Origin of the sequence: Geobacillus sp. FSL K6-0789 (genome assembly GCF_038593135.1) — a bacterium.
Taxonomy (GTDB): domain Bacteria; phylum Bacillota; class Bacilli; order Bacillales; family Anoxybacillaceae; genus Geobacillus; species Geobacillus stearothermophilus.
Window position 1 is genome coordinate 1,028,789 of the sequence record NZ_CP151966.1, and the last position, 57,671, is coordinate 1,086,459.

Sequence of the window (57,671 nt, forward strand, 5' to 3'; positions counted from 1 at the left end):
GAGAAATAGCATGTGGCTTCCGCTTCTCGGATTGTTGCTCGGGTTTGCCGTCGGCGTCCTGGCCGGCTGGGAAGTTCCCGATCAGTATTCCAGTTATTTGTCGATTGCCATTTTGGCCGCCTTTGATACATTAATAGGGGGATGGCGCGCCCATTTACAAGGAACGTACGACGAAACAGTATTTATAACCGGGTTTTTTTTCAATATCATCCTTGCCACAACTTTGACTTTTCTTGGGGTGCATCTTGGTGTAGACTTGTATTTGGCGGCCGTCTTCGCGTTTGGCGTCCGCCTGTTTCAAAACATTGCCATCATCCGTCGCCTTTGGCTTGCCGAATGGGCGGAGCGGCGGGAAAATCGCGAAAAAAGTTAAGCGGAAGAGAGGAAAGTGTCTTCCTGTGTTGAATTATATGGAGTAAAACAAAATGCGATGTTCTTGCGAAAATCGCGAGCTGGATATAGACGAAGAGATGGACAGGGAAATTTCAGCCGAAAAAGGAGGTGTCGCTGCTTACTGAAACGTCGGCTGACATCGGCGCGTTTTTAGTAGGCAGATGCCAAAAGATGAGCAGCAATGAGATCGTCGTTAGCCTGGATGTCGGAACATCGAGCGTCAAAGTCATCATCGGGGAAATGTTGGGCAGCTCGATTAACATTATCGGAATCGGCAATGTGAAATCAGAAGGGCTCAAAAAAGGCGCGATTGTTGATATAGATAAAACGGTGCAATCGATCAAGCGCGCGGTCGAACAAGCGGAACGGATGGTCGGCCTTTCGATCCGCCGCGTGATTGTCGGGGTGGCGGGAAGCCATATTCAGCTGCATGACTGCCATGGCATCGTTGCAGTTGCCAGCGAAAACCGCGAAATCAGCGATGAAGACGTTGCCCGCGTCATCGATGCGGCGCAAGTCGTTTCCATCCCGCCGGACCGGGAAATTATCAGCGTCGTTCCGCGCCAGTTTATCGTCGACGGCTTAGACGGCATCCACGACCCACGCGGCATGATCGGCGTCCGCTTGGAGATGGAAGGGACGATGGTGACCGGAGCGAAGACGATTTTACATAATCTCCTTCGCTGTGTGGAACGTGCCGGTTTGGAAATCAGCGACATTTGCCTCCAGCCGTTAGCGGCCGGTTTGCTGGCATTATCCGACGATGAGCGGCACTTGGGCGCCGCGCTCGTCGATCTGGGCGGCGGTTCGACAACGGTCGCTGTCTTTGAGCAAGGGGCGTTGCAAGCTGTCTCTTCACTGCCGGTCGGCGGGGAGCATATTACAAAAGATTTGGCCATCGGGCTGCGGACAACAACGGAGGATGCGGAAAAAATCAAATTGAAGCACGGGTATGCGTTTTACGACTACGCTTCGGACGAAGAAGTGTTCAGCGTGCCGGTCATAGGCAGCGATCAACACCAGCAGTTCAGCCAGCTTGAGATCGCCGATATTATTGAGGCGAGGATGGAGGAAATTTTGCAAATGGTTCAACATGAAGTGCGCCGGCTTGGCTTTCGCGACCTTCCGGGCGGCTATGTGCTGACCGGCGGCGTGGCGAATATGCCGGGAGTGTTGGAGTTGGCTCACGTCGTCCTAGGGACGAGCGTCCGTGTTGCCATGCCGGATTACATCGGCGTGCGCGACCCGCAATACACGATCGGCGTCGGCCTGCTCAAGTTCGCCTACCGGCAGGCGCAGCTGCAAGGGAAAACCGTCCCGGCGGCGGCCGCGGCGGAGCCGGCCGAGCGCCCGGCGCCAAAACAACCATCGAAACCGAAAAAGAAAGAAGACCATTTCGGGAAGAAGGTCAAGAAATTTTTCGGTTCTTTCTTTGAATAGAGATTGAAATTTTAGGAGGATTTGGCCATGTTGGAGTTTGAGACAACAGTCGATCAGTTGGCAACGATCAAGGTGATTGGGGTCGGGGGCGGCGGCAACAACGCCGTCAATCGGATGATTGAACACGGAGTGCAAGGCGTTGAATTTATTGCCGTCAATACCGATGCACAGGCGCTCAATTTGTCGAAGGCGCCGACGAAACTGCAAATCGGGGCGAAGCTGACACGCGGCTTGGGTGCGGGAGCGAACCCAGAAGTTGGAAAAAAAGCAGCTGAGGAGAGCAAAGAGCAAATTGAAGAAGCGCTTCGCGGCGCCGATATGGTGTTTGTCACCGCTGGCATGGGCGGCGGCACGGGAACTGGGGCGGCGCCCGTCATCGCCCAAATCGCCCGCGAATTAGGAGCGCTCACGGTCGGTGTCGTCACGCGCCCGTTTACGTTTGAAGGGCGGAAGCGGGCGACGCAGGCCGCAAGCGGCATCGCCGCCATGAAAGAGGCGGTCGATACGCTCATCGTCATTCCGAACGACCGGTTGCTTGAGATTGTTGACAAAAATACGCCGATGCTTGAGGCGTTCCGCGAAGCGGACAATGTGCTGCGCCAAGGGGTGCAAGGCATTTCCGATTTGATCGCTGTGCCGGGGTTGATCAACCTTGACTTCGCCGATGTGAAAACGATCATGTCCAACAAAGGCTCGGCGCTGATGGGCATCGGGATTGCCAGCGGCGAAAACCGAGCGGCGGAGGCAGCCAAAAAAGCCATTTCCAGCCCGCTGTTGGAGACGTCGATCGACGGGGCGCAAGGCGTGCTCATGAACATCACTGGCGGCATGAACTTAAGTTTGTACGAAGTGCAGGAGGCCGCCGACATCGTCGCTTCGGCGGCCGATCAAGAAGTGAATATGATTTTCGGCTCGGTCATCAACGAAGACTTAAAAGACGAAATTGTCGTCACTGTCATCGCGACCGGGTTTAACGAAAACGTTGCTTCGCAGCCGCGGCCGCCGCGCGCCGGCATCGGGACGGCGCCGAAAGTGACGCCGGCGCCGAAGCGGGAAAAGCGCGAAGAACCGGCGCAAGATTATGCGGCGCTCCGGTCCGGGCAGGCGGAAGACCCGCTCGATATTCCGGCGTTCTTGCGTAACCGCAACCGTCGCCGTTGAGGAGCTATCGGGCATGAACAAGCCGTGTTCATGCCTTCTTTTTTTGCCCTCGCCCCGCGCTTCAAAGGGCGGTTTTCCTCGTTCGCACGTTTCCCCTCGCTTTGACAAAACATTCTGTTTTTCACCACCACCAATTGACAGACTTTCCAACGGGATATGCTATATACTTGTTTCAGACAAAAGCCGATGGGGCGGGGGAGGGGCTTGCCGGTTGGTTGTGTATCTTGATGTCATTTGGCTTTTGAACGTCTGTTTTGATGCAATGCTTCTTTGGCTGACAGCGCTCATGCTTAAGCGCCCGATCGTCTGGTGGCGGCTGTTGGCCGGAGCGTTGATCGGGTCGCTGCTTGTGGTGCTGCTGTTCACCCCGTTGTCCGCCATCGCCCAGCACCCGCTTGCCAAAATGGCCGCCTCGATCTTGATTGTGCTCTCCGCTTTTGGCTTTAAGCGGCCGCGCTATATGATCGAGAACATGCTGGCGTTTTACTTTGCCACGTTCGCTGTCGGGGGCGGCATGCTGGCGGTTCATTATTTTTTCGCCGAGCAACTGTCCGTGCAGAACGGATTATTGATGATGCATCCCCCCGGGGCGGGCGACCCGGTAAGCTGGCTGTTTGTCCTCGTCGGGTTTCCGGTGTTGTGGCTTTTTTCCCGCCGCCGTGTGGAACAGATTCGCGAGAAAAAATTGCGCTTCGAACATATTGTAGATGTCATTGCTGTTTGGGAAGGCCGGCCCCTTGCCCTAAGAGGGCTCATCGACAGCGGCAACCAGCTGTTTGACCCAGTGTCCAAAACGCCGGTGATGATCGTGGACCGGGAAAAAGCGAAGGACGTGCTGCCCGAAGAGCTGATGGCCTATATGGCAGCCATGACGGTTGACGACCCGCCCGAACAGTGGGCCCATCGTCTTCGTCTCATTCCATACCGCGCAGTGGGCAGCGGCCCGCAAATGATGATGGCGGTAAAACTAGACCGCATCGCGCTGTCATACGAAAACGAGTGGCTTGAGGTGAAACATGGGCTTATGGCCTTAAGTGCAGACCCGCTTTCAGCCGACGGAGAATACGATTGCATCATCCACCCGAAAATGGTGCAGGCGGGAAGAAAGCTGACCGCTTCATAGGTCGTTACTATATCATACTCGCGTTTTATCCGTTTAGAAGGGGGATTTTGATGAAAAGATGGAAACTTCGGTTCATGTATTGGCTGTATAAGCTGCTGGCCAAACTTGGGTTGAAGGCCGACGAAATTTACTATATCGGCGGCAGCGAGGCGCTTCCGCCGCCGTTGACGAAAGAAGAGGAAGAGCAGTTGATCGAACGGCTGGCCACCGGTGATGAGACGGCGCGGTCGCTGCTCATTGAACGCAATTTGCGGCTTGTCGTCTACATTGCGCGCAAGTTTGAAAACACCGGCATTCACATCGAAGATTTGATCAGCATTGGAACGATCGGCTTAATCAAAGCGGTCAATACGTTTAACCCGGAGAAAAAAATCAAGCTGGCGACTTATGCATCACGCTGCATTGAAAACGAAATTTTAATGTATTTGCGCCGCAACAATAAAGTGCGGGCGGAAGTGTCGTTTGACGAACCGCTCAATATCGATTGGGACGGCAATGAGCTGCTGCTGTCCGATGTGCTGGGAACGGAAGACGACGTCATTACAAAGGATTTGGAGGCGGACGTCGACCGGCGGCTGCTGTTAAACGCCTTGCACCAGCTGAGCGACCGTGAAAAGCAGATTATGGAATTGCGCTTTGGTTTGTCAGGAGGGGAGGAAAAAACGCAAAAAGATGTCGCTGACTTGCTCGGCATTTCGCAATCGTACATATCGCGGCTCGAGAAGCGGATCATTAAACGGTTGCGCAAAGAGTTCAACAAAATGATGTAGCAAGCGGCGGGAGTGGACGCTCCGCCGCTTTTTTTCGCTCGGACAGGCTGTGCATATTTTTCCCTCCTAGGGAGATACTGAAAACTGACGACTTAGCATCTCCTGATGGGAGGGAACAACTTGACGAGGAACAAAGTCGAAATTTGCGGTGTAGACACTTCAAAGCTTCCCGTCCTCAACAACGAGGAAATGCGGGAGCTGTTTCGCCGGATGCATGAAGGGGATTTAGAAGCAAGGGAAAAATTGGTAAACGGAAACTTACGCCTCGTGTTAAGCGTCATTCAACGCTTTAACAACCGCGGCGAGTTTGTTGATGATTTATTTCAAGTTGGCTGCATCGGACTCATGAAATCGATTGATAATTTTGACCTTAACCAAAATGTGAAATTTTCCACTTATGCGGTGCCGATGATCATTGGCGAAATCCGCCGTTACTTGCGCGATAACAATCCAATTCGCGTCTCGCGCTCGCTGCGCGACATCGCTTACAAAGCGCTGCAAGTGCGGGAACGGCTCATGAGCGAGACGGCGAAAGAGCCGTCGACGAAAGATATTGCGCGGGAACTCGGCGTCGCCCACGAGGAAGTGGTGTTTGCCCTTGATGCCATTCAAGACCCTGTTTCCTTATTTGAACCGATATACAACGACGGCGGCGATCCGATTTATGTGATGGACCAGCTTAGCGACGAGCGCAACCGCGACATCCAATGGATCGAAGAAATCGCTTTAAAAGAAGGGCTGCGGCGGTTGAATGAGCGAGAGAAAATGATTATCCGCAAACGGTTTTTCCAAGGAAAGACGCAAATGGAAGTCGCCGAGGAAATCGGCATTTCCCAGGCGCAAGTGTCCAGGCTTGAAAAGGCAGCGATCCGGCAAATGAATAAAAACATCCAAGTGTGAACGGCTGCTCGGGCAGCCTTTTTTCTTTGGCACATAACCGGTTGGGCGGTGCATATAGATGAAAAAAGAGGAGAGGAAAGGCGGGGGACTGAACCGTGATGAGAATTTCTGAGTTTCAAACGAAAGATGTCGTCAATGTGGCCAACGGGAAGAAGCTTGGCAACATCGGGGATATTGACATCGATTTAGATACAGGCAAAATCCGTTCGCTCATTATTTTAGGCTCCGGAAAGATGCTCGGGTTGTTCGGGCGTGAAGAAGCGGTCGTCATTCCGTGGCAAAACATCGTCAAAATCGGAGCGGATGTCATTTTAGTCCGCCTGCATGATGCCGACTGAGCGGCCCGCGCAATGAGCGGCATATTGAGTGGCGGGATTGCACCAATGTTTCGACAAAATCGCAAATAAAGGTTATCACAAACGAACAAACTATGATAAAATAGGAAAAAAAGTGATAAAAACCTACAAAAACAGCGTGAGGTTGACGCGAATGCCGGACATTTTTCAACAAGAAGCTCAAGGATGGCTCCGCTGCGGGGCGCCCCCGTTTGCCGGAGCAGTCGCCGGGTTGACAACGAAACAAGGCGGAGAAAGCGAAGGGCCGTTCGCCTCGCTGAATATGGGGCTGCATGTCGGCGACGATCGCATGCATGTCGTCAACAACCGCCGCCGTCTGGCTGAATGGCTTTCTGTTCCGCTCGATCATTGGGTGTGCTGTGAGCAAGTGCACGGCGCCGTGATTCGGAAAGTGACGAAAGGCGATCGGGGGAGCGGGGCGCACGACTTCGCTGCAGCGGTCCGGGGGGCTGACGGGCTGTATACGGATAAGGCGGGGGTATTGCTCGCACTTTGTTTTGCCGATTGTGTGCCTGTCTATTTTATCGCGCCATCGGCGGGCCTAGTCGGCCTTGCCCACGCCGGCTGGCGGGGGACGGCGGGCGGCATTGTCCAAAACATGGTGCGGCTTTGGCAGGAGCGCGAACACATTGCCCCGTCCGACATCTATGCCGCGATTGGACCGGCCATTGGCCCATGCTGTTACACGGTTGATGACCGGGTGATCGATGGCCTGCGTCCGACTCTTCCTGCGGGCGGCCCGTTGCCGTGGCGCGAAACAAGCCAAGGGCAGTATGCGCTTGATTTAAAAGAGGCCAACCGGCTGCAGCTTGCGGCCGCCGGGATTCCAGACTGCCATATTTATGTGTCGGAACGCTGTACAAGCTGTGAGGAGACGTTGTTTTTTTCCCACCGCCGCGACCGTGGGACGACAGGGCGGATGTTGGCGTTTATCGGCCGAAGGGAGGAAACAGCATGACCGTACGCGACAACTTGGCAGCCGTTCGCCAACGCATCGAGGCGGCTTGCGCCCGCGTCGGCCGCAATCCGGCCGACGTACGCATCGTTGCTGTCACGAAATATATTGATGCCGAAAGGGCGCTTCATGTGCTTGACGCCGGCATTGCCGACCTCGGCGAAAACCGCGCCGGCCAGCTACTTGAAAAGTATGAACGGATCGGGGACCGGGCGGTGTGGCATTTTATCGGGACGCTTCAGTCGCGCAAGGTGAAGGACATTATCGATAAAGTCGATTACATCCATTCGCTTGATCGCCTGTCGCTGGCGAAAGAAATTGAAAAGCGGGCGGTGCGGCCGGTGAAATGTTTTGTGCAAGTGAATGTATCGGGAGAAGCGACGAAGCACGGCCTCTCTCCTGACGAGACCGTCCCGTTCATCGATCAGCTCCGTTCGTTTTCGCACCTTGAGGTCGTCGGATTGATGACGATGGCCCCGCATACGGATGACGAGGCGGTATTGCGCGCCTGCTTCCGGCAATTGCGGGTCTTGAAAGAGCGCGTTCAGGCGCTCCGCTGGCCGCATGCGCCGTGCACGGAGCTGTCGATGGGCATGTCGAACGATTACGAGATCGCCATTGAGGAAGGGGCGACGTTTGTGCGCATCGGCAGCGCGCTTGTCGGATCATTGTAGGAGGTGAACTTGATGGGGTTGATGAAAAAATTTCGCGATTATTTTTTAGAAGAAGATTACGAAGACTATGAAGAAGAATACGAAGCGCCGCAGCCGGAAGAGGAGGCGCCGCTGCTGAAGGCGGCAAACAAGGCGAACGTCGTCAGCTTGCAAAGCGTGCAAAAATCGGCGAAAGTCGTGCTCGCTGAGCCGCGGGTGTATGCGGAGGCGCAGGAAATCGCCGATCATTTAAAAAGCCGGCGGGCGGTCATCGTCAATTTGCAGCGCATCCAGCATGAGCAGGCGAAGCGGATCGTCGACTTTTTAAGCGGCACGGTGTACGCCATTGGCGGCGACATTCAGCAAGTTGGCACGAAAATCTTTTTGTGCACCCCGGACAACGTCGACGTCAGCGGCGCGATTTCGCTTGACGGCGAGGATGACAGACCGATAAAGAGGTGGTAGTCGTTGGATTATGTGCTTACGTTTTTAACGACCTTGATTCAAGTATATTCGTACGCTTTGATCATTTACATTTTGATGTCTTGGTTTCCGAATGCGCGCGAAACGCGGTTCGGACAAATGCTTGCCGCCATTTGCGAGCCGTATTTGGAACCGTTTCGGCGTGTCATTCCGCCGCTTGGCATCATTGACATCTCTCCGATCATCGCCTTTATTGTCCTTGAATTTGCGACAAGAGGGCTGTATGCGTTGTTTGACATCCTCGAAGCGCAGTTTTAGCAGCCGGACGGAACGCGCGTCGTTTGGCCCGGCGCAGGCGGGCGGAATAGCGGGAGGAATCCGTTCCGGGTTCCTTTCTTTATGAGGCAAGGTGAATGGGAATGGAGCTGTATCAGCACTTCCGCAAAGAGGAACATCAATTCATCGATCATGTAATAGAATGGAAGGAAATGGTAGAACGTCAGTACGCTCCGAAGCTGACCGATTTTCTTGATCCGCGCGAGCAGCAAATCGTGCAAAGCATCGTCGGCAGCGACGGAGACGTGCGCGTGTCCTTTTTCGGCGGCGCTTTGTTTGTCGAGCGGAAGCGGGCGCTTTTGTATCCGCCGTATTTCGAACCGAATGAGGAGGATTATGACATCGCCTTGTTCGCTGTCCGCTATCCAGGCAAATTCGTTTTCCTTGAACACCGCGACGTCTTAGGAGCGCTCATGTCGCTCGGCTTGCGGCGGGGCAAGTTCGGCGACATTCTCGTCCAAGGAGGAGAGATCCAATTTTTTGCCGCCGCCGAGGTGGCCGATTACATTCGCCTCCATGTCGGGACGATCGGCAAAGCGCCGGTTTCGCTTGAGCTGTTGCCGCTGTCAGCTGCCATGCCGCTTGCCGAAACGTGGGAGGAAGGAACGGTCACGGTGTCTTCTCTAAGGCTCGATGCGGTGCTTGCCCAGGCGTTCCGCCTCGCGCGCGAGAAAGCGAAGACGCTCATTGAAAGCGGGCTCGTCAAAGTGAACTGGAAGGTGGTGGACAAGCCCGAATTTGTATGCGGGCCGGGCGATGTCCTGTCGGCGCGCGGGTTTGGTCGCTGCAAGCTGTTTTCCGTCGAGGGGATGACGAAAAAAGAACGCTGGCGCATCCGGCTGGGCCGTCAAAAATAATCGAATCGCAGCAGGAAATGGGCTGATCGTGTCGAATGAAGGAAGAAAAGGAATGATGGAGACGGAGGTGGCCATTGTGCCGTTAACGCCATTGGATATTCACAATAAGGAATTCAGCCGCGGATTTCGCGGGTATGACGAAGATGAAGTGAATGAGTTTTTGGATCAAATTATTAAAGATTACGAAATGCTCATCCGTGAAAAAAAGCAGCTGGAGGAAAAAGTGGCCGAACTGACGGAAAAATTGAATTACTTTTCCAACATTGAAGAAACGTTAAATAAGTCGATTCTTGTGGCTCAGGAAGCAGCGGAAGAAGTGAAGCGCAACGCACAAAAAGAGGCGAAGCTGATCATTAAAGAAGCGGAGAAAAACGCGGAGCGCATCATCGGCGACGCGTTGGCCAAATCGCGGAAAATCGCGTTGGAAGTCGAAGAACTCAAGCGGCAGTCGAAAGTGTTCCGCGCTCGCTTCCGCATGCTCGTTGAGGCGCAGCTCGATATGATCAACAGCCGTGACTGGGACGAGTTGATGGAATACGAGACGCCTGATCTCGAAGAAGAGGTGAAAGAGCCGTTGTCTCAGCCTTGACGAACCGAGGCCATGTCGGGTATAATCATTGGCAAAAATCACTGCACCAGCCGCCGTGGGAGGCGGTTGGCTTTTTTCAGGATGAATAGCGAAATAGTCATCGACGATGAAAGGGATAGTAGCTCTTGAACGACCGGTCGCAGCGAGCTGGGGATGGTGGAAGCCTGGCATCGGCGCAAGAGTGAACATCACCCTGGAGTTCCATGCCGAACATCCAGTAGGCCATGGCGCGTCATTCCCGTTACGAATGAAAAGTGGGCTGTGCGTCGTTTGCATGGCCAAGAAGGGTGGTACCGCGAGACCGTTCTCGTCCCTTGCCGGGGGAGAACGGTTTTTTATTTGGAATCTAGCGTTCGAAGGAGGAGCAAGGATGGATTACAAAGAGACGCTGCTTATGCCGCAAACCGAGTTCCCGATGCGCGGCAACTTGCCGAAGCGGGAGCCGGAGATGCAAAAAAAATGGGAGGAAATGGACATTTACCGGAAAGTGCAGGAGCGGACGAAAGGGCGTCCGTTGTTCGTGCTGCATGACGGCCCGCCGTATGCCAACGGGGATATTCATATGGGCCATGCGCTGAACAAAATTTTAAAAGACATCATCGTCCGCTACAAATCGATGAGCGGCTATTGCGCGCCGTACGTGCCGGGCTGGGATACGCACGGCTTGCCGATCGAAACGGCGCTCGCGAAGCAAGGCGTCGACCGCAAATCGATGAGCGTCGCCGAGTTTCGCAAGTTGTGCGAGCAATACGCGTACGAGCAAATCGACAACCAGCGCCGGCAGTTTAAGCGGCTCGGCGTGCGCGGCGACTGGGACAACCCGTACATTACGCTCAAGCCGGAGTACGAAGCCCAGCAAATTAAAGTGTTCGGCGAAATGGCGAAAAAAGGGCTCATTTACAAAGGGTTGAAGCCGGTCTATTGGTCCCCGTCAAGCGAATCGGCGCTCGCTGAAGCGGAAATCGAATATAAAGACAAGCGTTCGCCGTCGATTTATGTCGCCTTCCCGGTGAAAGACGGCAAAGGCGTGCTTGAGGGCGATGAGCGAATCGTCATTTGGACGACGACGCCGTGGACGATTCCGGCGAACTTGGCGATCGCGGTTCATCCGGATTTGGATTACCATGTTGTCGATGTCAGCGGAAAACGGTATGTCGTCGCCGCCGCCTTGGCGGAATCGGTGGCGAAAGAAATCGGTTGGGACGCATGGTCGGTCGTCAAAACGGTCAAAGGAAACGAGCTTGAATACGTCGTGGCGAGACATCCGTTTTATGAGCGCGACTCGCTTGTCGTCTGCGGCGAACACGTCACGACCGACGCCGGCACGGGCTGCGTCCATACGGCGCCGGGCCACGGGGAAGACGACTTTCTCGTCGGGCAAAAATACGGGCTTCCCGTTCTTTGCCCGGTCGACGAGCGCGGCTATATGACGAGCGAAGCGCCGGGGTTTGAAGGAATGTTTTACGAAGACGCCAACAAGGCGATTACACAGAAGCTTGAGGAAGCCGGCGCTTTGCTGAAGCTTGGGTTTATCACCCACTCGTATCCGCACGACTGGCGGACGAAGCAGCCAACGATTTTCCGGGCGACAACGCAATGGTTTGCGTCGATCGATAAAATCCGCAGCGAGCTGCTTCAAGCGATTAAGGAAACGAAATGGATTCCGGAGTGGGGGGAAATCCGCATCCACAACATGGTGCGCGACCGCGGCGACTGGTGCATTTCCCGCCAACGCGCCTGGGGGGTGCCGATTCCGGTCTTTTACGGCGAAAACGGTGAACCGATCATCACCGATGAGACGATTGAGCATGTGTCGAACTTGTTCCGCCAATACGGGTCGAACGTCTGGTTTGAACGCGAGGCGAAAGACTTGCTGCCGGAAGGATTCACTCATCCGTCAAGCCCGAACGGCATCTTTACGAAAGAAACGGACATTATGGACGTCTGGTTTGACTCCGGTTCGTCGCACCAAGCCGTGTTGGTCGAACGCGATGATCTCGCGCGCCCGGCTGATCTGTACTTGGAAGGGTCCGACCAATATCGCGGCTGGTTCAACTCATCGCTGTCCACCGCCGTTGCCGTCACCGGCAAAGCGCCGTACAAAGGCGTGTTGAGCCACGGCTTTGTCTTGGACGGCGAAGGGCGGAAAATGAGCAAGTCGCTCGGCAACGTCGTCGTGCCGGCGAAAGTAATGGAACAGTTCGGCGCTGATATTTTGCGCCTTTGGGTCGCGTCGGTCGACTACCAAGCGGACGTGCGCATCTCCGACCATATTTTAAAACAAGTGTCGGAAGTGTACCGAAAAATCCGCAACACGTTCCGCTTTATGCTCGGCAACTTATTCGATTTTGACCCGAGCGAAAACGCCGTGCCGGTCGGGGAGCTGGGCGAAGTCGACCGCTACATGTTAGCGAAATTAAATAAACTCATCGCTAAAGTGAAAAAGGCGTATGACAGCTATGATTTTGCTGCTGTTTATCATGAGATGAACCATTTCTGCACCGTCGAGCTGAGCGCGTTTTACTTGGATATGGCGAAAGACATTTTGTACATCGAAGCGGCCGACTCGCGCGCCCGCCGCGCCGTGCAGACCGTATTGTATGAAACGGTCGTCGCATTGGCGAAGCTCATCGCGCCGATTTTGCCGCACACGGCCGATGAAGTGTGGGAGCATATCCCGAATCGAAGAGAAAACGTCGAAAGCATCCAGCTCACCGATATGCCAGAGCCGATCGCAATCGACGGCGAAGAAGCGCTGCTTTCGAAATGGGATGCGTTTATGAATGTGCGCGATGATATATTAAAAGCGCTCGAGAACGCGCGCAACGAAAAAGTGATCGGCAAATCGCTGACCGCGAGCGTCACCGTCTACCCGAAAGACGAGGCGCGGAAGCTGTTGGCGTCGCTTAATGCCGACTTGCGCCAGCTTCTCATCGTTTCCGCGTTTTCCGTTGCCGATGAGCCGTATGACGCCGCGCCGGCCGAAGCCGAGCGGCTCGACCACGTGGCCGTCCTCGTCCGCCCGGCGGAAGGCGAGACGTGCGAGCGGTGCTGGACGGTGACTCCAGCTGTCGGACAAGATCCATCCCACCCGACGCTTTGCCCGCGCTGCGCACATATCGTGAATGAACATTATTCAGCGTAACGAAAAGCGGCAGGCTGCCCCAAGGTAGCCTTGCCGCTTCATTTGTTTACCATGGCGAATTATGCTACAATGCAAAAAGGATGAATGAGAAGGACAGGGGGATTTGGCACGGTGGCATACTATTGGCTCGCGGCGGCGGTCATCATCCTCGATCAATGGACGAAATGGCTTGTCGTCCGCTATATGCGGCTTGGGGAAAGCATCCCGATCATCGACAACGTGCTCTACATTACGTCGCACCGCAATCGCGGCGCGGCGTGGGGCATACTAGAAGGGCAGTTTTGGCTCTTTTATTTAATTACGGTGATCGTCGTGGCGGCGATCGTGATTTACATCCGCCGCCTGAAGCCTTCCGAGCGCCTGGCCGGCGTGGGGCTTGGGCTGATGCTCGGCGGGGCGATCGGCAATTTTATCGACCGCGTATTCCGAAAAGAAGTGGTCGACTTTATTCATACGTACATCGGCACGTACAGCTTTCCGGTGTTCAATATCGCCGACTCGGCGCTGACCGTCGGCGTCATCTTGCTGTTTGTCCATATGTTTTTTTTCGCGACACCAGAGAAAGGGAATGAGTAGATGGACACGATCACGTTTCACATCGAAGACGAATATGACGGCGAGCGGATCGATAAAGTGATCGCGGCGCTAAATGACGAATGGTCGCGTTCGCAAGTGCAGCAATGGATCAAAAGCGGGCTTGTGACCGTCAATGGCGAGACGGTCAAGGCGAACTACAAATGCGAGGCAGGCGACGCGGTCGCCGTTTCACCGCCGGAGCCGGAGCCGCTCGAGGTCGAGCCGGAGCCGATTCCGCTTGACATTTATTATGAGGATGAGGATGTCCTTGTCGTCAACAAACCGCGCGGCATGGTCGTCCACCCGGCGCCCGGGCATATGCGCGGCACGCTGGTGAATGCGCTTCTCGCCCATTGCCGCGACTTGTCCGGGATCAACGGCGTGCTTCGCCCCGGCATCGTCCATCGCATTGACAAAGACACATCAGGACTATTGATGGTGGCGAAAAACGACGCCGCCCACCGCTCGCTCGTCGAGCAGCTGGTGAACAAAACGGTGACGCGCCGCTACAAGGCGATCGTCCACGGCGTCATTCCGCACGATTATGGCACGATCGATGCCCCGATCGGCCGCGACAAGCGCGATCGAAAGAAAATGGCCGTCACCGAAGAAAACGGGAAGGAAGCGGTCACCCATTTCCGCGTGCTCGAGCGGTTTCGCCATTATACGTATGTGGAGTGCCAGCTGGAAACGGGGCGGACGCACCAAATTCGCGTCCATATGAAATACATCGGCTACCCGCTCGCTGGCGACCCGCAATACGGGCCGAAAAAAACGCTCGCCATCGACGGCCAGGCGCTGCACGCCGGGGTGCTCGGCTTCCGTCATCCGAGAAGCGGCGAGTATTTGGAATTCGAAGCGCCACTGCCGCCGGAGTTTGCCGAGCTGCTTGACTGGCTGCGAAAAAACGATTGACAAACGAACACGCCCCCTTTACAATGAAAACAGGTGAACAGGAACCTTTAAGTTCAGTCCTGTGAGGCTGAAAAGGGGTCGGAATGACAAAGAAGGGCGATGTATGCCCATCTTGTTTGGCGATAAGCGCGCCATCCCCCGCTTCACAGGCGGGGGATTTTTTATGAAAACAGGCGGGAACGGCCTGGTTGGCGCGCCGCCTGCGGAAACACGCTGGCCGCGGCGTGCATGCGCTGTTAGGAGGTGGACGGAATGCAAAAGGCGGTCGTGATGGACGAACAGGCGATTCGCCGCGCTTTGACGCGCATCGCCCACGAAATCATCGAACGAAACAAAGGCATTGACGGCTGCGTGCTTGTCGGAATTAAAACGCGCGGCATTTACTTGGCGCGCCGCTTGGCGGAGCGGATCGAGCAAATTGAAGGGGCGTCCGTTCCCGTCGGTGAGCTTGACATCACCTTGTACCGCGACGATTTGACCGTGAAGACGGACGACCATGAACCGCTTGTGAAAGGAACGAATGTGCCGTTTCCGGTGAGCGAGCGGAATGTCATTTTAGTCGATGATGTGCTGTTTACCGGCCGGACGGTGCGGGCGGCGATGGATGCGGTCATGGATTTGGGCCGCCCGTCGCGCATCCAGCTCGCCGTGCTTGTCGACCGCGGCCACAGGGAACTGCCGATCCGCGCTGATTTCGTCGGCAAAAACGTGCCGACCTCCCGTTCGGAGCTGATTGTCGTCGAGCTTTCCGAAGTGGACGGCGTTGACCAAGTGTCGATTCATGAGAAATAAAACAGCTCCCTTTTAAGCGCAGTCCCGTGAGGCTGCAAAAGGGGCGGAATCGTTTCGGGCGTTTCTGCACCCTCTTTGCGCCTTCATGGGCAAAGAGGGTGTTTTTGTGCACACTAAAAAACGAACTTCGCTCATTTGGCGAAAGGAGAGGCGAAAGATGAACAAACCGGTGTTGGATATTCAAGACCGCCCGACTGTGGGGCAATGGGTGACGTTAAGCTTGCAGCATTTGTTCGCCATGTTTGGGGCGACGATTTTAGTGCCGTACTTAGTCGGGTTGGATCCGTCGATCGCCTTGCTGACAAGCGGGTTTGGAACATTGGCGTTTTTGCTCATTACGAAATGGCAGGTGCCGGCGTATCTTGGCTCCTCGTTCGCCTACATCGCGCCGATCATCGCGGCGAAAACGGCCGGCGGCCCGGGAGCGGCGATGATTGGCAGCTTCCTCGCCGGATTGGTGTACGGGGTTGTCGCCCTCATCATTAAAAAAGCCGGCTACCGCTGGGTGATGAAGCTGCTGCCGCCGGTTGTCGTCGGTCCGGTCATCATCGTCATCGGTCTCGGCTTAGCCGGCACGGCGGTCGGGATGGCGATGAACGGCCCGGACGGCAAATACAGCCTGCTTCATTTCTCGGTGGCGCTTGTGACGCTCGCGGCCACGATCGTCTGCTCGGTGCTTGCGCGCGGCATGTTGAGCTTGATTCCGGTGCTTGTCGGCATCGTTGTCGGCTACGTTTACGCCCTCGCTGTCGGACTGGTTGACTTGTCGAAAGTGGCGGCGGCGAAATGGTTCGAATGGCCGGATTTCTTGATTCCGTTTGCCGATTATCCGGTGCGCATCACTGCCGAGATCGTCATGCTCATGGTGCCGGTGGCGATCGTCACCTTGTCCGAGCATATCGGCCACCAGCTTGTGTTAAGCAAAGTCGTCGGCCGCGACCTCATTCAAAAACCGGGGCTGCACCGCTCGATTTTAGGGGACGGAACGGCGACGATGATCTCCGCCTTGCTTGGCGGTCCGCCGAAAACGACGTACGGGGAAAACATCGGTGTGCTGGCGATCACCCGCGTCTACAGTGTCTACGTGCTGGCCGGCGCGGCGGTCATCGCGATCGCTTTCGGCTTCGTCGGCAAAATCACGGCGCTGATCAGCTCGATTCCGACGCCGGTCATGGGCGGTGTGTCGATCTTGCTGTTTGGCATCATCGCCTCGTCCGGACTGCGCATGTTGATCGACAGCCGCGTCGATTTCGGCCAGACGCGCAATTTAGTCATCGCCTCGGTCATCTTGGTCATCGGCATCGGCGGAGCGGTGCTGAAAATCAGCGACAGCTTCCAAATCACCGGGATGGCGCTCTCGGCCATTGTCGGCGTCCTGCTCAACTTAGTGCTGCCGGGGCGTCCGCAAGAAGCGGAAAACTTATTTGAAGCTGAAAACGATAGCGGCGATGTTGCCTAAATCGAATACAAAACACCTTTTAATTAAGTCCCGTGAGGCTTAAAAAGGTGTGAAAACAGGCGCATCCAGGGCCGGAGTGCACCTTCTCCGTTCTGCCATGCGCCGATCGTCACACCTTGCCCAGCCGGCAAGGTGTTTTTTTGCAAAAAAAAGAAAGGGAGAGAGGCCAATGACCCATCTTTTTACATTGAGCGAACTGCCGCTTTCCGACATCACCCGGCTGCTTGATGAAGCGGAAGCGTTCCGCCGCGGCCGCGCTTGGCGCCCGGCCGCGCCGATGTACGTCGCCAACTTGTTTTTCGAACCGAGCACGCGCACGAAATGCAGCTTCGAGATGGCGGAACGGAAGCTTGGGCTTCATGTCATTCCATTTGACCCGGAACGCTCGAGCGTGCAAAAAGGGGAGACGCTGTACGATACCGTACGGACGCTTGAGGCGATCGGCGTCGATGCGGTTGTCATCCGCCATCACGAAGATGCGTATTTCGAAGCGCTCCGCCATGCGGTCGGCATTCCGATCATCAACGCCGGTGACGGCTGCGGGCACCATCCGACCCAGTCGCTCTTGGATTTATTGACGATCCGCCAAGAGTTTGGCGCCTTCACTGGCTTGACGGTGGCGATCATCGGCGACATCCGTCATAGCCGCGTCGCCCGCTCCAATGCGGAAGTGTTGACACGATTGGGCGCGAACGTCCTGTTTTCCGGACCGGCGGAGTGGAAAGATGAAACGAATCCGTACGGGACGTATGTCGAAGTCGACGAGGCCATCGCCCGCGCCGATGTCGTAATGCTGTTACGCATCCAACATGAACGCCATGCGGAAACGATGGGGCTGACAAAAGAAGAGTACCATGCGCGGTACGGGCTGACGCTTGAGCGGGCGCGGCGGATGAAATCGGGCGCCATCATCTTGCACCCGGCGCCGGTCAACCGCGGGGTCGAAATCGCCAGCGAACTTGTCGAAGCGAAGGCATCGCGCATTTTTAAACAAATGGAAAACGGCGTCTACGTCCGGATGGCTGTCTTAAAACGGGCAATGGAAGGGAGAATGGAGCATGGACGTATGGCTGAAAAATGGCATGTCGTTCAATGAAGATGGGAAATTGGTGCGGACACATCTCAAAATGGAACACGGAACCATTGCGGCGATCCTGTATGAACAGCCGCTCGAAGCGGATGGGGAGGACGTGATCGACGTCGGCGGCCGTCTCATCGCTCCCGGCTTGATTGACTTGCACGTTCATTTGCGCGAACCAGGCGGCGAGGCGAAAGAAACGATTGAAACGGGCACGCTCGCCGCGGCGAAAGGCGGTTTTACGACGGTTGCCGCCATGCCGAACACAAATCCGGTGCCGGACCGGAAAGAGCAGATGGAATGGCTGCAAGCCCGCATCCGCGAAACGGCGCGCGTCAACGTGCTTCCGTACGCGGCGATCACGATTGGGCAAAAAGGGGAGGAGCTGACCGATTTTGCGGCGCTAAAAGAAGCAGGGGCGTTCGCCTTTACCGATGACGGCGTCGGCGTCCAGTCGGCCGGGATGATGTTTGAAGCGATGAAACAGGCGGCGGCGCTCGATATGGCGATCGTTGCCCATTGCGAGGACGACACGCTGACAAACGGCGGAGCGGTGCATGACGGCGAGTTCGCCCGCCGGCATGGGCTCGCCGGCATTCCATCCGTCTGCGAGGCGGTGCACATCGCCCGCGACGTCTTGCTTGCCGAGGCAGCCGGATGCCATTATCACGTCTGCCATATCAGCACGAAAGAGTCGGTGCGCGCCGTCCGCGACGCGAAGCGGGCGGGCATCCGCGTCACGGCCGAAGTGACGCCGCACCATTTGCTCTTGTGCGACGAAGACATTCCAGGGTTGGATGCAAACTACAAAATGAACCCGCCACTGCGCAGCCGCGCGGACCGCGAGGCGCTCATTGAGGGCCTGCTCGATGGCACGATCGATTTTATCGCTACGGATCATGCGCCGCATACAGCAGCGGAAAAAGCGAAAGGCATCGAGGCGGCGCCGTTTGGCATCGTCGGGCTCGAGACGGCGTTTCCGCTCTTATATACCCATTTCGTCAAAACAGGCGTGTTTACATTAAAGCAGCTTGTCGACTGGCTGACGATCAAGCCGGCGCAATGTTTTGGCCTTAAGGCCGGACGGCTTGCCGTCGGGGCGCCGGCGGACATTGCGGTCATCGATTTGGAAACGGAAGAAGCGATTGATCTCGAGACGTTTGCCTCAAAAGGGAAAAATACGCCGTTTGCCGGCTGGAAATGCCAAGGCTGGCCGGTGATGACGTTTGTCGGCGGAACACTCGTATGGAAGAAAGGAAGAGAATGACATGAAACGGCAGCTCATTTTGGAAGACGGTTCGTTTTTTGTCGGCGAAGCGTTTGGCAGCACGAAAGAGACGACCGGCGAAGTCGTCTTTAACACCGGCATGACCGGGTATCAAGAAATTTTGACCGACCCGTCGTATTGCGGGCAAATTGTGACGATGACGTATCCATTGATCGGCAACTACGGCATCAACCGCGACGACTTTGAAGCGATCCGCCCGTACGTGCACGGATTCATCGTCAAAGAAGCGTGCCTCATGCCGTCCAACTGGCGCGGCGAACTGACGCTGGATGAGTATTTAAAAGAAAAAGACATTCCGGGACTCGCGGGCATTGACACGCGCAAACTGACACGGGTCATCCGCCAGCACGGAACGCTGAAAGGAATGATTTGCGGGCTGGATGTCCATCCGGCGGAAGCAGCAGCCAAGCTGCGGGCGATGGAGTGGCCGCGCGACCAAGTGCGGCGCGTCTCAACAAAAAGCGCCTACCCAAGCCCGGGGCGCGGCGAGCGCGTCGTCTTGATCGACTTTGGGATGAAGCACGGCATTTTGCGCGAACTGAACAAGCGAAACTGCGATGTCATCGTGTTGCCGTACAATGCGACGGCGGAAGACGTATTGAGCTGGCATCCGGATGGGGTCATGCTTTCCAATGGACCGGGCGACCCGAAAGACGTGCCGGAAGCGATCGAGATGATCCGCGGGATCTTGGGCAAAGCGCCGCTCTTTGGCATCTGCCTCGGCCATCAGCTGTTCGCCTTGGCATGCGGGGCGAATACGGAGAAGATGAAATTCGGCCATCGCGGCTCGAACCATCCGGTCAAAGACTTGCGCACCGACAAAGTCGCCATCACGGCGCAAAACCATGGTTATACGGTCACGCATGAATCGCTTGCCGGCACGCGTCTTGAAGTGACGCATGTCGCCTTAAACGACGGCACGGTCGAAGGGCTCCGCCATCTCGATTTCCCGGCGTTTACGGTGCAATACCATCCGGAAGCGTCGCCGGGGCCGGAAGATGCGAATTCGCTGTTTGACGAGTTTTTGGCGCTCATCCGCCAGTTCAACAAGAAAGGAGAAGTCATCCATGCCTAAACGCCGCGACATTGAAACGATTTTAGTCATCGGCTCGGGGCCGATCGTCATCGGCCAGGCGGCCGAGTTCGACTACGCAGGGACGCAAGCGTGCTTAGCCCTAAAAGAAGAAGGATACAAAGTCATTCTGGTGAACTCAAACCCGGCGACGATCATGACCGATACGGAAATCGCCGATAAAGTCTATATGGAGCCGCTGACGCTCGATTTTGTCGCCCGCATCATCCGCAAAGAGCGGCCGGACGCGATTTTGCCGACGCTCGGCGGCCAAACGGGCCTTAACTTGGCGGTGGAACTGGCCAAAGCCGGGGTGCTCGAGGAGTGCGGCGTCGAAATTCTCGGCACGAAGCTTGAAGCAATCGAAAAAGCGGAAGACCGCGAACAGTTCCGCGCCCTCATGAACGAGCTTGGCGAGCCGGTGCCGGAAAGCGCGATTATTCACAGCTTGGAGGAAGCGTACGCCTTTGTCGAACAAATCGGCTATCCGATCATCGTCCGTCCGGCGTTCACGCTCGGCGGCACGGGCGGGGGCATTTGCACGAACGAAGAAGAGCTTGTCGAGATTGTGTCAACCGGCCTGAAGCTGAGTCCGGTGCACCAATGCTTGCTTGAACGGAGCATCGCCGGCTACAAGGAAATCGAATACGAAGTGATGCGCGACGCCAACGACAACGCGATCGTCGTCTGCAACATGGAAAACATCGATCCGGTCGGCATTCATACGGGTGATTCGATCGTCGTCGCCCCGAGCCAGACGTTAAGCGACCGCGAGTATCAGCTGCTCCGCAACGCGTCGCTTAAGATCATCCGCGCGCTTGGCATCGAAGGCGGCTGCAACGTCCAGCTGGCGCTTGACCCGGACAGCTTCCGCTATTACGTCATTGAAGTGAACCCGCGCGTCAGCCGCTCGTCGGCGTTGGCGTCCAAAGCAACGGGGTATCCGATCGCGAAACTGGCGGCGAAAATCGCCGTCGGGTTGACGCTTGATGAAATGATCAACCCGGTCACCGGGAAAACGTACGCCTGCTTCGAGCCGGCGCTCGACTATGTGGTGGCGAAAATTCCGCGCTTTCCGTTTGACAAATTTGAATCGGCGAACCGCCGCCTTGGCACGCAAATGAAAGCGACCGGCGAAGTGATGGCGATCGGCCGGACGTTCGAAGAATCACTGTTAAAAGCCGTTCGTTCGCTCGAGATCGGGGTGCATCATCTGGAATTGAACGAGGCGAAAACGGCCGCCGACGACGTGATGGAAAAACGGATCCGCAAGGCGGGCGATGAACGGCTCTTTTACATCGCCGAGGCGCTCCGCCGCGGGGTGACAGTGGAGACGCTGCATGAATGGAGCCAAATCGACCGCTTTTTCCTGCATAAGATTCAAAACATTATTGAGATGGAAACGGTCTTGAAAAACCACCCGGGCGACCTTGACGTGTTAAAAAAAGCGAAGGGGCTCGGCTTCTCCGATGCGGCGATAGCGGCATTATGGAACAAAACGGAGCGCGACGTTTACGCGCTGCGCCGCCAGGAAGGCATCGTGCCGGTGTACAAAATGGTCGATACGTGCGCAGCCGAATTCACGTCGGAAACGCCGTACTACTACAGCACGTACGAGGAAGAAAATGAATCGATCGTGACGGAAAAACCGAGTGTCATCGTGCTTGGTTCCGGCCCGATCCGCATCGGCCAAGGGATTGAGTTTGACTACGCGACCGTCCATTGCGTCTTTGCGATCAAACAAGCCGGCTACGAGGCGATCATCATCAACAACAACCCGGAAACGGTCTCGACCGACTTCAGCACATCGGACAAACTGTATTTCGAACCGTTGACGGCTGAAGATGTGATGCATGTCATCGACCTCGAACAGCCGGTCGGCGTCATCGTCCAATTCGGCGGTCAGACGGCCATCAACTTGGCGGCGGAACTCGAAGCGCGCGGCGTCCGCTTGCTTGGGACGACGCTTGAAGATTTGGACCGTGCCGAAGACCGCGACAAATTTGAACAGGCGCTCTCAGAGCTTGGCATTCCGAAACCGGCCGGCAAAACGGCTGTTTCGGTCGAAGAAGCGGTTGCCATCGCCGAAGAAATCGGCTATCCGGTGCTCGTCCGCCCATCGTACGTGCTCGGCGGCCGGGCGATGGAAATTGTCTACAACCGCGAAGAGCTGCTTCATTACATGGAACATGCCGTGCGCGTCAATCCGCAGCACCCGGTGCTCGTTGACCGGTACATCACCGGCAAGGAAGTCGAAGTCGACGCCATCGCCGACGGCGAGACGGTCGTCATTCCGGGGATCATGGAACATATCGAACGGGCCGGCGTCCATTCCGGCGACTCGATCGCCGTCTATCCGCCGCAAACGTTAAGCGATGACGTCATCGCAAAAATTACCGACTATACGGTGAAACTGGCGCGCGGGCTGCATATTGTCGGGCTGTTGAACATCCAGTTCGTCGTCGCAGGCAGCGACGTCTACGTCTTGGAAGTGAACCCGCGCTCAAGCCGCACGGTGCCGTTTTTAAGCAAAATCACCGGCGTGCCGATGGCGAATCTCGCCACGAAAGCCATTTTAGGGGCGAAGCTCGCCGACATGGGTTATGAGACGGGCGTCTGCCCGGTGCGCCCCGGCGTGTACGTGAAAGTGCCGGTGTTCTCGTTTGCGAAATTGCGCAACGTCGACATTTCGCTCGGCCCGGAAATGAAATCGACCGGCGAAGTGATCGGCAAAGACGTGACGTTTGAAAAAGCGCTCTATAAGGGGCTCGTCGCCTCCGGCATCCAGATCCAGCCGCATGGGGCGGTGTTGTTGACGGTGGCCGACAAAGACAAAGAAGAAGCCGTCGAGCTGGCGCGCCGCTTTGCCGACATCGGCTACCAGCTGTTGGCGACGAACGGCACGGCGGAAACGTTGAAAGCGGCCGGCATTCCGGTGACGGTCGTCAATAAAATCCACTCGGCGTCACCGAACATTTTGGATGTCATCCGCCAAGGGAAGGCGCAAGTCGTCATCAACACGCTGACGAAAGGGAAGCAGCCGGAAAGCGACGGCTTCCGCATCCGCCGCGAAGCGGTCGAAAACGGCATCCCGTGCTTGACGTCGCTCGATACGGCCCGGGCGATGCTGCAAGTGCTCGAATCGATGACGTTTTCAACGACAGCGATGACGGAAGGGCTGGTGCGCTCATGATCGGCCGCGAACGAATGACGGTCGCAAGCCAGCGGCGGATCGCCGAGCGGACGTATGAATTGACGCTTGCTGGTCGCCTCGTGCAACAGATGAAACAGCCGGGCCAGTTCGTCCATGTGAAGGTAGCGGCAACGGCCGATCCGCTTTTGCGCCGCCCGCTCAGCCTTTGCCATATCGATCGGGAGCGCGGACAGTGCACGATCATCTACCGCCAGGAAGGAAAAGGCACCGCGCTGTTGGCGCAAAAACAGCCGGGCGATGCGGTCGATGTGCTCGGCCCGCTCGGCAACGGCTTTCCGCTCGAGGCCGCGCCGGCGGGCGGCCGCGCGCTGCTGGTCGGCGGCGGCATCGGCGTCCCGCCGCTCTATGAACTGGCGAAACAGCTCACAAAGCGCGGCGTCAAAGTGGTGAGCGTGCTCGGGTTTCAAACGAAAGCGGCGGTCTTTTACGAAGAGGAATTTGCCGCGTTCGGCGAGACGCATGTCGCGACCGATGACGGCTCGCACGGAACGGCCGGGCGCGTCACCGATGTGATCGAAGCGCGTTCGCTTGAGTTTGACGTCTTGTACGCCTGCGGTCCGAAGCCGATGCTTCGGGCGCTTGCGGAACGGTTTCCGAACCGGCCGGTGTACGTGTCGCTCGAGGAGCGGATGGGCTGCGGCGTCGGGGCGTGTTTCGCCTGCGTCTGCCATGTGCCAGGGAGCGAGACGGCGTATAAAAAAGTATGCAGCGACGGCCCGGTGTTTCGGGCCGGGGAGGTGGTGCTATGAACCGGCTTGCGGTCGAACTGCCGGGTCTTTCGCTCAAAAACCCGATCATGCCGGCGTCCGGCTGTTTTGGATTTGGCCGCGAGTACGCCCGGTTTTACGATTTAAGCGTGTTAGGCGCCATTATGATCAAGGCGACGACAAAAGAGCCGCGCTTTGGCAACCCGACACCAAGGGTGGCAGAAACGCCGGGCGGGATGTTAAACGCCATCGGCCTGCAAAACCCCGGCCTTGACAAAGTGCTCGAAGAAGAACTGCCGTGGCTTGAACAGTTTGACGTACCGATCATCGCCAACATCGCTGGCTCGACGGTGGAAGAGTACGTCGAGGTAGCCGAAGCGATTTCCAAAGCGCCCAATGTCCATGCGTTAGAGCTCAACATTTCCTGCCCAAACGTGAAAAAAGGCGGGATTGCGTTCGGCACCGTGCCGGACGTGGCCGCGGAACTGACGCGGCTTGTCAAAGAAGTGTCCGCCGTGCCGGTTTACGTGAAGCTGTCTCCGAACGTCACCGACATCGTCGCGATGGCGAAAGCCATTGAACAAGCGGGCGCCGATGGCTTGACGATGATCAACACGCTCGTTGGCATGCGCATCGACGTGAAAACAGGCCGGCCCGTTTTGGCCAACGGCACCGGCGGCTTATCTGGCCCGGCGGTCAAGCCAATCGCCATTCGCATGATTTATGAAGTGAGCCAAGCGGTGTCGATTCCGATCATCGGCATGGGCGGTGTGCAAACGGCGGAAGACGTGCTCGAGTTTTTCTACGCCGGCGCGAGCGCGGTTGCGGTCGGCACAGCCAACTTCGTCGATCCGTTCGTCTGCCCGACGATCATCAACGACCTGCCGGCGCTGTTGGACGACCTCGGGATCGGCCACATTTCCGAATGCATAGGAAGGAGCTGGAAGACCGGTGCACACGCCGTTCATTGTCGCGCTTGATTTCCCATCAAAACAAGAGGTGGAGCGGTTTTTGCGGCCGTTTGCCGGAACGCCGCTGTTCGTCAAAGTCGGCATGGAGCTGTACTATCAGGAAGGTCCAGCCATCGTCGCGTTTCTCAAAGAACAAGGATATGCCGTCTTTTTAGACTTAAAACTGCACGACATCCCAAATACGGTGAAACAGGCGATGAAAGGGCTCGCCCGTGTCGGCGCCGATTTGGTGAACGTCCACGCCGCCGGCGGCCGGCGCATGATGGAAGCGGCGATCGAGGGGCTTGACGCCGGCACGCCAAGCGGCGCCGCCCGACCGCGCTGCATCGCCGTCACCCAACTGACAAGCACGGACGAGCGAATGCTTCATGAGGAGCTGTGGATTTCCCGCCCGCTTGTGGAAACAGTCGCCCATTACGCCGCCTTGGCGAACGAAAGCGGCCTTGACGGCGTCGTCTGCTCGGCGAACGAAGCGCCGCTCATCAAAGAACGGTGCGGCGCCTCGTTCCTCGCCGTCACCCCGGGCATCCGCTTTGCCGATGAGGCAGCGCACGACCAAGTGCGCGTCGTCACCCCAAGGAAAGCGCGTGCGCTTGGTTCTGACTACATCGTCATCGGCCGCAGCCTCACCCGCGCCGCCGATCCGCTCGGGGCGTATGCCCGCCTGCAACACGAATGGAACGGAGGAGAGAGAGAATGAAACACGACATCGCCGCCAAACTGCTTCAAATCGGGGCCGTCGCCCTGCAGCCGAACGAGCCGTTTACATGGTCTTCGGGCTTGAAATCGCCGATTTATTGCGACAACCGCCTGACGCTCGCTTACCCCGACGTGCGCCGCACGATCGCCGACGGCCTCGCCGAACTCATCCGCACCCATTTCCCTAAAGCGGACCTCATCGCCGGCACCGCAACCGCCGGCATCCCGCACGCCGCCTGGGTGAGCGAGCGGCTTGAGCTGCCGATGTGCTACGTCCGCAGCCAGGCGAAAGCGCACGGCAAAGGAAAACAAATTGAAGGCCAAGCCGAACCGGGCCAGCGCGTGGTCGTTATCGAAGACTTGATCTCGACGGGCGGCAGCTCGCTTGCGGCCGTCCGCGCCTTGAAAGAGGCGGGCTGCGAGGTGCTGGGCGTCGCCGCCATTTTCACATACGGGCTCGAAAAAGCGAAACAGGCGTTTGCCGAAGAGAATTTGCCTGCCTACACGCTTACGGACTACAACACCCTCATCGAAACGGCCGTTCGCCTTGGCGCCGTCAGCGAACACGATCTGGCGACATTGCGAAAATGGCGGGAGAATCCGGAGGAGTGGGGGAAATAAAATCAACGCAAGCGAAAAGGGGCTGACGCAAAAGCCCCTTTTTGATGAAAGTTCACCGAAGTACTAGGATTCTTTCTCCATTTTGACGACAAATCTTTTACTCATGCAAGCTTCTACAAGAAAATGGAAAAACATGTCGAACTTTGTCTGTTCCGAATGGCCGTAAAATTCAGTGTATCTTTAATGAAGCAGCCAATCACAGGTTTCTTCCACCTACACCCCAGCTGTAAATAGCAGCTTTGAAGGAACCACAGCGAATTGGAGTGGAACAATGATTTATCGGATCGCTTCAAACAGCTGTTGTTAGCAAACGGCACTTCCGTCAACTATGAATATGACGCGAATGACAAGGTTACGAATAATGTTTAATTTATTCAATTATATTAAAATCTTTTATTAAACATTATTCTTTGTTAAGCTACATTTAGCTTAACAGGGTGTAACCCTACACCCTCTACCCCATTGGCGAACGTCTTTGGGAATACTTTTCTCATGATGTTGTATGCTCCATTGACATCTGCGTTAATTAAAATACCTTTATTGGATTTAAATAAACCTCTCTTAATTCTTCTGTTCTTATCATAATTTTCTTTGATTGGAGCTTCGCCATCTAAAAACGATGTTCCACTTGTATATGATTCTTCTGTTAACACAACCTTAATTCCAACTTCTTCACATTTGTATTGTAATTGTTCAATAAACATATCATAAGGAATTTGAACGAACGCTTGATTTAATCGTTTCCCTAAATCAACCTCTTGTTTCCAATTATCATTTTTACCAATAACAATCGTATCAATATTATGCTTAACACACCAATCTACAACATATCTACTTGCTTTATGCATGAAGTCTTTAATTTTATTATTTCGTTTTAATGTTAATTTTTCTAGTCTTTTACTCCAATTCAATCCATTTTGTTTCTTTAAAATACTTTGAAAATACGCTTTTTGTTTGTTGTAGTATTGATTTATGGATTTGACTCCTTTGCCATTAATAACAATCGGTGTTTCACCGATGTTATTTACCATAGTTACAAAGTTGTTTAATCCTAAATCAATACCTACAACACGATTACTTTCACGAATCATATTTGGAATTTCTTTTTTTTATAAACAACTTCAATTACGTAAATACTACCCTTTGGTACAATTCGCACTTGTTGCAATCCTTCAATAACCTTTGTTTTTAGTTTTAAATCAGTTTTTGGAAATTTAATATATCCATCTTTAATTTTGCATTGTTGATTAGTAAAAATCACCACATTACGCCCATTTTTCTTTTTATATTTAGGCAACTTTGGTTTACCCAAATATTTTTCTTTGTTTTTACTCCAATCCTTTATAGCCTTGAAAAATGACTTCCAGTTCTTATCTAGCAATCTTAATATTTGTTGCGATGTTTGAGCAGGTAATTCTTTATAAACTTGTTTATGTTTCAACATCTTATCTAATGAATTATAACGAATCCATTCATTGTTATTTATAAACTCTTGTCTAACAATGTAATTAGCATAATTGTAAAGATTTTTAGATTTGAAACATAAATCATTACAATAATGATATAAGTAATGATAGGAATTAATTTGATGTTGTTCAACTCTTGTTACTAAAATATTTATCGCCTCCTTCATTTATATTTTAATATTTTTTTATTATAAATTTTTAATATTCTATATTAGATTTAATTTATTTTTTGACTATACGGATATTTTTATTGAAAAAATAATCGCCTCTCCTCGAGAGAACAATCGGTAAATAGAAAAGAGATGATGGTTTCATTTTCCCCAAACGCTTCTCTTTTTTTAAAAAATCCATCTTCTAACCCAAATACTTCAATCGTTTTATACAAAGGGTCAACAATCCAATATTCTTTTACACCAAATTGTTCGTATAGTTTAAATTTTTCATTTCGATCTTTTAATGCTGTAGACGGAGAAAGAACCTCGACAATGAGTGTTGGTGCGCCTAAACAGCCGTTTGGTGTTAAGTTGTTTCGATTGCAAATGACAGAAATATCGGGTTGAACGACATGTTTTGCATATGTGTAGTCATCGTTTTCGGAGAGACGAACATCAAAAGGAGCAATGGCAACGTAGCAATCTTTATTTTGAAAGTACGAACGAAATGCGAACGATAGTTCCATAACGGTAAACTGATGCTCCCACGTTGGTGAAGGGCTCATGTTGTAAGCTTTTCCATCAATAAGCTCCCAACGCCCATCCCATTGAATATAATCGGCATACGTATACAGTTTGGATGGTTCTGGATTCATCGGATCTCCCTCGCTTTTTTCATTATTATACCATATCCAAAACGGCAACGATGATTGAAGATAACAAATTGCATTCGCGATGGCGGCTTGTGGTTGACTCGACAAGTTTGCAAAGCGGGCTGTCCGTAAGGCCAATGCAGCTGGTCTTACAGACAGCCCGCTGTCTTTTATGCGGCGCTAGACCGTTTCGGTTTGCGGGAGTTCGCGCGGATCGCCCGATGCCGTGTTGGGCGGCCATTGGGGCGCGTTTACGATGGTTTCGCCGCTTGTTCTTTTTGCCTCTGTTTCATGGTGCGGACGAGTTCTTCATCCGGTGTGACGTAGAGCGTTTGCTCGTTTTCGTAAATGACAAATCCCGGCTTGGCGCCGCTCGGTTTTTTTACATAGCGGATGCGCGTGTAGTCGACAGGCGCGGAGCCGGAATGGCGCGCTTTGCTGAAGTAGGCGGCAAGATTCGCCGCTTCCAAGAGCGTCTCGTCAGACGGCTGCTTGTTCCGGATGACGACGTGCGAGCCGGGAATGTTTTTCACATGCAGCCAAACATCGTCCTTATGGGCGAGTCTGGTCGTGAGATAATCGTTTTGTTTGTTGTTTTTGCCAACGAGTATTTCCGTGCCGTCGCTTGCGACGTAGCGGTCGAGCTCAGGGACGGCGGTTTTCCGCTTTTTCGCTCCTTTGGCCGCGCGCGGGCGCAAATAGCCTTGTTCAATGAGCTCGTCGCGGATTTCCTCGACATCTTTCGGCGAGGCGGTTTCAAGCTGGCTTAAAATCGTGTCGCAATAGGCGATGTCTTCTTTCGTCCGCTCGATTTGTTCTTGAACGACGGCGAACGAGTTTTTCGCTTTTTGGTATTTTTGAAAGTACTGTTGCGCGTTCTCGGACGGCGATTTTTGCGGGTCGAGCGGAATGGTGATGGTGCCTCCGTTTTCGTCGTAGTAGTTTGCGACCTCGATTTCCGTCATGCCGCGCTTTATGGCGTACAAATGGGCGGTGAGCAGTTCGCCGTACAGTCGATAAACGTCGGCTTTCTTTGCTTCTTCGAGCGTCTGTTCGAGCTTTAGGAGCTTTTTCTCGTTTTTCGCCTTTTCGTTCGCCATGAGACGCTCGATGTCATGAGCTTGCTGCTTGACGCGGTCGCGCTCGGCCTTGCCGAAATAAAAGCGGTCCAATAGCTCGCTTGCACTCGCAAACGGTTGGCCTTCGATTTTTAAGTGCTTAAGCGGCAAAACGTAAAACCATTCTTTTTCCCCGTTCGTGTACATCATCGGGGCAAAGCGGCGGCCGCGCACGTCATCGATGAGCGAAAGAAAGCTTTTTGGCAGCGTCGTCCGGTTGGCGAGTCCAGCGCGGAACACCGCCTCATTGGCAAATAGCGGCGAAATGCCGCTGAAGGCGGAAACAAGCTGATGGGCGAGCTTGCCGGCGTGAAAGTCGATTTTTTTCAGCACCATTTCTTCCGTCGCCTCAAGCGGGTTCAGCTTGCCGTGCGTCGGTGGGGCGACGTACGGATGCCCGGGAAGCACCGTCCGGTAGCGGTTGACCGACGGCGGCAAATGTTTCAAGCTGTCGATGATCGTGTTGGTCGATGCATCAACGAGGATGATGTTGCTATGGCGGCCCATCACTTCGATGATGAGCCGCTTCGTCTGCAGATCGCCGAGTTCATCGCGGCCTTTTGCATCGATGATGATGATGCGGTCGAAATCGGCTTGGCGGACCGACTCGATGATGCTTCCTTCCAACTGTTTGCGCAGCCGCATGCAAAACATCGGCGGCTCGGATGGGTTGTTGTACGTTTCGTTTGTCAAATGGACGCGCGCGTACGTCGGATGCGCCGACAGCATCACTTTATGGTTATGGCCCCGGGCGCGCACAAGCAGCACGATCTCATACGCCGACGGCTGGTGGATTTTCGTGATCCGCCCGCCCGCAAGCGCCTCTTCGAGTTCACCGACAATGGCGTACGTAAACACTCCGTCAAAGGACATGGAAAACACCTTTCTATTTCGTTTGTTTGCTATTTCGATCTTACCATACGACCCGCCGTTTTGAACATTTCTTTGAATATTACCTGAAGACGGACGAAGATGCCCGACGAACATGTTGCATAAAATGGGGAGGCCCGCTTTTTTGACACGATTTTTTCCCTTATGGGGGAGATGGCGTGGCAAAGGGCCCCACGACTCCTTATGTTTGTGTCGCTAAACATCATGGCGGGGACTATCATTTTTTGGGACATGTATGAATAAGCATAGAGAAGAGGGAACAGCGTGCGAAAAAATGGAAGGACGGAGGGAGACAGATGCAATGGCATACGCTCGCGGCAAGCGATGTCGCGCACGAGACGAAGACGAATGTCAAAACCGGGCTTACGGCGGCGGAGGCGGAAAAACGGCTGCGGCAGTTCGGGTACAACGAGCTGGCGGAAGGGAAGAAGGAGTCGGCCATCGTTGTCTTTTTTCGCCAGTTTCAAGATTTTATGGTGCTTGTGTTGCTTTTGGCGACGGTGATTTCCGCATTTTTAGGCGAGTATGCGGATGCGGTGGCGATTGTCGTCATCGTGATCATGAACGCCATTCTCGGGTTTATCCAGGAGCGGCGGGCGGAAAAGTCGCTTGCCGCCTTAAAACGGTTGTCCGCTCCGCAAGCGGTTGTGTTGCGCGGCGGGGAGTGGGTGAAAGTCCCCACGCGCGAGCTTGTTGTCGGCGATGTGGTGAGACTTGCAAGCGGCGACCGGGTCGGGGCCGACATCCGCTTGATTGAGGCGGCCGGCCTGGAAATCGAGGAGTCGGCGCTGACGGGCGAATCAGTGCCGGTGGCCAAATCCGCCGCCCCGCTTCATACGAAACAGGCGTCGCTCGGCGATTTGCACAATATGGCGTTTATGGGGACGCTCGTGACAAGAGGGAATGGGGTCGGGATTGTCATCGCCACTGGGATGAAAACAGCGATGGGACAAATCGCAACGATGCTCGAAGAGGCGGATGCGGGGGCAACCCCGCTCCAGCGCCGGCTCGAGCAGCTTGGGAAAATTTTGCTTGTCGTCGCATTGGCGCTGACGGCAGCGGTCGTGGCCGTAGGTGTCATTCAAGGGCACGACCTGTATGAAATGTTTTTGGCTGGTGTGTCGCTCGCGGTCGCCGCCATTCCGGAGGGGTTGCCGGCCATTGTGACGGTCGTCTTGGCGCTTGGCGTGCAGCGGATGATCAAACGAAACGCCATCGTCCGCAAGCTTCCGGCGGTGGAAACGCTCGGCTGCGCTTCGGTCATTTGTTCCGACAAAACGGGGACGATGACGGAAAACATGATGACCGTCACGCAAGTATGGGCAGGCGGGCGGACATTTGCGGTAAGCGGCGTTGGTCTTGAAACGGATGGCGAGTTTTCTGAACGCGGCCGGACGGTTGATCCGAACCGCGTTCCCGAGCTCGCTCGCCTGTTGACAATGGGGGTGCTTTGCAATAGTTCGGAGTTGAAAGAGGAAAACGGCCGGCGTTACGTCGACGGCGATCCGACGGAAGGAGCGCTGCTGGTCGCGGCGGCCAAAGCTGGATTGGCGAAAGGAATGCTTTTGCGTGAGTACACGATCGAACAGGAGTTTCCGTTTGATTCCGAGCGGAAAATGATGACGGTCATCATTCGCGACCGGAACGGGCGGCGGTTCGTTGTGACGAAAGGGGCGCCCGATGTGCTGCTTGAGCGGGCGGACCGCCTGGAATGGAACGGGCGCGAGCAGGCGCTGACCCCGGCGTGGAAAGAGACGATTGAGAAGGCGATTCGCCAGATGGCGTCTTCCGCCTTGCGCACGATTGCCATTGCGTATCGGCCGCTTGCGGAAACGGAACGGATCGGATCGGAGAAGGAGGCGGAGACGAAGCTTCGGTTTCTCGGCGTCGCCGGCATGATCGATCCGCCGCGGCCGGAGGTGAAGCAGGCGGTGGCGCGATGCAAAGAGGCGGGGATGAAAACGGTGATGATCACCGGGGATCATGTGTTGACCGCAACGGCCATCGCCAAACAGCTTGGCGTGCTCCCGCCCGGCGGAAAAGTGATGGACGGGGCGACGTTATCGCGCCTGTCGGTCGACGAGCTCGAACGCGAGGTCGATAATATTTACGTGTTTGCCCGCGTCTCCCCGGAGCATAAGCTGAAAATTGTCAACGCCTTTAAGCGCCGCGGTCATATTGTCGCCATGACCGGCGACGGGGTGAACGACGCGCCGGCGTTGAAAGCGGCGGATATCGGCGTCGCGATGGGCCGGTCGGGGACGGAAGTGGCGAAAGAGGCGGCGTCGCTCGTGCTGCTTGATGACAACTTTGCGACGATTGAGGCCGCGATTGAAGAAGGGCGCAACATTTACGAAAACATCCGCAAGTTTATCCGCTACTTGCTCGCCTCGAACGTTGGGGAAATTCTCGTCATGTTGTTTGCGATGCTGCTTGCCTTGCCGCTGCCGCTCGTGCCGATTCAAATTTTATGGGTCAATCTTGTCACCGACGGTTTGCCAGCCATGGCGCTCGGGCTCGACCAACCAGAAGAAAACGTGATGAAGCGGCCGCCGCGCCGTCCCGATGAAGGGGTGTTCGCCCGCGGGCTCGGCTGGAAAATCGTAAGCCGCGGCTTTTTGATCGGCGTTGTTACGCTGGCTGCGTTTCTGACCGCCTATGAACGGAGCGGCGAGGATCTCGTTTACGCCCAGACAGCGGCGTTTGCGACGCTTGTGTTGGCCCAATTGATCCATGTGTTCGACTGCCGCTGCGATCGTTCGGTTTTTGACCGCAGTCCGTTCGGCAACATGTATCTCGTTGCAGCGGTGATCGTGTCGCTGCTGTTGCTGCTGGTCGTGATCTACTACCCGCCGCTGGCTGCCGTGTTCCATACGAAGCCGCTTGCGGCCGTCGATTGGCTGCTCATCATCGGTTTGTCCGCCTTGCCGACCTTTTTGTTTGCCGGCTCGCTTTTTACGAGAAAATAAAAGGATGGATATGTTATAATAAAAAAGGTGATAGAGGAGCGCTCTATGACCTTTTCTTTTTCATCAACGACGCAACGGATGTGATGGCATGGTTTACAGCATGACTGGTTTTGGCGCGAGCACGAAAAAAACGGATCGCTTGACGGTGGCGGTGGAAATGAAATCGGTCAACCACCGGTTTTGTGAAATTTCCATTCGCCTCCCTAGACAATGGCTCGTGTTTGAGGATAAAATAAAAAAAGCAATTTCACCGTACGTGCGGCGCGGAAAAGTGGAAGTGTTCGTCACGATCGCCGGAGAAGGGCTTGTGAAACGGAGCGTACATATCGATTGGGATTTGCTTGGCCAGTATTGGGCCGGAGTGCAGGAAGCCGCAAAGCGATTTGCCATTGACGGCAGCGTGACGGCGGCCGAGTTGCTTCGGCTTGATGGGGCCGTCGAAGTGGTGGAAGAGGAAGGAGCGAACGAGCAGGTCGAGCCGCTGCTTTTGGCCGCTGTCGATGAAGCGGCAAAGGAACTTGTGGCCATGCGCCGGCGCGAAGGGGAGGCGCTGGCCGCGGATTTGCGCGCCCGCCTTCATGAAGTCGAAGCCGGGGTGGAAGTCATTGAGCAGCGGGCGCCGCTTGTAGTCGAGCAATACCGCGAGCGGCTTGCGCGCCGCCTGCGCGAATGGGCGCCTTCTCCGGTTGATGAAGCGCGGCTGCTCACAGAAGTGGCGGTGTTTGCGGAAAAGGCGGACATTCACGAGGAATTGAAACGCATCCGCAGCCATTTGGCGCAAATGACGGACGTCCTTGAGGCGGACGAACCGATCGGGAGGAAGCTTGACTTTTTGGTGCAAGAGCTGAACCGCGAAGTGAACACGATCGGCGCCAAGGCGAACGACAGCTTGATCGCCGCGCAAGTCGTTGAGATGAAAAGCGTGCTTGAGAAAATGCGCGAGCAGGTGCAAAACGTGGAATAACTGTTTAAAACGACTTATTGGCGGCAACAATATCGGATATGGCAGGTGGGCGTGTCATGATGATGAAATTTATCAATATCGGGTACGGAAACATGGTGTCAGCCGCCCGCATCATTACGATTGTCAGCCCTGATTCGGCGCCGATTAAACGGATCATCCAAGATGCGCGCGAAAGCGGCAAGCTCGTTGACGCGACGCACGGCCGAAGAACGCGCGCGGTCATCATCACCGACAGCGATCACGTCATTTTATCGTCCGTACAGCCGGAAACGGTGGCGAACCGCTTGTACGGAAGCGATGATTTCTCCGAGGAAGGGTAGGGTTTTCAACGTTGAAAAGCGAACATGGATTGTTAATCGTCATGTCAGGGCCGTCCGGCGTTGGCAAAGGGACGGTGCGCAAAGCGCTGTTTTCGCGTCCTGACATCAAGCTTCATTATTCAGTGTCCGTCACAACACGCAAGCCGCGCGAAGGCGAAGTGGAAGGCGTCGACTATTTCTTTCGGACGCGCGAGCAGTTTGAACAAATGATTCGGGAAAACAAGCTGCTCGAATGGGCCGAGTATGTCGGCAACTATTATGGGACGCCGATTGATTATGTGGAAAAAACGCTCGCCGAAGGGAAAGACGTGTTTTTGGAAATCGAAGTGCAAGGAGCGATGAAAGTGCGGCGGGCGTTTCCAGAGGCGCTCTTCATTTTCTTGGCCCCGCCAAGTCTCACGGAGCTTGAAAAGCGGATCATCGGACGCGGCACCGAGTCGAAAGAGCTGATTGAAAATCGGCTGCGGGCGGCGAAAGAGGAGCTTGAAATGATGGATGCGTACGACTATGTCGTGGAAAATGATGAAGTCGAGCTCGCCTGCGAGCGGATCAAGGCGATTGTCACGGCTGAGCATTGCCGGCGCGAACGCGTCGCCGAGCGATATAAACGGATGTTGGGGGTGGAATGACGATGCTGTATCCTTCCATCGATTTGCTGATGCAAAAAGTGGACTCCAAGTATAAGCTTGTCACGGTGGTGGCCAAACGGGCACGCGAGTTGCAGGACGGTGCGGAGCTGATGGTGAAAAAGCCGGTGTCGAAAAAATTTGTCGGCCAGGCGCTCGAGGAAATTGCCGGTGACAAGGTCGAATTAGTGGAAGAGGAAAAATAACAACCTAGCTTTAGGTTGTTATTTTTTCAATGTCGGGGGGTGGCCAACATGATCAAGGGAAAACATATTTTGCTTTGTGTGACCGGGGGGGTGGCGGCGTACAAGGCGGCGGTGCTCACCAGCCAGCTCGTCCAGCGCGGCGCTGAAGTAAAAGTGATCATGACAGAAGGGGCGTGCCAGTTCATTACACCGCTCACGTTTCAAGCATTGTCGCGCCAGGAAGTGTATGTCGATACATTTGCCGAAAACAACCCGGCCGTCATCGCCCATATCGATTTGGCGGACTGGGCGGATCTCGTCCTCGTTGCGCCGGCGACGGCCAATACGATGGCGAAGCTGGCCGCCGGCATCGCCGATAATATGGTGACGACGACGATTTTGGCGACGAAAGCGCCCGTCTGGATCGCTCCGGCGATGAACGTTCATATGTACGAGCATCCGGCCGTTCGGGCGAACATGGAGCGGCTCTGTGAGTTCGGCTACCGGTTCATCGAACCGTCGGAAGGCTACTTGGCGTGCGGCTACATCGGCAAAGGGCGTCTCGAGGAACCGGAGAACATCATTGCCCATATCGAGCGGTTTTTTGCCGGCGATCCGCCGCTGTTTCGCGGGAAGCGCATTCTTGTCACCGCCGGGCCGACGCGGGAGAAGCTCGACCCAGTCCGCTATTTCTCTAACTATTCGAGCGGAAAAATGGGCTACGCCATCGCCGAAGCGGCGGCCCGCTTCGGCGCTTCGGTGACGCTCGTCTCCGGACCGACGGCGCTCCCATCGCCCGATGGCGTCGAGACGGTGGCGGTTGAATCGGCGGAAGAAATGTATGAAGCGGTTTTGTCTCGCTTTGCGGAAACGGACATCGTGATCAAAGCGGCGGCGGTCGCCGATTATCGGCCGAAATATGTCGCAGCTTCCAAAATTAAAAAGCAACCGGGCGGTTATGTCGTCGAGATGGAGCGGACGGTCGATATTTTGAAGGCGCTTGGCGAGCGGAAAACGGGGCAGATTTTGGTTGGATTTGCCGCTGAGACGGACAACCTTGAGCAGTATGCGTTAAAAAAACTGGAAGAAAAGCGGCTCGATATGGTCGTCGCCAACAATGTCACCGAAGAAGGCGCAGGGTTTGCCGGCGATACGAACATCGTCACCATCTTCCGCCGCGACGGCGTCGTTCGGCCGCTGCCGCTCATGACAAAACGCGAGGCGGCCGAGGAAATTTTAAAAGAAATACACGCCTATATCGAGGGGATTCGATGAAAGTCGCCTCCGTGATTGTCGATGTTCCGTCCCGGCAGACGGACCGCCCGTTCGATTATGCGATCCCGGAGCGCTGGCAAGGCGTCATCCAGCCGGGCATGCGGGTGACGGTGCCGTTTGGGGCGCGGCGTTTGCAAGGGTTTGTCGTCGAGGTGAAAGACCATTCCGACATCAAGCAGCTGAAACCGATTGAGCATGTGCTTGATGTCGTGCCGGTGTTAAACGAAGAGCTGCTGGATCTTGGCCGCTATTTAACGGAAACGACGCTCTGTTTCGCCATCTCGGCGTACCAGGCGATGCTGCCGGCGGCGATGCGGGCGAAATATGAAAAAACGCTCCGCTTGACGGATGAACGAAATCGGGAAGCATTGCCGGACGACCTAAAGCCGCTGTTTGTCCATCAAATGGAAGTGGCTTGGAAAGACATTGAAGCCGCCAGCTTATGGCGGGCGGCGCAAAAAGCGGTACAGCAAGGTGTGCTTGAAGCCGTTTACGAAGTGAAAGAAAAAGCAGGCAAGAAAACGGTGAAGCATGCGCGTTTGGCCGTTCCGGACAAACAGGCAAACGACGCGCTGGCGGCGCTGCCTTCAAGGCAAAAGGACGTGCTTTCGTTTTTGCTTGAAAAAGGGGAAGCGGTGCCGGTTGCCGAGCTGCAAGCGGCGCTTGGCGTTTCCTCAGCGCCGCTGAAAGCGCTCGTCGACAAAGGATTGGTGGTGCTGAACGATGTCGAGGTGTACCGCGACCCGTACGAACATCGCACGTTTCAGCCGAGTGAGCCGCCGGCGCTCACTCCGGCACAAGAAGCGGCGTTGGCGAAAATCGCCGCTTCGGTGCGCGCCGGAGAGCACCGCACGTTTTTGCTTTACGGCGTCACCGGGAGCGGGAAGACGGAAGTGTACATGCAGGCGATCGACGAAGTGCTGCGCCAAGGGAAAGAGGCGATTGTCCTTGTCCCGGAAATTTCACTGACGCCGCAAATGGTCGAGCGGTTTAAGGGGCGGTTCGGTCCGAAGGTGGCAGTGCTCCACAGCGGGCTGTCCATCGGGGAAAAATACGACGAATGGCGGAAAATTCACCGGAAAGAAGTGCAGCTTGTCGTCGGTGCGCGCTCAGCCGTGTTTGCCCCGTTTGAAAACTTAGGGATGATCATCATCGACGAAGAACATGAGACGAGCTATAAGCAAGAAGAAATGCCGCGCTACCACGCGCGCGATGTCGCCATTTACCGCGCCCGCCGCCACAGCTGCCCGGTCGTGCTTGGCAGCGCCACCCCCTCGCTTGAGACGTTCGCCCGCGCCGCCAAAGGGGTGTACGAGCTGCTTGAGCTGCCGGAGCGCGTCAGCCGCCAAGGTTTGCCGTCGGTCCATGTCGTCGATATGCGCGAGGAACTGCGCAGCGGCAACCGCTCCATGTTTTCACGCCGGCTGATTGACGGGTTGCGACAGCGGCTCGAACGCGGCGAGCAGGCGGTGCTGTTTTTAAACCGGCGCGGCTATTCAACGTTTGTCATGTGCCGCGGCTGCGGCTACGTCATCCGTTGTCCGCATTGCGACATCTCGCTTACGTACCATCGCGCCGGCGAGCGGATGAAATGCCATTATTGCGGGCATGAAGAGCCGCTTGCCCCCCGCTGTCCGTCGTGCGGAAGCGAACACATCCGCTTTTTTGGCACTGGCACGCAAAAAGTGGAAGAAGAACTGACGAGGTTGCTGCCGAAAGCGCGCGTCATCCGCATGGATGTCGACACGACCGGACGCAAAGGGGCGCATGAAGAGCTGCTTTCCCGTTTTGCCGCCAAGGAAGCCGATATTTTGCTCGGCACGCAAATGATTGCCAAAGGGCTCGATTTTCCAAACGTCACGCTCGTCGGCGTGCTGGCGGCTGACACGATGCTGCATTTGCCCGATTTCCGCGCCGCGGAAAAAACGTTTCAGCTGCTGACACAAGTGAGCGGGCGCGCCGGACGGCATGAGCTGCCGGGTGAAGTCGTCATTCAGACGTACACGCCCGACCATTACAGCATCGAGCTTGCCGCCCGCCATGACTATCGCGCCTTTTATCGGCAGGAGATGATGCTGCGCAAAGCGCACGGTTATCCGCCGTACTACTACTTGACGCTCATCACGGTCGCCCACCAGGAAGCGCCGGTTGCCGCCAAGACGGCGGAAAAAATCGCCGCCTACATGCGCAAACAGCTGTCAAACGAGGCGGTCGTTCTCGGTCCGGTCGCCTCGCCGATCGCCCGCCTTCACGATAGATATCGTTACCAGTGCATGATAAAATACAAACGGGAACCGAATGTAACGGCGGCGCTCAAAGCGGTCATCGACCGCTACCAAGCCGATGCCGCCCATGGCGGAGCGGCCATCACCGTCGATACGAACCCGTATATGATGATGTGAAAATGGAGGAAATGACGTTGCCAATATTGCCGATTGTCACATATCCCGCCCCGATTTTGGAGCAGCCGTGCGCCCCGGTGACAACGTTTGACCGCGAGCTTGCCCGGCTGCTTGACGACATGTACGATACGATGCTTGCCGCTGACGGGGTCGGCTTGGCCGCCCCGCAAGTCGGCATCGCCAAGCAGATCGCCGTCATTGACGTCGGCGATGAACACGGCCGGATTGAGCTCATCAACCCAGTTATCCTCGAGGCGCGCGGCGAAGAGGTCGATGTGGAAGGCTGTTTGAGCTTTCCCGGCCTGTTTGGCGAAGTGCCGCGCGCGAAATTTGTGAACGTGCGGGCGCAAAACCGGCGCGGCCGTTCGTTTACGCTTTCGGCCGCCGGTTTTTTGGCGCGCGCGTTGCAGCATGAAATCGACCATTTGCACGGTGTGCTGTTTACATCAAAAGTGATCCGTTACTGTGATCTTGAGGAATTGGAAGGATAGATGCCGATGACGAACATTGTGTTTATGGGGACTCCTGATTTTGCCGTGCCGATTTTGCGGCAGCTTCTTGACGACGGCTATCATGTTTCGGCGGTTGTCACCCAGCCGGATAAGCCAAAAGGGCGGAAGCGCCAGCTCGTGCCACCCCCGGTGAAAGTGGAAGCGGAGCGCCACGGCATCCCGGTGCTGCAGCCGACAAAAATTCGTGAGCCGGAGCAATACGAACAAGTGTTGGCGTTTGCGCCTGATTTGATTGTGACGGCGGCGTTCGGGCAAATTTTGCCGAAAGCGCTGCTGGAAGCGCCGAAATACGGCTGCATCAATGTCCATGCCTCGCTTCTGCCCGAGCTGCGCGGCGGGGCGCCGATCCATTATGCCATCTGGCAAGGAAAAACGAAAACGGGCGTCACGATCATGTATATGGTCGAGAAGCTGGATGCCGGCGATATGTTGGCGCAAGTCGAGGTGCCGATTGCTGAAACGGACACGGTCGGCACGCTCCATGATAAATTGAGCGCCGCCGGGGCTAAACTATTATCAGAAACGCTTCCACTTTTATTGGAAGGAAACATTGCGCCCGTTCCGCAAGATGAGGAGAAAGCGACGTATGCGCCGAACATTCGCCGCGAGCAGGAGCGGATCGACTGGACGCAGCCTGGTGAAGCCATTTACAACCATATTCGCGCCTTCCATCCGTGGCCGGTTGCGTATACGACACACAGCGGGAACGTTTGGAAAGTTTGGTGGGGAGAAAAAGTGCCGACACCAGAAGCGGCGCCGCCGGGCACGATTGTGGCGCTCGAGGAAAACGGCATTGTAGTGGCCACCGGCAATGAGACAGCCATTCGCATCACCGAATTGCAGCCGGCCGGCAAAAAGCGGATGGCCGCCGGCGAGTTTTTGCGCGGCGCCGGCAGCCGTCTTTCGGTCGGCATGAAGCTAGGAGAGGATCATGAACGTACGTGAACTTGCGTTGGAGACATTGTTGGCAATTGAACAACAAGGAGCCTACAGCCATCTGGAGCTCAATGAAGCGATTCGCAAAGGCCGGCTTGACGGGCGCGATGCGGCGTTGCTGACGGAGATCGTCTACGGCACGGTGCAGCGGCGTGATACGCTTGACTACTATTTAGCTCCGTTTTTGCGAAAGGCGCGCCGGCTGGAGCCGTGGGTGCGCATGCTGCTCCGGTTGACGCTGTACCAAATGGTGTATTTGGACCGCGTCCCGGATCACGCCGCCATTTTTGAAGCGGTCGAGATCGCCAAGCGGCGCGGCCATCGCGGCATCGCCTCGCTTGTCAACGGCGTTTTGCGCACGATCGGCCGTGAGGGTCTGCCTTCGCTTGAGGCGATTCACGACTCCGGAAAACGGCTCGCCGTCGCCACCAGCCATCCGGAATGGCTTGTCCGGCGCTGGATCGGCCAATACGGTTTTGAGGAAACGGCGCGCATGTGCGAGACGAATTTGCGCCCGCCGCAGTCAACAGCCCGCGTCAACCGGCTGCGGGCGACGGTGGAGGAAGCGCTTGACCGGCTGCGTGCTGAAGGCATGGCAGCTGCTCCCGGCCATCTCGCGCCGGAGGCTGTCCGCGCGGAAAAAGGAAATTTGGCGCATACGCAAGCGTTTCGCGCCGGTTTGCTGACGATCCAAGATGAAAGCTCGATGCTTGTCGCCCGGGCGCTTGATCCGGCTCCCGGCGAGCGGGTGCTTGACTGCTGCGCGGCGCCCGGGGGGAAGACGACCCATATCGCCGAGCGGATGGGCGGCCGCGGTGAAGTGGTCGCCGTCGATGTTCATGAGCATAAAGTGAAGCTCATTGAGCAGCAGGCGCAAAGGCTTGGGTTTCGCTGCATCACCCCCCTCGCCCTTGACAGCCGCCGGCTCGGCGAGCGGTTTGCCCCTGAGTCGTTTGACCGCATTTTGGTCGATGCGCCGTGCACCGGATTCGGCGTCATTCGCCGCAAGCCGGAGATCAAATACACGAAAGGGAAAGACGACGTCGCCTCGCTCGTTGCGGTGCAGCAAGCCATTTTGCGGGCGGCCGCGCCGCTGTTGAAAAAAGGGGGCGTGCTTGTTTACAGCACGTGCACCATCGAGCGCGAAGAGAATGAAGACGCGATCGCCCGTTTTTTGGCCGACCATCCGGATTTTGCCCTTGACGACCGTCTCGCCGAGCGGATGCCAGAGCCGGTGCGGCCGCGCGTGCGAAGCGGAATGCTGCAGCTGTTGCCGCATTATTTTGATTCCGACGGGTTTTTTATCGCATTACTACGAAAGAAGGTGTAAATGGAGTGGAAATCGTCCAGACCGCTGTCCGCCGGGCCTCCAGCGGCGGGCAGCCGCCATCGTTGCCGTCTGTTTATTCGCTCACGCTTGACGAGTGGAAAGAATGGCTTGCTGCTCAAGGCGAAAAGCCGTTTCGCGCCACACAAATTTACGAATGGCTGTATGAAAAGCGCGTCACCGATTTTGCCGAGATGACGAACTTGCCGAAACGGCTGCGCGAACAGCTCGCGGCGTCGTTTTCGATCACGACGCTCAAAACGATTGTCAAGCAAACGTCCAAAGATGGGACGATCAAGTTTTTGTTTGAGCTCCATGACGGCTATTCGATCGAGACCGTGCTCATGCGCCATAACTACGGCAATTCGGTGTGCGTGACGACCCAAGTCGGCTGCCGCATCGGTTGCACGTTTTGCGCCTCGACGCTCGGTGGGCTGAAGCGTCATTTGGAAGCGGGCGAAATCGTCGCTCAAGTTGTACACGTGCAAAAGGCGCTCGATGAGACCAATGAGCGCGTCAGCAGCATCGTCGTGATGGGCATTGGCGAGCCGTTTGACAATTACGATGCGCTCATCAAATTTTTGCGCATCGTCAACCATCCGAAAGGGTTGAACATCGGCGCCCGCCATATCACCGTGTCAACGAGCGGGATTATTCCGAAAATCTATCAATTTGCTGACGAAGGCATGCAAATCAATTTCGCCATTTCGCTGCATGCACCGACGAACGAGCTGCGGACGAAGCTGATGCCGATTAATAAGGCGTATCCGCTGCCGAAGCTCATGGAGGCGGTCCGATACTACATTGAAAAAACTGGACGGCGCGTGACGTTCGAGTACGGATTGTTCGGCGGAGTGAATGACCAACTTGAGCATGCCGAGCAGCTGGCCGAGCTGCTTAAAGGGCTGAAATGCCATGTAAATTTGATTCCGGTCAACTATGTGCCGGAGCGAAATTATGTGCGCACGCCGCGCAACCAAATTTTTGCCTTTGAACGGGCGCTGAAAAAACATGGAATCAACGTCACCATTCGCCGCGAACACGGACACGACATCGATGCCGCCTGCGGACAGCTTCGCGCGAAGGAGCGGAAAGAAGAGACGAGGTGAATCGGATGCGAGCCGTTTTCCGAACTGATATCGGCCAAATTCGCGAGCATAACGAAGACAACGGCGGTGTATTTGTCAACGAAAGCGGCCAATATTTCGCGGTTGTCGCCGATGGAATGGGCGGTCACCGCGCCGGCGATGTGGCGAGCGCGATGGCGGTGGCGCACTTGCAAGAGCAATGGGAGCAAGCGCCGTGCGTTTCCTCGCCGGCTGAGGCGGAGCAGTGGCTGAAAGTGCAGATCGCAGCCGCCAATGAGCGGCTGTTTCGCTACGCCCTCTCCCATCCGGAATGCCAAGGGATGGGAACGACGGTCGTCGGCGCCATTTGCGCTGGGCCGTTTGCCACCATCGCGCATATCGGCGACAGCCGCTGCTACTTATTGAACCAAAACGGAATTCAACAGTTGACCGATGACCATTCTCTTGTCAATGAGCTGGTCAAAAGCGGGCAAATTTCCAAAGAGGACGCCGAACACCATCCACGCAAAAACGTGCTTTTGCGGGCGCTTGGCACCGAACCGGCCGTGAAGGTCGATATCAAAACCGTTTCCATCGATGACGGCGATATGCTCCTGCTATGCTCGGACGGATTGTCAAATAAAGTGCCCGAGGCAGACATCGTGCAAATTTTGACCGGTGCCGGCGCGCTTGAAGAAAAAGCGCAGGCGCTCATCGAATTGGCGAACGGGCGGGGCGGAGAAGACAACATTTCGCTTGCAGTCGTTGATTTTTCAGTGGAACGTGAAGGTGGGTGATCGGCGTGCTTATCGGAAAGCGATTGAACGACCGCTACAAAATCATCAGCCTGATCGGCGGCGGCGGCATGGCGAATGTCTATTTGGCCCGCGACATCATTTTGGAGCGCGATGTCGCCGTGAAAGTGCTCCGCCTTGATTTTGCCAACGACGACCGGTTTATTAAACGGTTCCGCCGCGAAGCGCAGGCGGCGACGAGCTTAAATCATGAGCATATTGTGCCGATTTACGACGTCGGCGAGGAAGAAGGCCTTTATTATATCGTGATGGAGTATGTGCGCGGTTCGACGCTGAAACAGTACATTCAGCAGCATGCCCCGCTTCCGGTCGAGCGGGCGCTTTGCATCATGGACCAACTGACGTCGGCCATCGCCCATGCCCATGAGAACGGTATTATCCACCGCGACATTAAACCGCAAAACATTTTGCTTGATGAGCACGGCAACGTGAAAGTGACCGACTTCGGCATCGCGGTGGCGATGAGTGGAACGACGATTACACAGACGAAATCGGTGCTCGGTTCGGTTCATTATTTGTCGCCGGAGCAGGCGCGCGGCGGCATTGCCACTGAAAAGTCGGACATTTATTCGCTTGGCATCGTCATGTTTGAGCTTGTCACCGGCCGGCTGCCGTTTTCCGGCGAATCGGCCGTTTCGATCGTGCTGAAGCATTTGCAGGCGGAAACGCCGTCGCCCAAGGCGTGGAATCCCGACATTCCGCAAAGCGTCGAAAATATTATTTTAAAAGCGACGGCGAAAGACCCGTTTTACCGCTATGAATCGGCGCGCGCCATGAACGAGGACATCCGGACGGCGCTGGACCCGAGGCGGCGCAACGAGGCCAAATTCACGATCCCGGATGACGGCGATGAAGCGACGAAGGCCATCCCGATCATAAAACATCCGGAAAGCGCCGCGCTTGAGCCGGAGACGCTTGTCTATGAGGAAAAGGCGAACGAGCCGGCCAAAGCGGATGACGAGCCAAAGGCGAAGCCGAAACGGAAGCGGGTCTGGATCGCCTGGCTTGCCGCCGTCATCCTATTGCTTGGAGCGGCCGGCGTGAGCGCGCTCACATGGATTCCGGACGTGTTCTTTCCAAAGGAAGTGACGGTGCCGGATGTCGTCAATAAAGACTATGACGAAGCTGTTGAACAGTTGTCGGCGCTCGGCTTGGAAATCAAAGACACGATCGATGTCGAAGATGATGCAATAGAAGAAGGAAAAGTCGTGCGCACCGACCCGGAAGCCGGAATGACGGTGAAGCAAGGGGCCGGCATTGTCATCTATAAGAGCGCCGGCAAAAAGAAAATCGAGTTTCCAAGCTTTATCGGCGACGATATTTCGGCCGCCGAGGAGGAGCTGCGCGCGGAAGGGTTCACTCGCATTACGCGCAACGGCCGCCATAGCGATAAGCCGGAAGGGACGATTTTGGATCAATATCCGTACGCCGGCGATGAAGTCGTGCCGAGCGAAACGGAAGTGATGTTCACGGTCAGCCTCGGTCCGGAAACCGTAACGCTCAAAGACTTGAGCGGCTATACGGAAAAAAGTGTGCGCGACTACGGCGAAGACCAAGGGCTGCGCATTGAAGTGAAGTACGAGTATTCCGATGAAGTGCCGAAAGGGCTTGTCATCTCGCAAACTCCGGCAGCCAATGAGCAGGTGGAAAAAGGCGAGACTGTTACGGTCGTCATTTCCCGCGGCCCGGAGCCGAAGCCATCCAAAACGGTCATCAAAGAAATCGTCATCCCATACGAGCCGGCGGAAAACGGACAGGTGGTGGAAGCCCAGCTTTACATTCAAGATGCGAACCATAACATGACAACGCCATATAAAACGTACCGGCTGACAGGGCCGGCCACGGAGATCGTAGAGTTTGAAATTCCATACGGGGAGACGGCGTATTATCGCGTTATTGTCAACAATGTTGTCAAAGACGAAGGATCGATTCCATATCCAGAACACGGCGGAAAAAAGGAGTGAGGCTATGGCAGAAGGGCAAATCATCAAAGCGTTGAGCGGATTTTATTACGTGCTCTCGGAAGGGAATGTGTTTCAGTGCCGCGGGCGCGGTGTGTTTCGCAAGCAAAAAGTGACGCCGCTTGTCGGCGACCGCGTCGTCTTTACGGCGACAAGTGAGACGGAAGGCTACATTTTGGACATTCGCGAGCGGCAAAATGAACTGGTGCGGCCGCCGATCGCCAACGTCGAGCAGGCGATTTTAGTTTTTTCTGCCGTAAGCCCGGACTTTAGCGCCAAGCTGTTGGACCGCTTTCTCGTCTTAATCGAATCGAAGGAAATTGCGCCGATTATCGTCATTAGCAAAATGGATTTGCTCGATGGCGAGGCGAAAGACGCGATCGCCCGTTATGCAGGTGATTACCGGCGCATTGGCTATGAGGTGATTGAGACGTCGACCGTGACAAAAGACGGCCTCGATAAGCTGGCGGCGCACCTGCGCGGCCGCGTCTCGGTCGTTGCCGGACAGTCCGGCGTCGGCAAGTCATCGCTGTTAAATGCGCTTCGCCCGGATTTGCGGCTGAAAACCGGCGATATTTCCACCCATTTAGGGCGCGGCAAACATACGACCCGCCACGTCGAGCTGCTGGAGGTGGCCGGCGGGCTCGTCGCCGACACACCGGGGTTTAGCGCCCTCGAGTTCGACGATATTGAACTTGACGAGCTGCCGCGCTATTTTCCGGAATTCCGGGAATACGGAGAAGGGTGCAAGTTCCGCGGCTGCCTTCATGTGGCCGAACCGAAATGTGCGGTCCGCGAGGCGGCTGAGGCTGGGGACATTCCGCCGTACCGCTACGACCATTATTTAAGTTTTGTTGCGGAAATGAAAGAACGAAAGCCGAGGTATTGAACGATGATTCGAATTGCGCCATCGATTTTGTCAGCTGATTTTTCCCGTTTGGCCGAGGAAATCCGTTCGGTGGAAGAAGGCGGAGCCGATTGGCTTCATGTCGATGTCATGGACGGACGGTTCGTGCCGAATATCACGATCGGGCCGCCGGTCGTTGCCGCCATTCGCCCGGTGACGAAGCTGCCGCTTGACGTTCATTTAATGATCGCCGACCCTGACCGATACATTCCGGCGTTCGCCAAAGCCGGGGCGGACATCATCTCCGTCCACGCCGAGGCGTGCGTGCATTTGCACCGGACGATTCACTTTATTAAAGAGCAAGGTGTCAAGGCCGGGGTCGTGTTGAATCCGCATACGCCGGTTGAGACAATCCGCCATGTCATCGCCGACGTCGATCTTGTTCTATTGATGACAGTCAACCCGGGGTTTGGCGGGCAGGCGTTCATTCCGTCCGTCGTGCCGAAAATTCGCGAAGTCGCCCGTTTGGCCGGCGAACAAAACAAGACGCTGGACATCGAAGTGGACGGCGGCGTCAACGCGAAAACAGCGCCGCTTTGCGCCGAAGCCGGGGCGAATGTGCTCGTCGCCGGGTCGGCCATTTACAATGAGGCGGACCGGGCGGCGGCCATTCGCGCTTTGCGAGAAGCGTGCGCCAAGTAGAGAACGGGCTCCTGCATCCGGCAGCCGCTGCAACGGTAGGCGGTGAGCGCCGGAAAAGCCAGGCAAGGCGAAACAAGGCTTTTTCTTATTGAAAAAGGCGAAGGGGGGAAGGGGAATGGTGATCCATATTGTCGGCGGCGGCCCGCGTGAGCTTCTCCCTAGCTTGCGCCGCTATGACGGCGCGGATGTGCATTGGGTCGGCGTCGACCGCGGCACAACGGCGCTGCTTGAAGCCGGCCTCCAGCCGGTGCGGGCGTTTGGCGATTTCGATTCCGTGCCGGCTGAAGAAGTGGCCAAGCTTCAGCAAATGCTTCCGGATTTGGAAATATGGCCGGCAGAAAAAGACAAAACAGATATGGAGATCGCCCTTGATTGGGCGGTGGAACAGGACGCCTGCCACATCCGTCTGTTTGGCGCCACCGGCGGACGGCTTGACCATCTGTTTGGCAATGTCGAGCTGTTGCTGAAATACGCCGGCCGGCCGATTGAAATCGTCGACCGGCAAAATGTGTTGACCGTCCATCTGCCCGGCGTGCATACGATCACACGCGACGATCGATACCGCTATGTGTCTTACATCCCGATTTCTGAAACGGTGGCGGGGCTCACGCTTATTGGATTTAAATATCCATTGGCCGACTGTCATATTTCCCGCGGCTCCACACTATGTATTAGTAACGAACTTATCCAATCTTCCGGTACTTTTTCGTTTTCGGAAGGCATATTAATGATGATAAGGAGCAGCGATTTTGCCGGCTGCCCGTAGTTGCGATTGGTCAGCAACGGAATATACTGGATAAGGAAATGGCGGGAAGTGCGTGATATGACGGGTGTGAGGAGGGAATCGGGATGAAGTTTTATACGATCAAGCTGCCGAAATTTTTAGGCGGAATTGTGCGGGCGGTGTTGAACGCGTTTAAAAAAGGGTAAGAAAAAAGCACCATTTTTGGTGCTTTTTTTGTTGAACGGTTAGACGCGTTTTACTTTTCCGGATTTCAGGGCGCGCGCCGAAACCCAAACGCGTTTCGGTTTGCCGTCGACTAAAATGCGCACTTTTTGCAAGTTGGCTTTCCACGTGCGGCGGCTGGCGTTCATGGCGTGCGAACGTGTGTTGCCGAACGATTTTTTCTTGCCGGTAATGAAGCATTTCGCCATCGTTTTTCCCTCCTTGCTTTTACATCCCTCTAAAAACACTATTATAATTTATCATACAACGGAAGGGATTGCAATAGACGCGCTCTTTCTCTTTCAAGAAAATGTCCTTGACATATATTTCAGTTTTCGGCTAAATAATACTAGTGGGCGGCCGAGCGCTTTGAAAACAGAAAACGTTATAGTACAATGGGGGTAGCTGTGCGAGATACGCAAAGGGGGAACGAACATGTCAATTGAATGGCAAACAAAATATGGGCGCATTGAAATTGCCAATGAGGTCATTGCCATGATTGCCGGGGGAGCGGCCGTCGATTGCTACGGCATTGTCGGAATGGCGTCGAAAAATCAAATTCGCGACGGGCTGTCGGAAATTTTGCGCCGTGAGAACTTTTCCAAAGGAGTTATCGTCCGCGAGGAAAACGGCGAAGTACATATCGACATGTACATCATCGTCAGTTACGGGACGAAAATTTCCGAAGTCGCCCACAATGTGCAGTCGAAAGTGAAATATACACTCGATCAGACGCTTGGATTGGCGGTTCAGTCCATCAACATTTACGTCCAAGGGGTTCGGGTGGTGAATCCGTAGTAAGGGGGAATCAGCCGGTGGCAATGAGGACGCTTGACGGAAGACGGTTTGCCGATATGGTGCAGCAAGGAGCCGCGCATTTGGCGAACAACGCCAAGGCGGTCGATGCGCTGAACGTCTTTCCGGTTCCAGATGGCGATACAGGAACAAACATGAACTTGTCGATGACGTCCGGAGCGAAAGAGGTGAAGGCGCATGTCTCCGACCATATCGGCAACGTCGCCGCGGCGCTGGCGAAAGGATTGTTGATGGGGGCGCGCGGCAATTCCGGCGTTATTTTGTCGCAGTTGTTCCGCGGGTTTGCCAAAGCGGTGGAAGGCAAACCGCAAGTGGACGGCTTCGAATTTGCCGCCGCCCTGCAAGCGGGGGTTGATACGGCCTATAAGGCGGTGATGAAGCCGGTCGAAGGAACGATCCTCACCGTAGCGAGAGAGGCGGCGCGAAAGGCAATTGAAACAGCGAAAAAAGATCGCGATGTCGTATCGGTGATGGAAGCGGCGCTTGCGGAGGCGAAAGCCGCGCTCAAGCGCACGCCGGAGCTGCTGCCGGTCTTAAAGGAAGTCGGGGTTGTCGACAGCGGCGGCCAAGGGCTTGTGTACGTGTACGAAGGATTCCTTGCCGCTTTGAAAGGAGAAGCTGTCAGCACCGCTCCCGCCGAAGTGCCGATGGAAGAGCTTGTAAAGATGGCTCATCATCAAAGCGCGCAAAGCCATATTCATACCGACGAAATTGAGTTTGGCTACTGTACGGAATTCATGGTTCGGTTTGAGAAGGACAAACTGGCCCAGCATCCGTTTTCCGAAGAAGTGTTTCGCCGCGACTTGAGCCGATTTGGCGATTCTTTGCTTGTCGTCGCCGACGACGAGCTTGTCAAAGTGCACATCCATTCGGAAACGCCGGGCGAGGTGTTGACCTACGGCCAGCGCTACGGAAGTCTCATCAACATTAAAATTGAAAACATGCGCGAACAGCATGCCAACATCGTCGGCAAAGAGGCGGAACGGCCGCTGCAAGCCGGCGCGGAAGAAGCGAAGCCGTACGGCATCGTTGCCGTCGCGATGGGCGCCGGCGTGGCCGAATTGTTTCAAAGCATCGGCGCGCACGCGGTCATTGAAGGCGGACAGACGATGAACCCAAGCACCGAAGAAATCGCGGAGGCCATTCGCCGCGTCAACGCGGAGACGGTGTTCGTGCTGCCGAACAACAAAAATGTCGTGATGGCGGCCAAACAAGCGGCCGAGCTTTCCGAGCGGCAGGTGATCGTCATCCCATCGAAAACCGTTCCGCAAGGCATGGCGGCGCTCTTGGCGTTCAATCCAGCGCAGTCAGCCGAGCAAAACGAGCGGGCGATGACGGCGGCGCTTTCGCGGGTGAAAACGGGGCAAGTGACGTTTTCCGTGCGCGATACAACAATCGATGGCGTCGAAATCGAAAAAGGCGACTACATGGGGCTGTTCGATGACCGCATCGTCGTCGCCGATAAGGACAAGTTGGCCGTGACGAAGCGGCTGCTTGATGCGCTCATTGACGAGGAAAGTGAAATTGTCACCATTTTGTACGGCGAGGATGCGACCGAAGTGGAAGTGGAAACTGTTGTCGCCTATCTGGAAACGGAATATGATGGAGTGGAAGTCGAAGTGCACAACGGCCGGCAACCGCTCTATCCGTTTATCATTTCCGTCGAATAATATTATGTTAAAATAATAGAAGGGAGCATTCCCTTCTATTTTTTATACGAACGGAGGAAAGGCACCGATGAAATATAAAAGCGTCTTTGACATCATCGGCCCGGTGATGGTCGGACCGTCAAGCTCGCATACCGCCGGGGCGGCGCGCATCGGCCTCGTCGCGCGCAAGCTGTTTGGAAGACAGCCTGAATGGGCGCACATCTCGTTTTACGGCTCGTTTGCCGAAACGTACCGGGGGCATGGGACCGATGTGGCCATCGTCGCCGGGCTGCTTGGATTTGATACGTTTGATGAGCGCATCCCGGACGCTCTGGCGATCGCTCAGGCTGCGGGAATGGACGTCTCGTTTTCCGCCGAAGAGGCGATTCCGCATCACCCGAACACGGCGCGTGTGCGCATTGGCGACGGAAAAGGGGAGCTTGAGCTTGTCGGCGTGTCCATTGGCGGAGGGAAAATTGAAATCATCGAGTTAAACGGGTTCGAGTTAAAGTTGTCGGGCCATCACCCAGCGCTATTAATCATGCATAACGACCGTTACGGGACGATCGGGGCGGTGGCCAGCGCGCTGGCGAAGCATGCCATTAATATCGGCCATATGGAAGTATCGCGCAAGGAAAAAGGGAAGGAAGCGCTGATGACGATCGAAGTCGATCAACCGTTGACCGACGAGCTTTTGCAAGAGTTGGAGCAGCTGCCTAACATTATTCAAGTAACCAAACTCGTTGATTAAATCGAAAACGGTTCCATGTTTTGCGAAGACAGCCATGATGACGGACAGGAAGGATGGGGAAAAGAGAATGTTTCGCAATGTTGCCGAGCTTGTTGCATTGGCGGAAAAAGAGCAAATCAAAATCGCTGAGGTGATGATCCGCCAAGAAGTCGGAGTGAGCGGGCGCAGCCGGGAGGAGATTATGGCGCAAATGGAGCGCCACCTCGAAGTGATGGAGCGGGCTGTTGAAAGAGGGCTGCAAGGAGTCGTTTCCCGCTCGGGGCTGACAGGCGGCGATGCGGTGCGGGTGCAGCGCTATATCGAGCAGGGCCGCTTTTTGTCCGGGGAAACGATTTTGGATGCCGTCAGCAAAGCCATGGCGACAAATGAAGTGAACGCGGCCATGGGCGTCATTTGTGCGACGCCGACAGCGGGCTCAGCCGGCGTTGTCCCCGGGACGCTGTTTGCCGTGAAAGAGCGGTTGAATCCGACGAGAAAAGAAATGGTCGAATTTTTGTTCACCGCTGGGGCGTTCGGCTATGTCGTTGCCAACAATGCTTCCATCTCAGGGGCGGCCGGCGGCTGTCAAGCCGAAGTCGGTTCGGCAGCCGGCATGGCGGCTGCGGCGCTCGTTGAGCTGGCCGGCGGAACGCCTGCTCAAGCAGCCGAAGCGATGGCGATCGCCTTAAAAAATATGCTAGGATTAGTATGTGATCCTGTCGCTGGCTTGGTCGAAGTGCCGTGCGTCAAACGGAATGCGATGGGGGCGGCCAACGCCATGATCGCTGCTGATATGGCGCTGGCCGGTGTAAAAAGCCGCATTCCGTGTGATGAAGTGATCGAGGCGATGTACCGCATCGGCGCGGCCATGCCGGTGGCGCTGAAAGAAACTGCGCAAGGGGGGTTGGCCGCGACGCCGACCGGCCGCGCCATCGCGGCCCGCATTTTCGGCGCTTCTGCGGCATCGAAGTGAACGAAACGATGCAACAGCCGGTGACGGCGGTCAAAGGCATCGGTGAAGAAACGGCGGCGGCGCTCGCCGACATCGGCATCACAACCGTCGGCGACCTGCTCATGTATGCGCCGTACCGGTATGACGATTACGAACAAAAAGATCTAGCCGCCGCCCGCCATGAAGAAAAAGTGACAGTGGAAGGGAAGGTGCACAGCGCCCCGCTTGTAACGTATTACGGAAAAAAAAAGTCGCGCCTTTCCTTTCGCCTGCTTTCCGGCCGCTATTTAATCACGGTTGTCTGCTTCAACCGCCCGTATTTGAAAGAAAAACTCGCCTTCAATGAAACGGTGACCGTAATCGGCAAATGGGACCGGCACCGGCAGGCGATCAACGCCTATGAGCTTCGTTTCGGGGCCGCCCCGGAGACGGCCGGCATTGAACCGGTCTATTCGGTGCGCAGCCCGCTGACGGTCAAAACGATGCGCCGGCTCATGAAGGCGGCGTTCGCCCAGTTTGGCGCGCACATTCCCGATCCGCTGCCGCCCGCTTTGCGCCGCGCCTACCGTCTTGTCGACAAGCAGGAGGCGGTTCGCGCCCTTCATTTTCCGCGCTCGCGTGAAGAGTTGCACCAGGCGCGACGCCGGCTCGTCTATGAAGAGTTTTTGCTGTACCAGCTGAAAATGCAGGCGTTTCGGCGAATTGTGCGCGACGGGCAGCACGGCGTCGCCCATTCGTTTTCCGAAGAGCGGCTGGCGGCGTTTCTTTCCGCTTTGCCGTTTTCATTAACGAACGCCCAGCGGCGCGTCATCAAGGAGATTTTGGCCGATATGCGGGCGCCAAGGCAAATGAACCGTCTTTTGCAAGGCGATGTCGGCTCCGGCAAGACGGTCGTGGCCGCCGTGGCGCTGTATGCGGCGGTATTGTCCGGCTTTCAAGGAGCGCTGATGGTGCCGACGGAAATTTTGGCTGAGCAGCATGCCCGCTCGCTCGCCGACCTGTTTGCCGGCACAGATGTCACGCTGGCGCTGTTGACAAGCTCCGTGAAAGGGAAGAGGCGCAAAGAGCTGCTTGCGGAATTGGAGGAAGGGGCGATCGACATCGTCATTGGGACGCATGCGTTGATTCAAGAAGGTGTACAGTTTCGCCGGCTCGGCCTCGCCATTACTGATGAGCAGCACCGGTTTGGCGTCGAGCAGCGTCGCATTTTGCGCGAAAAGGGGCATGCCCCGGACGTGCTGATGATGACGGCGACGCCGATTCCGCGCACGCTGGCGATCACGGCGTTCGGCGATATGGACGTATCAGTGCTCGACGAAATGCCGGCCGGGCGGAAGAAAGTGGAAACGTATTGGGTCAAGCATCATCAATTCGCGCGTGTGCTCGATTTTATCGAAAAAGAGCTTCGTCGGGGGCATCAGGCGTACGTCATTTGTCCGCTTATTGAAGAGTCGGAAAAATTGGATGTGCAAAATGCCATTGATGTTCATAGTCAGCTCGTCCACTACTACCGCGGGAAATATGAGATCGGCCTCATGCACGGCCGGCTGTCGGCCGATGAAAAAGAAGCGGTGATGCGAGCGTTCAGTGAAAACCGCATTCATGTGCTCGTTTCGACAACGGTCGTGGAAGTCGGGGTGAATGTGCCGAACGCCACCGTGATGGTCATCTATGACGCCGAACGGTTTGGACTTGCCCAGCTTCATCAGCTGCGCGGCCGGGTCGGGCGGGGGGACGCCCAGTCATACTGCATTTTAATTGCCGACCCGAAATCGGAAGTCGGCAAAGAACGGATGCGCATCATGACGGAGACGACGGACGGGTTTGTGCTGGCGGAAAAGGATTTGGAGCTGCGTGGTCCAGGCGATTTTTTCGGCACGAAACAAAGCGGGCTTCCGGAGTTTCAATTTGGCGATCCGGTGCATGATTACCGCATCTTGGAAGTCGCGCGCCGCGATGCCGCCAAACTCGTGTCGACGACGGCGTTTTGGAGTGATGAAGCGTACGCGGGGCTGCGCGCCGAACTTGAGGCGTCCGGCGTGCTCGATGGAGAAAAGCTAGATTAATAGGCAGGCGGCAAAATGTGACCGCTTTTCACTTTTTCTGCTTGCATTCCGTTTTTTGATATTATATATTACTTTTAGTACCTAGTCATAAAACCGGACGGTGTAACGAATCGATGAGAAAAAGCAAACGCGAACGGCAACGGCTGCTGCAGGAGACGATCCGGGAAAATCCGTTTATTACCGACGAAGAGCTGGCAGAAAAGTTCTCAGTCAGCGTGCAGACGATCCGCCTCGACCGGCTTGAACTGTCGATTCCGGAGCTGCGCGAGCGCATTAAACATGTCGCCCGCCAGTCGTTCGCGGATAAAGTGCGGGCGCTGCCGCTTGAGGAAGTGATCGGCGATATTATCGACATTGAGCCGGATGAGAGCGCCATTTCCATTTTCGATGTGAAAGAAGATCATGTGTTCCGGCGCACCCGCATCGCCCGCGGCCATCATTTGTTCGCCCAGGCGAATTCGCTCGCCGTTGCCGTAATCCATGACGAATTGGCGCTGACGGCGAAAGCGACGATCCGCTTTGTTCGTCAAGTCAAGGAAGGCGAACGGGTGGTGGCGAAGGCGAAGGTGACCGGCAAAACGGCGAACGGGCGCACGATTGTCGACGTAAACAGCTACGTCGGCCAAGAGCTCGTGTTTTCCGGAACGTTCGAGATGTATCGTTCAAACATAGAGAAAAAGGATGGCGACAGCAATGAACATCGCGATTGATGCCATGGGAGGCGACCATGCTCCACGCGAAATCGTCCTTGGGGCGGCTCGAGCCGCCGCGCATTTTCCCGACATTCATATTACGCTTATCGGCGACGAAGCGAAAATCCGTCCGCATGTGCCGGACGGAGGGCGCCTGTCGATCCTCCATGCCGATGAGGTGATTGAAGCGACCGATGAGCCGGTGCGGGCTGTGCGGCGCAAAAAAAACTCGTCGTTGGTGCGCATGGCGGAAGAAGTGAAAGAAGGACGCGCTGACGCGTGCATATCGGCCGGCAATACTGGTGCGTTGATGGCGGCTGGGCTGTTTGTCGTTGGGCGGATTGCCGGCATCGACCGGCCAGCGCTCGCGCCGACATTGCCTACGCTAGACGGGCGGGGGTTTGTCTTTTTGGATGTCGGCGCCAATGTCGACGCCCGCCCGGAGCATTTGCAGCAATATGCGATTATGGGGCACGTGTATGCCCAACAAGTGCGGGGCATCGCCAAGCCGCGCATCGGCCTGCTCAACGTCGGCACCGAAGATCAAAAAGGGAATGAAACCGTGAAGCGGGCGTTCTCCTTGCTGAAAGAAACGAACCTTCATTTCATTGGCAATGTGGAGGCGCGCGATTTGCTCAATGGCGTGGCCGATGTCGTTGTCGCTGATGGGTTTGCCGGCAATGTCGCCTTAAAAACGATCGAGGGAACGGCGATGGCGCTTTTTTCGTTGCTCAAGCAGACGCTGACAAGCGGCGCGGTCGCAAAACTCGCCGCCGCTGTCCTCAAGCCGAAGCTCGCCGGACTGAAAAAGATGATGGACTACTCCGAATACGGCGGGGCGGCGTTGTTCGGCTTGAACGCTCCGGTCATTAAAGCGCACGGCTCATCCGATGCGAACGCTATTTTCCATGCCGTCCGCCAAGCGCGCGAGATAGTGGCCCATGATGTCATTGGCACGATCAAAGCGGAGCTCGAGCGGACATAATGGATAAAGGAGGAAGCAAAATGGGTAAAATCGCCTTTTTATTTCCGGGACAAGGGTCGCAAACGGTCGGCATGGCCAAGGACGCCGCCGACCGCGACGCCCGCGCCCGTGCGGTGATTGAGGCGGCTGACGAGCGGCTCGGATTTCCGCTTTCTTCGCTCATGTTCAACGGGCCGCAAGCTGAGCTGACGCTGACGTACAACGCCCAGCCGGCGCTTTTGACCGCTAGCATCGCCTTGCTTCAGCTCGTAGACGGAGAAGGCTTGAAGGCCGATTACGTCGCCGGCCATAGTTTGGGTGAATACACGGCGCTCGTGGCCGCCGGCGCCATGTCGTTTGCCGACGCTGTCTATGCGGTGCGCCGCCGCGGCGAGCTGATGGATGAAGCGGTGCCGGCCGGCGAAGGGACGATGGCTGCCGTATTAGGGATGGAGGCAGAGGCGCTCGAAGCGGTGACGAACGAAATTGCCGCCCAAGGCCATCCGGTTGAGCCGGCCAATTTCAACTGCCCGGGGCAAATCGTCATCTCCGGTTCGAAAGCGGGAGTGGAAAAGGCGGGGCAGTTGGCGAAAGAGCGCGGCGCGAAACGCGTCATTTCGCTGGAAGTGAGCGGACCGTTCCATTCGTCGCTCATGAAGCCGGCGGCGGAAAAACTGCAGGCTGTTCTTGACAGCCTGGCCATTGAAGATGCTGCTGTTCCCGTCATCGCCAACGTAACGGCTGAGCCGGTGACGAAGAAAGAGGACATTGCCCGTCTTCTTATTGAACAGCTCTATTCGCCGGTGCGCTGGGAACAGTCGGTGCGCACGCTGTTGGCGCTTGGGGTCGACACGTTTGTCGAAATCGGACCGGGGAAAGTGTTGTCCGGTCTCGTGAAAAAAATCGACCGCAACGCCCGTGTTTATGCGGTAAACGATCTCGCTTCCTTGGAAACGACCATTGCGGCGCTGAAAGGAGAATAACAAAACAATGCTTGAAGGAAAAATCGCCCTCGTTACCGGGGCGTCGCGCGGCATCGGCCGGGCGGTTGCCTTGGAGCTCGCCCGTCAAGGGGCGAACGTCGTTGTCAACTATGCCGGCAGCGAGGCAAAAGCGAATGAAGTCGTTGAGATGATCCGCTCGCTCGGCCGCGAAGCGATCGCCGTCCAGGCGGA

Annotated in this window: 58 protein-coding genes and 1 other annotated feature (2 of these 59 running past the window's edge); of the genes, 53 read left to right on the forward strand and 5 right to left on the reverse strand. The window is 55.8% G+C overall.

Translation table 11 applies throughout. From position 1 onward, the window contains the following. From NSQ51_RS05445 to pyrE, 27 genes are all read left to right on the forward strand, one after another. On the forward strand, window positions 1-9 hold the final stretch of the coding sequence (locus NSQ51_RS05445) for a DUF881 domain-containing protein (RefSeq protein WP_033016142.1). The gene continues 708 nt to the left of window position 1, outside the view; only the last 9 of its 717 coding nucleotides appear in the window; its start codon lies off the left edge, out of view; the stop codon is at window positions 7-9. 1 nt (window position 10) lies between these two features. Continuing rightward, a complete protein-coding gene (locus NSQ51_RS05450; protein ID WP_033011310.1) occupies window positions 11-373 on the forward strand; it encodes a small basic family protein in 363 nt (120 codons plus the stop codon). A gap of 191 nt (window positions 374-564) precedes the next feature. Then, window positions 565-1,833, forward strand: coding sequence for a cell division protein FtsA (ftsA, locus tag NSQ51_RS05455; protein WP_049624367.1), 1,269 nt, complete (start codon window positions 565-567; stop codon window positions 1,831-1,833). 27 nt (window positions 1,834-1,860) lie between these two features. Further along, window positions 1,861-2,994, forward strand: a complete 1,134-nt coding sequence (gene ftsZ, locus NSQ51_RS05460; RefSeq protein ID WP_033011308.1) for a cell division protein FtsZ — start codon at window positions 1,861-1,863, stop codon at window positions 2,992-2,994. A 211-nt stretch (window positions 2,995-3,205) separates the two neighbouring features. Then, window positions 3,206-4,117, forward strand: coding sequence for a sigma-E processing peptidase SpoIIGA (gene spoIIGA, locus NSQ51_RS05465; RefSeq protein WP_033016138.1), 912 nt, complete (start codon window positions 3,206-3,208; stop codon window positions 4,115-4,117). 50 nt (window positions 4,118-4,167) lie between these two features. Beyond that, window positions 4,168-4,887, forward strand: a complete 720-nt coding sequence (sigE, locus tag NSQ51_RS05470) for an RNA polymerase sporulation sigma factor SigE (RefSeq protein WP_033011303.1) — start codon at window positions 4,168-4,170, stop codon at window positions 4,885-4,887. A 120-nt stretch (window positions 4,888-5,007) separates the two neighbouring features. After that, window positions 5,008-5,787, forward strand: coding sequence for an RNA polymerase sporulation sigma factor SigG (sigG, locus tag NSQ51_RS05475; RefSeq protein WP_033016141.1), 780 nt, complete (start codon window positions 5,008-5,010; stop codon window positions 5,785-5,787). Between the two features lie 95 nt (window positions 5,788-5,882). Beyond that, a complete protein-coding gene (locus tag NSQ51_RS05480; RefSeq protein WP_033011301.1) occupies window positions 5,883-6,125 on the forward strand; it encodes a YlmC/YmxH family sporulation protein in 243 nt (80 codons plus the stop codon). 151 nt (window positions 6,126-6,276) lie between these two features. Continuing rightward, window positions 6,277-7,101, forward strand: a complete 825-nt coding sequence (pgeF, locus tag NSQ51_RS05485; RefSeq protein ID WP_033016140.1) for a peptidoglycan editing factor PgeF — start codon at window positions 6,277-6,279, stop codon at window positions 7,099-7,101. Next, window positions 7,098-7,772: a YggS family pyridoxal phosphate-dependent enzyme gene (locus NSQ51_RS05490; RefSeq protein WP_033011299.1), complete on the forward strand. Its 675-nt coding sequence runs from the start codon at window positions 7,098-7,100 to the stop codon at window positions 7,770-7,772. Before pgeF ends, NSQ51_RS05490 begins: the two co-directional genes overlap by 4 nt. A gap of 12 nt (window positions 7,773-7,784) precedes the next feature. Continuing rightward, complete coding sequence (locus NSQ51_RS05495; protein WP_033011296.1) at window positions 7,785-8,216, forward strand: cell division protein SepF; 432 nt, start codon at window positions 7,785-7,787, stop codon at window positions 8,214-8,216. A 3-nt stretch (window positions 8,217-8,219) separates the two neighbouring features. After that, a complete protein-coding gene (locus NSQ51_RS05500) occupies window positions 8,220-8,492 on the forward strand; it encodes a YggT family protein (protein WP_033011295.1) in 273 nt (90 codons plus the stop codon). A gap of 101 nt (window positions 8,493-8,593) precedes the next feature. Beyond that, window positions 8,594-9,367: an RNA-binding protein gene (locus tag NSQ51_RS05505; RefSeq protein ID WP_053532303.1), complete on the forward strand. Its 774-nt coding sequence runs from the start codon at window positions 8,594-8,596 to the stop codon at window positions 9,365-9,367. Window positions 9,368-9,443: 76 nt separating this feature from the next. Next, window positions 9,444-9,956 (forward strand): DivIVA domain-containing protein, encoded by a 513-nt coding sequence (locus tag NSQ51_RS05510; protein WP_147432129.1) that lies wholly within the window; start codon window positions 9,444-9,446, stop codon window positions 9,954-9,956. A 97-nt stretch (window positions 9,957-10,053) separates the two neighbouring features. Continuing rightward, window positions 10,054-10,274: a binding site (T-box leader), on the forward strand. A 52-nt stretch (window positions 10,275-10,326) separates the two neighbouring features. Next, window positions 10,327-13,101, forward strand: coding sequence for an isoleucine--tRNA ligase (gene ileS, locus NSQ51_RS05515; RefSeq protein ID WP_033016132.1), 2,775 nt, complete (start codon window positions 10,327-10,329; stop codon window positions 13,099-13,101). A gap of 84 nt (window positions 13,102-13,185) precedes the next feature. Beyond that, window positions 13,186-13,677: a signal peptidase II gene (lspA, locus tag NSQ51_RS05520; RefSeq protein WP_080706535.1), complete on the forward strand. Its 492-nt coding sequence runs from the start codon at window positions 13,186-13,188 to the stop codon at window positions 13,675-13,677. Then, window positions 13,678-14,592 carry an RluA family pseudouridine synthase gene (locus NSQ51_RS05525; RefSeq protein WP_033016129.1) on the forward strand — a complete coding sequence of 305 codons (915 nt, stop codon included), beginning with the start codon at window positions 13,678-13,680 and terminating at the stop codon, window positions 14,590-14,592. Window positions 14,593-14,844: 252 nt separating this feature from the next. Then, on the forward strand, window positions 14,845-15,384 hold the full coding sequence (gene pyrR, locus NSQ51_RS05530) for a bifunctional pyr operon transcriptional regulator/uracil phosphoribosyltransferase PyrR (RefSeq protein ID WP_033016128.1): 540 nt from the start codon (window positions 14,845-14,847) through the stop codon (window positions 15,382-15,384). 157 nt (window positions 15,385-15,541) lie between these two features. Further along, entirely contained in the window at window positions 15,542-16,843 is a 1,302-nt protein-coding gene (locus NSQ51_RS05535) for a solute carrier family 23 protein (protein WP_121649918.1), read from the forward strand. Between the two features lie 169 nt (window positions 16,844-17,012). Then, a complete protein-coding gene (locus tag NSQ51_RS05540; RefSeq protein WP_033016126.1) occupies window positions 17,013-17,939 on the forward strand; it encodes an aspartate carbamoyltransferase catalytic subunit in 927 nt (308 codons plus the stop codon). Beyond that, window positions 17,902-19,188, forward strand: a complete 1,287-nt coding sequence (locus tag NSQ51_RS05545) for a dihydroorotase (protein WP_121649917.1) — start codon at window positions 17,902-17,904, stop codon at window positions 19,186-19,188. Before NSQ51_RS05540 ends, NSQ51_RS05545 begins: the two co-directional genes overlap by 38 nt. 1 nt (window position 19,189) lies before the next feature. After that, window positions 19,190-20,284: a carbamoyl phosphate synthase small subunit gene (locus NSQ51_RS05550; RefSeq protein ID WP_033016107.1), complete on the forward strand. Its 1,095-nt coding sequence runs from the start codon at window positions 19,190-19,192 to the stop codon at window positions 20,282-20,284. Next, the gene (gene carB, locus NSQ51_RS05555; protein WP_121649916.1) at window positions 20,277-23,474 is read left to right on the forward strand and encodes a carbamoyl-phosphate synthase large subunit; all 3,198 of its coding nucleotides are present in this window, start codon (window positions 20,277-20,279) and stop codon (window positions 23,472-23,474) included. The genes NSQ51_RS05550 and carB overlap by 8 nt, the downstream gene beginning before the upstream one ends. Beyond that, window positions 23,471-24,244, forward strand: coding sequence for a dihydroorotate dehydrogenase electron transfer subunit (locus NSQ51_RS05560; protein ID WP_049624358.1), 774 nt, complete (start codon window positions 23,471-23,473; stop codon window positions 24,242-24,244). The genes carB and NSQ51_RS05560 overlap by 4 nt, the downstream gene beginning before the upstream one ends. After that, window positions 24,241-25,182, forward strand: a complete 942-nt coding sequence (locus NSQ51_RS05565; protein ID WP_033016100.1) for a dihydroorotate dehydrogenase — start codon at window positions 24,241-24,243, stop codon at window positions 25,180-25,182. Before NSQ51_RS05560 ends, NSQ51_RS05565 begins: the two co-directional genes overlap by 4 nt. Next, the gene (gene pyrF / locus NSQ51_RS05570) at window positions 25,154-25,873 is read left to right on the forward strand and encodes an orotidine-5'-phosphate decarboxylase (protein ID WP_121649915.1); all 720 of its coding nucleotides are present in this window, start codon (window positions 25,154-25,156) and stop codon (window positions 25,871-25,873) included. The genes NSQ51_RS05565 and pyrF overlap by 29 nt, the downstream gene beginning before the upstream one ends. Further along, on the forward strand, window positions 25,870-26,493 hold the full coding sequence (gene pyrE, locus NSQ51_RS05575; protein ID WP_033016098.1) for an orotate phosphoribosyltransferase: 624 nt from the start codon (window positions 25,870-25,872) through the stop codon (window positions 26,491-26,493). Before pyrF ends, pyrE begins: the two co-directional genes overlap by 4 nt. A gap of 413 nt (window positions 26,494-26,906) precedes the next feature. Here the strand turns inward: pyrE and NSQ51_RS05580 are convergent, their stop codons facing one another. From NSQ51_RS05580 to NSQ51_RS05595, 4 genes are all read right to left on the reverse strand, one after another. Then, the gene (locus NSQ51_RS05580; RefSeq protein ID WP_233434049.1) at window positions 26,907-27,584 is read right to left on the reverse strand and encodes an RNA-guided endonuclease TnpB family protein; all 678 of its coding nucleotides are present in this window, start codon (window positions 27,582-27,584) and stop codon (window positions 26,907-26,909) included. Further along, entirely contained in the window at window positions 27,581-27,934 is a 354-nt protein-coding gene (locus tag NSQ51_RS05585; protein WP_233434050.1) for a hypothetical protein, read from the reverse strand. Before NSQ51_RS05585 ends, NSQ51_RS05580 begins: the two co-directional genes overlap by 4 nt. 272 nt (window positions 27,935-28,206) lie before the next feature. Beyond that, window positions 28,207-28,767, reverse strand: a complete 561-nt coding sequence (locus NSQ51_RS05590; protein WP_049626429.1) for a Uma2 family endonuclease — start codon at window positions 28,765-28,767, stop codon at window positions 28,207-28,209. 248 nt (window positions 28,768-29,015) lie between these two features. Continuing rightward, window positions 29,016-30,755, reverse strand: a complete 1,740-nt coding sequence (locus tag NSQ51_RS05595; RefSeq protein WP_121649914.1) for an NFACT RNA binding domain-containing protein — start codon at window positions 30,753-30,755, stop codon at window positions 29,016-29,018. Window positions 30,756-31,069: 314 nt separating this feature from the next. Between NSQ51_RS05595 and NSQ51_RS05600 the strand changes: the two genes are divergently transcribed. From NSQ51_RS05600 to spoVM, 17 genes are all read left to right on the forward strand, one after another. Next, window positions 31,070-33,742 carry a cation-translocating P-type ATPase gene (locus tag NSQ51_RS05600; RefSeq protein ID WP_033016076.1) on the forward strand — a complete coding sequence of 891 codons (2,673 nt, stop codon included), beginning with the start codon at window positions 31,070-31,072 and terminating at the stop codon, window positions 33,740-33,742. Between the two features lie 88 nt (window positions 33,743-33,830). Then, window positions 33,831-34,706: a YicC/YloC family endoribonuclease gene (locus NSQ51_RS05605; protein WP_033016075.1), complete on the forward strand. Its 876-nt coding sequence runs from the start codon at window positions 33,831-33,833 to the stop codon at window positions 34,704-34,706. Between the two features lie 56 nt (window positions 34,707-34,762). Beyond that, window positions 34,763-35,026 carry a DUF370 domain-containing protein gene (locus NSQ51_RS05610; protein ID WP_033016074.1) on the forward strand — a complete coding sequence of 88 codons (264 nt, stop codon included), beginning with the start codon at window positions 34,763-34,765 and terminating at the stop codon, window positions 35,024-35,026. Between the two features lie 11 nt (window positions 35,027-35,037). Beyond that, complete coding sequence (gene gmk, locus NSQ51_RS05615; protein WP_080985646.1) at window positions 35,038-35,655, forward strand: guanylate kinase; 618 nt, start codon at window positions 35,038-35,040, stop codon at window positions 35,653-35,655. 2 nt (window positions 35,656-35,657) lie between these two features. Then, a complete protein-coding gene (gene rpoZ, locus NSQ51_RS05620; RefSeq protein ID WP_011230668.1) occupies window positions 35,658-35,858 on the forward strand; it encodes a DNA-directed RNA polymerase subunit omega in 201 nt (66 codons plus the stop codon). Window positions 35,859-35,906: 48 nt separating this feature from the next. Beyond that, a complete protein-coding gene (gene coaBC / locus NSQ51_RS05625; RefSeq protein ID WP_033016073.1) occupies window positions 35,907-37,112 on the forward strand; it encodes a bifunctional phosphopantothenoylcysteine decarboxylase/phosphopantothenate--cysteine ligase CoaBC in 1,206 nt (401 codons plus the stop codon). Continuing rightward, the gene (priA, locus tag NSQ51_RS05630) at window positions 37,109-39,514 is read left to right on the forward strand and encodes a primosomal protein N' (RefSeq protein ID WP_049624360.1); all 2,406 of its coding nucleotides are present in this window, start codon (window positions 37,109-37,111) and stop codon (window positions 39,512-39,514) included. The genes coaBC and priA overlap by 4 nt, the downstream gene beginning before the upstream one ends. Window positions 39,515-39,531: 17 nt before the next feature. After that, window positions 39,532-40,005 (forward strand): peptide deformylase, encoded by a 474-nt coding sequence (gene def, locus NSQ51_RS05635; protein WP_033016092.1) that lies wholly within the window; start codon window positions 39,532-39,534, stop codon window positions 40,003-40,005. 6 nt (window positions 40,006-40,011) lie between these two features. Then, window positions 40,012-40,971 carry a methionyl-tRNA formyltransferase gene (gene fmt, locus NSQ51_RS05640; RefSeq protein ID WP_033016091.1) on the forward strand — a complete coding sequence of 320 codons (960 nt, stop codon included), beginning with the start codon at window positions 40,012-40,014 and terminating at the stop codon, window positions 40,969-40,971. Next, window positions 40,958-42,292, forward strand: a complete 1,335-nt coding sequence (rsmB, locus tag NSQ51_RS05645; protein ID WP_033016065.1) for a 16S rRNA (cytosine(967)-C(5))-methyltransferase RsmB — start codon at window positions 40,958-40,960, stop codon at window positions 42,290-42,292. Before fmt ends, rsmB begins: the two co-directional genes overlap by 14 nt. A gap of 5 nt (window positions 42,293-42,297) precedes the next feature. Next, window positions 42,298-43,398: a 23S rRNA (adenine(2503)-C(2))-methyltransferase RlmN gene (rlmN, locus tag NSQ51_RS05650; RefSeq protein ID WP_033011194.1), complete on the forward strand. Its 1,101-nt coding sequence runs from the start codon at window positions 42,298-42,300 to the stop codon at window positions 43,396-43,398. A gap of 5 nt (window positions 43,399-43,403) precedes the next feature. Then, window positions 43,404-44,153: a Stp1/IreP family PP2C-type Ser/Thr phosphatase gene (locus NSQ51_RS05655; RefSeq protein WP_033011190.1), complete on the forward strand. Its 750-nt coding sequence runs from the start codon at window positions 43,404-43,406 to the stop codon at window positions 44,151-44,153. A 5-nt stretch (window positions 44,154-44,158) separates the two neighbouring features. Continuing rightward, entirely contained in the window at window positions 44,159-46,135 is a 1,977-nt protein-coding gene (gene pknB / locus NSQ51_RS05660; RefSeq protein ID WP_121649925.1) for a Stk1 family PASTA domain-containing Ser/Thr kinase, read from the forward strand. Between the two features lie 4 nt (window positions 46,136-46,139). Continuing rightward, the gene (rsgA, locus tag NSQ51_RS05665) at window positions 46,140-47,021 is read left to right on the forward strand and encodes a ribosome small subunit-dependent GTPase A (protein WP_033016062.1); all 882 of its coding nucleotides are present in this window, start codon (window positions 46,140-46,142) and stop codon (window positions 47,019-47,021) included. 3 nt (window positions 47,022-47,024) lie between these two features. Beyond that, window positions 47,025-47,681 (forward strand): ribulose-phosphate 3-epimerase, encoded by a 657-nt coding sequence (gene rpe / locus NSQ51_RS05670; RefSeq protein WP_033016061.1) that lies wholly within the window; start codon window positions 47,025-47,027, stop codon window positions 47,679-47,681. 115 nt (window positions 47,682-47,796) lie between these two features. Continuing rightward, window positions 47,797-48,447 carry a thiamine diphosphokinase gene (locus tag NSQ51_RS05675; RefSeq protein WP_033011184.1) on the forward strand — a complete coding sequence of 217 codons (651 nt, stop codon included), beginning with the start codon at window positions 47,797-47,799 and terminating at the stop codon, window positions 48,445-48,447. An 83-nt stretch (window positions 48,448-48,530) separates the two neighbouring features. Beyond that, window positions 48,531-48,611: a stage V sporulation protein SpoVM gene (gene spoVM / locus NSQ51_RS05680; protein ID WP_033011182.1), complete on the forward strand. Its 81-nt coding sequence runs from the start codon at window positions 48,531-48,533 to the stop codon at window positions 48,609-48,611. 39 nt (window positions 48,612-48,650) lie between these two features. Here the strand turns inward: spoVM and rpmB are convergent, their stop codons facing one another. Next, window positions 48,651-48,836, reverse strand: a complete 186-nt coding sequence (gene rpmB / locus NSQ51_RS05685; RefSeq protein ID WP_033011180.1) for a 50S ribosomal protein L28 — start codon at window positions 48,834-48,836, stop codon at window positions 48,651-48,653. A 226-nt stretch (window positions 48,837-49,062) separates the two neighbouring features. On the opposite strand from rpmB, the gene NSQ51_RS05690 reads away from it, so the two are divergent. From NSQ51_RS05690 to fabG, 9 genes are all read left to right on the forward strand, one after another. Beyond that, a complete protein-coding gene (locus NSQ51_RS05690) occupies window positions 49,063-49,425 on the forward strand; it encodes an Asp23/Gls24 family envelope stress response protein (protein ID WP_033011178.1) in 363 nt (120 codons plus the stop codon). A 17-nt stretch (window positions 49,426-49,442) separates the two neighbouring features. Beyond that, the gene (locus NSQ51_RS05695; protein ID WP_033016058.1) at window positions 49,443-51,113 is read left to right on the forward strand and encodes a DAK2 domain-containing protein; all 1,671 of its coding nucleotides are present in this window, start codon (window positions 49,443-49,445) and stop codon (window positions 51,111-51,113) included. Between the two features lie 67 nt (window positions 51,114-51,180). Next, window positions 51,181-51,843, forward strand: a complete 663-nt coding sequence (sdaAB, locus tag NSQ51_RS05700) for an L-serine ammonia-lyase, iron-sulfur-dependent subunit beta (protein ID WP_033011174.1) — start codon at window positions 51,181-51,183, stop codon at window positions 51,841-51,843. 67 nt (window positions 51,844-51,910) lie between these two features. Beyond that, on the forward strand, window positions 51,911-52,795 hold the full coding sequence (gene sdaAA / locus NSQ51_RS05705) for an L-serine ammonia-lyase, iron-sulfur-dependent, subunit alpha (protein ID WP_033016053.1): 885 nt from the start codon (window positions 51,911-51,913) through the stop codon (window positions 52,793-52,795). Next, window positions 52,792-54,840: an ATP-dependent DNA helicase RecG gene (gene recG / locus NSQ51_RS05710; protein WP_033016052.1), complete on the forward strand. Its 2,049-nt coding sequence runs from the start codon at window positions 52,792-52,794 to the stop codon at window positions 54,838-54,840. Before sdaAA ends, recG begins: the two co-directional genes overlap by 4 nt. Window positions 54,841-54,953: 113 nt before the next feature. Beyond that, window positions 54,954-55,550, forward strand: coding sequence for a transcription factor FapR (gene fapR / locus NSQ51_RS05715; RefSeq protein WP_033011168.1), 597 nt, complete (start codon window positions 54,954-54,956; stop codon window positions 55,548-55,550). Further along, window positions 55,534-56,517, forward strand: a complete 984-nt coding sequence (gene plsX / locus NSQ51_RS05720; protein ID WP_049624361.1) for a phosphate acyltransferase PlsX — start codon at window positions 55,534-55,536, stop codon at window positions 56,515-56,517. The genes fapR and plsX overlap by 17 nt, the downstream gene beginning before the upstream one ends. Window positions 56,518-56,537: 20 nt before the next feature. After that, window positions 56,538-57,479, forward strand: a complete 942-nt coding sequence (gene fabD, locus NSQ51_RS05725) for an ACP S-malonyltransferase (RefSeq protein WP_033016045.1) — start codon at window positions 56,538-56,540, stop codon at window positions 57,477-57,479. A 7-nt stretch (window positions 57,480-57,486) separates the two neighbouring features. Next, window positions 57,487-57,671 carry the start of a 3-oxoacyl-[acyl-carrier-protein] reductase gene (gene fabG / locus NSQ51_RS05730; RefSeq protein ID WP_033011164.1) on the forward strand. 559 nt of this gene lie beyond the right edge of the window, so 185 of the gene's 744 nt are visible here — the first part of the coding sequence; its start codon is at window positions 57,487-57,489; its stop codon lies beyond the right edge, outside the window.

Coding starts and splice junctions, on each gene's coding strand:
- NSQ51_RS05450 (WP_033011310.1), top strand. CDS start 11: ATGTGGCTTCCGCTTCTCGGATTGTTGCTCGGGTTTGCCGTCGGCGTC.
- ftsA (WP_049624367.1), top strand. CDS start 565: ATGAGCAGCAATGAGATCGTCGTTAGCCTGGATGTCGGAACATCGAGC.
- ftsZ (WP_033011308.1), top strand. CDS start 1,861: ATGTTGGAGTTTGAGACAACAGTCGATCAGTTGGCAACGATCAAGGTG.
- sigE (WP_033011303.1), top strand. CDS start 4,168: ATGAAAAGATGGAAACTTCGGTTCATGTATTGGCTGTATAAGCTGCTG.
- pgeF (WP_033016140.1), top strand. CDS start 6,277: ATGCCGGACATTTTTCAACAAGAAGCTCAAGGATGGCTCCGCTGCGGG.
- NSQ51_RS05490 (WP_033011299.1), top strand. CDS start 7,098: ATGACCGTACGCGACAACTTGGCAGCCGTTCGCCAACGCATCGAGGCG.
- NSQ51_RS05495 (WP_033011296.1), top strand. CDS start 7,785: ATGGGGTTGATGAAAAAATTTCGCGATTATTTTTTAGAAGAAGATTAC.
- NSQ51_RS05505 (WP_053532303.1), top strand. CDS start 8,594: ATGGAGCTGTATCAGCACTTCCGCAAAGAGGAACATCAATTCATCGAT.
- ileS (WP_033016132.1), top strand. CDS start 10,327: ATGGATTACAAAGAGACGCTGCTTATGCCGCAAACCGAGTTCCCGATG.
- lspA (WP_080706535.1), top strand. CDS start 13,186: ATGAGAAGGACAGGGGGATTTGGCACGGTGGCATACTATTGGCTCGCG.
- NSQ51_RS05525 (WP_033016129.1), top strand. CDS start 13,678: ATGGACACGATCACGTTTCACATCGAAGACGAATATGACGGCGAGCGG.
- pyrR (WP_033016128.1), top strand. CDS start 14,845: ATGCAAAAGGCGGTCGTGATGGACGAACAGGCGATTCGCCGCGCTTTG.
- NSQ51_RS05535 (WP_121649918.1), top strand. CDS start 15,542: ATGAACAAACCGGTGTTGGATATTCAAGACCGCCCGACTGTGGGGCAA.
- NSQ51_RS05540 (WP_033016126.1), top strand. CDS start 17,013: ATGACCCATCTTTTTACATTGAGCGAACTGCCGCTTTCCGACATCACC.
- NSQ51_RS05545 (WP_121649917.1), top strand. CDS start 17,902: ATGGACGTATGGCTGAAAAATGGCATGTCGTTCAATGAAGATGGGAAA.
- NSQ51_RS05550 (WP_033016107.1), top strand. CDS start 19,190: ATGAAACGGCAGCTCATTTTGGAAGACGGTTCGTTTTTTGTCGGCGAA.
- carB (WP_121649916.1), top strand. CDS start 20,277: ATGCCTAAACGCCGCGACATTGAAACGATTTTAGTCATCGGCTCGGGG.
- NSQ51_RS05560 (WP_049624358.1), top strand. CDS start 23,471: ATGATCGGCCGCGAACGAATGACGGTCGCAAGCCAGCGGCGGATCGCC.
- NSQ51_RS05565 (WP_033016100.1), top strand. CDS start 24,241: ATGAACCGGCTTGCGGTCGAACTGCCGGGTCTTTCGCTCAAAAACCCG.
- pyrE (WP_033016098.1), top strand. CDS start 25,870: ATGAAACACGACATCGCCGCCAAACTGCTTCAAATCGGGGCCGTCGCC.
- NSQ51_RS05580 (WP_233434049.1), bottom strand. CDS start 27,584: ATGATTCGTGAAAGTAATCGTGTTGTAGGTATTGATTTAGGATTAAAC.
- NSQ51_RS05590 (WP_049626429.1), bottom strand. CDS start 28,767: ATGAATCCAGAACCATCCAAACTGTATACGTATGCCGATTATATTCAA.
- NSQ51_RS05595 (WP_121649914.1), bottom strand. CDS start 30,755: ATGTCCTTTGACGGAGTGTTTACGTACGCCATTGTCGGTGAACTCGAA.
- NSQ51_RS05600 (WP_033016076.1), top strand. CDS start 31,070: ATGCAATGGCATACGCTCGCGGCAAGCGATGTCGCGCACGAGACGAAG.
- NSQ51_RS05605 (WP_033016075.1), top strand. CDS start 33,831: ATGGTTTACAGCATGACTGGTTTTGGCGCGAGCACGAAAAAAACGGAT.
- NSQ51_RS05610 (WP_033016074.1), top strand. CDS start 34,763: ATGATGATGAAATTTATCAATATCGGGTACGGAAACATGGTGTCAGCC.
- rpoZ (WP_011230668.1), top strand. CDS start 35,658: ATGCTGTATCCTTCCATCGATTTGCTGATGCAAAAAGTGGACTCCAAG.
- coaBC (WP_033016073.1), top strand. CDS start 35,907: ATGATCAAGGGAAAACATATTTTGCTTTGTGTGACCGGGGGGGTGGCG.
- priA (WP_049624360.1), top strand. CDS start 37,109: ATGAAAGTCGCCTCCGTGATTGTCGATGTTCCGTCCCGGCAGACGGAC.
- fmt (WP_033016091.1), top strand. CDS start 40,012: ATGACGAACATTGTGTTTATGGGGACTCCTGATTTTGCCGTGCCGATT.
- rsmB (WP_033016065.1), top strand. CDS start 40,958: ATGAACGTACGTGAACTTGCGTTGGAGACATTGTTGGCAATTGAACAA.
- NSQ51_RS05655 (WP_033011190.1), top strand. CDS start 43,404: ATGCGAGCCGTTTTCCGAACTGATATCGGCCAAATTCGCGAGCATAAC.
- rsgA (WP_033016062.1), top strand. CDS start 46,140: ATGGCAGAAGGGCAAATCATCAAAGCGTTGAGCGGATTTTATTACGTG.
- rpe (WP_033016061.1), top strand. CDS start 47,025: ATGATTCGAATTGCGCCATCGATTTTGTCAGCTGATTTTTCCCGTTTG.
- NSQ51_RS05675 (WP_033011184.1), top strand. CDS start 47,797: ATGGTGATCCATATTGTCGGCGGCGGCCCGCGTGAGCTTCTCCCTAGC.
- spoVM (WP_033011182.1), top strand. CDS start 48,531: ATGAAGTTTTATACGATCAAGCTGCCGAAATTTTTAGGCGGAATTGTG.
- rpmB (WP_033011180.1), bottom strand. CDS start 48,836: ATGGCGAAATGCTTCATTACCGGCAAGAAAAAATCGTTCGGCAACACA.
- NSQ51_RS05690 (WP_033011178.1), top strand. CDS start 49,063: ATGTCAATTGAATGGCAAACAAAATATGGGCGCATTGAAATTGCCAAT.
- sdaAB (WP_033011174.1), top strand. CDS start 51,181: ATGAAATATAAAAGCGTCTTTGACATCATCGGCCCGGTGATGGTCGGA.
- sdaAA (WP_033016053.1), top strand. CDS start 51,911: ATGTTTCGCAATGTTGCCGAGCTTGTTGCATTGGCGGAAAAAGAGCAA.
- fapR (WP_033011168.1), top strand. CDS start 54,954: ATGAGAAAAAGCAAACGCGAACGGCAACGGCTGCTGCAGGAGACGATC.
- plsX (WP_049624361.1), top strand. CDS start 55,534: ATGAACATCGCGATTGATGCCATGGGAGGCGACCATGCTCCACGCGAA.
- fabD (WP_033016045.1), top strand. CDS start 56,538: ATGGGTAAAATCGCCTTTTTATTTCCGGGACAAGGGTCGCAAACGGTC.